General features: G+C 52.0%; 52 protein-coding genes, 1 tRNA gene, 10 pseudogenes and 1 riboswitch (2 of these 64 only partly in view). Of the genes and pseudogenes, 26 read left to right on the top strand and 37 right to left on the bottom strand.

Features of this window, described 5'->3' with window-relative positions; translation table 11 throughout:
- The 3 genes in view from ABD035_RS06710 to ABD035_RS06700 are tightly spaced (each overlapping or abutting the next) and all read left to right on the top strand, a layout consistent with a single transcriptional unit that may run on beyond the window.
- Window positions 1–1,164, top strand: partial view of a TolC family outer membrane protein gene (locus ABD035_RS06710; RefSeq protein ID WP_343868744.1) — the 3' portion only. It extends 273 nt beyond the left edge of the window; 1,164 of the gene's 1,437 nt are visible here — the last part of the coding sequence; its start codon lies off the left edge, out of view; the stop codon is at window positions 1,162–1,164.
- The gene (locus ABD035_RS06705) at window positions 1,161–3,308 is read left to right on the top strand and encodes a type I secretion system permease/ATPase (RefSeq protein WP_343868741.1); all 2,148 of its coding nucleotides are present in this window, start codon (window positions 1,161–1,163) and stop codon (window positions 3,306–3,308) included. Before ABD035_RS06710 ends, ABD035_RS06705 begins: the two co-directional genes overlap by 4 nt.
- On the top strand, window positions 3,295–4,515 hold the full coding sequence (locus ABD035_RS06700) for an HlyD family type I secretion periplasmic adaptor subunit (protein WP_343868739.1): 1,221 nt from the start codon (window positions 3,295–3,297) through the stop codon (window positions 4,513–4,515). Before ABD035_RS06705 ends, ABD035_RS06700 begins: the two co-directional genes overlap by 14 nt.
- A gap of 186 nt (window positions 4,516–4,701) precedes the next feature.
- Here ABD035_RS06700 and ABD035_RS06695 read toward each other — a convergent pair whose 3' ends face one another.
- Window positions 4,702–5,838, bottom strand: coding sequence for an alpha/beta hydrolase (locus ABD035_RS06695; RefSeq protein ID WP_343868737.1), 1,137 nt, complete (start codon window positions 5,836–5,838; stop codon window positions 4,702–4,704).
- Window positions 5,831–6,070: a hypothetical protein gene (locus ABD035_RS06690; protein WP_343868735.1), complete on the bottom strand. Its 240-nt coding sequence runs from the start codon at window positions 6,068–6,070 to the stop codon at window positions 5,831–5,833. The genes ABD035_RS06695 and ABD035_RS06690 overlap by 8 nt, the downstream gene beginning before the upstream one ends.
- 964 nt (window positions 6,071–7,034) lie before the next feature.
- Between ABD035_RS06690 and ABD035_RS06685 the strand changes: the two genes are divergently transcribed.
- Window positions 7,035–8,252, top strand: coding sequence for a lactonase family protein (locus ABD035_RS06685; protein ID WP_212715001.1), 1,218 nt, complete (start codon window positions 7,035–7,037; stop codon window positions 8,250–8,252).
- A gap of 166 nt (window positions 8,253–8,418) precedes the next feature.
- Here the strand turns inward: ABD035_RS06685 and ABD035_RS06680 are convergent, their stop codons facing one another.
- The 3 genes and pseudogenes from ABD035_RS06680 to ABD035_RS06670 form a co-directional block, all read right to left on the bottom strand.
- Window positions 8,419–9,738: a gluconate:H+ symporter gene (locus ABD035_RS06680; protein WP_343868731.1), complete on the bottom strand. Its 1,320-nt coding sequence runs from the start codon at window positions 9,736–9,738 to the stop codon at window positions 8,419–8,421.
- A 104-nt stretch (window positions 9,739–9,842) separates the two neighbouring features.
- A pseudogene (gene idnD, locus ABD035_RS06675) lies at window positions 9,843–10,873 on the bottom strand (L-idonate 5-dehydrogenase).
- A gap of 304 nt (window positions 10,874–11,177) precedes the next feature.
- Window positions 11,178–11,726 carry an NlpC/P60 family protein gene (locus ABD035_RS06670; protein ID WP_343868728.1) on the bottom strand — a complete coding sequence of 183 codons (549 nt, stop codon included), beginning with the start codon at window positions 11,724–11,726 and terminating at the stop codon, window positions 11,178–11,180.
- A 566-nt stretch (window positions 11,727–12,292) separates the two neighbouring features.
- Window positions 12,293–12,405: riboswitch (TPP riboswitch) on the top strand.
- A 170-nt stretch (window positions 12,406–12,575) separates the two neighbouring features.
- Here ABD035_RS06670 and thiD point away from each other — a divergent pair.
- On the top strand, window positions 12,576–13,376 hold the full coding sequence (gene thiD, locus ABD035_RS06665; protein WP_343868726.1) for a bifunctional hydroxymethylpyrimidine kinase/phosphomethylpyrimidine kinase: 801 nt from the start codon (window positions 12,576–12,578) through the stop codon (window positions 13,374–13,376).
- Between the two features lie 169 nt (window positions 13,377–13,545).
- On the opposite strand, the gene ABD035_RS06660 is transcribed toward thiD, so the two are convergent.
- Window positions 13,546–13,743 carry a hypothetical protein gene (locus ABD035_RS06660; RefSeq protein WP_343868722.1) on the bottom strand — a complete coding sequence of 66 codons (198 nt, stop codon included), beginning with the start codon at window positions 13,741–13,743 and terminating at the stop codon, window positions 13,546–13,548.
- Between the two features lie 518 nt (window positions 13,744–14,261).
- On the opposite strand from ABD035_RS06660, the gene ABD035_RS17645 reads away from it, so the two are divergent.
- A complete protein-coding gene (locus tag ABD035_RS17645; protein WP_425579713.1) occupies window positions 14,262–14,351 on the top strand; it encodes a DUF3289 family protein in 90 nt (29 codons plus the stop codon).
- Window positions 14,352–14,367: 16 nt separating this feature from the next.
- Window positions 14,368–14,831 (top strand): annotated as a pseudogene (locus ABD035_RS17640) (DUF943 family protein).
- A gap of 283 nt (window positions 14,832–15,114) precedes the next feature.
- On the opposite strand, the gene ABD035_RS06645 reads toward ABD035_RS17640, so the two are convergent.
- The gene (locus ABD035_RS06645) at window positions 15,115–16,029 is read right to left on the bottom strand and encodes a LysR family transcriptional regulator (RefSeq protein WP_212713800.1); all 915 of its coding nucleotides are present in this window, start codon (window positions 16,027–16,029) and stop codon (window positions 15,115–15,117) included.
- 445 nt (window positions 16,030–16,474) lie between these two features.
- On the opposite strand from ABD035_RS06645, the gene ABD035_RS06640 reads away from it, so the two are divergent.
- Both ABD035_RS06640 and ABD035_RS06635 read left to right on the top strand, forming a co-directional pair.
- On the top strand, window positions 16,475–17,782 hold the full coding sequence (locus tag ABD035_RS06640; protein WP_343868714.1) for an MFS transporter: 1,308 nt from the start codon (window positions 16,475–16,477) through the stop codon (window positions 17,780–17,782).
- Between the two features lie 28 nt (window positions 17,783–17,810).
- Window positions 17,811–19,283 carry an amidase gene (locus ABD035_RS06635; protein ID WP_343868712.1) on the top strand — a complete coding sequence of 491 codons (1,473 nt, stop codon included), beginning with the start codon at window positions 17,811–17,813 and terminating at the stop codon, window positions 19,281–19,283.
- Window positions 19,284–19,500: 217 nt separating this feature from the next.
- Here ABD035_RS06635 and ABD035_RS06630 read toward each other — a convergent pair whose 3' ends face one another.
- The 7 genes from ABD035_RS06630 to ABD035_RS06600 all read right to left on the bottom strand — a co-directional run bounded on the left by ABD035_RS06630 (window position 19,501) and on the right by ABD035_RS06600 (window position 23,740).
- Window positions 19,501–19,959, bottom strand: a complete 459-nt coding sequence (locus ABD035_RS06630; RefSeq protein WP_343868709.1) for a DUF1311 domain-containing protein — start codon at window positions 19,957–19,959, stop codon at window positions 19,501–19,503.
- A 257-nt stretch (window positions 19,960–20,216) separates the two neighbouring features.
- Window positions 20,217–20,573, bottom strand: coding sequence for a DUF1493 family protein (locus tag ABD035_RS06625; RefSeq protein WP_343868707.1), 357 nt, complete (start codon window positions 20,571–20,573; stop codon window positions 20,217–20,219).
- A gap of 109 nt (window positions 20,574–20,682) precedes the next feature.
- Complete coding sequence (locus ABD035_RS06620; RefSeq protein ID WP_343868705.1) at window positions 20,683–21,138, bottom strand: lysozyme inhibitor LprI family protein; 456 nt, start codon at window positions 21,136–21,138, stop codon at window positions 20,683–20,685.
- A gap of 634 nt (window positions 21,139–21,772) precedes the next feature.
- Entirely contained in the window at window positions 21,773–22,306 is a 534-nt protein-coding gene (locus ABD035_RS06615; RefSeq protein WP_343868703.1) for a hypothetical protein, read from the bottom strand.
- 490 nt (window positions 22,307–22,796) lie between these two features.
- A complete protein-coding gene (locus ABD035_RS06610; RefSeq protein ID WP_343868701.1) occupies window positions 22,797–23,204 on the bottom strand; it encodes a putative T6SS immunity periplasmic lipoprotein in 408 nt (135 codons plus the stop codon).
- Entirely contained in the window at window positions 23,201–23,470 is a 270-nt protein-coding gene (locus ABD035_RS06605) for a hypothetical protein (protein ID WP_343868699.1), read from the bottom strand. The genes ABD035_RS06610 and ABD035_RS06605 overlap by 4 nt, the downstream gene beginning before the upstream one ends.
- 6 nt (window positions 23,471–23,476) lie before the next feature.
- A complete protein-coding gene (locus tag ABD035_RS06600) occupies window positions 23,477–23,740 on the bottom strand; it encodes a hypothetical protein (RefSeq protein WP_343868696.1) in 264 nt (87 codons plus the stop codon).
- A 403-nt stretch (window positions 23,741–24,143) separates the two neighbouring features.
- Between ABD035_RS06600 and ABD035_RS06595 the strand changes: the two are divergent.
- Together ABD035_RS06595 and ABD035_RS06590 are read left to right on the top strand one after the other, a co-directional pair.
- Window positions 24,144–24,319 (top strand): annotated as a pseudogene (locus ABD035_RS06595) (ogr/Delta-like zinc finger family protein); the annotation flags it as partial.
- 292 nt (window positions 24,320–24,611) lie between these two features.
- A pseudogene (locus tag ABD035_RS06590) lies at window positions 24,612–24,887 on the top strand (DDE-type integrase/transposase/recombinase); the annotation flags it as partial.
- A gap of 230 nt (window positions 24,888–25,117) precedes the next feature.
- On the opposite strand, the gene ABD035_RS06585 reads toward ABD035_RS06590, so the two are convergent.
- A complete protein-coding gene (locus tag ABD035_RS06585; protein ID WP_343868694.1) occupies window positions 25,118–26,362 on the bottom strand; it encodes an IS110 family RNA-guided transposase in 1,245 nt (414 codons plus the stop codon).
- A gap of 85 nt (window positions 26,363–26,447) precedes the next feature.
- Between ABD035_RS06585 and ABD035_RS06580 the strand changes: the two are divergent.
- Window positions 26,448–26,736, top strand: a pseudogene (locus ABD035_RS06580) (integrase core domain-containing protein); the annotation flags it as partial.
- 368 nt (window positions 26,737–27,104) lie between these two features.
- Here ABD035_RS06580 and ABD035_RS06575 read toward each other — a convergent pair.
- The 4 genes and pseudogenes from ABD035_RS06575 to ABD035_RS06560 form a co-directional block, all read right to left on the bottom strand.
- Complete coding sequence (locus ABD035_RS06575) at window positions 27,105–27,755, bottom strand: hypothetical protein (protein WP_343868692.1); 651 nt, start codon at window positions 27,753–27,755, stop codon at window positions 27,105–27,107.
- Between the two features lie 262 nt (window positions 27,756–28,017).
- A pseudogene (locus tag ABD035_RS06570) lies at window positions 28,018–28,344 on the bottom strand (integrase core domain-containing protein); the annotation flags it as partial.
- An 8-nt stretch (window positions 28,345–28,352) separates the two neighbouring features.
- Window positions 28,353–28,625, bottom strand: a pseudogene (locus ABD035_RS06565) (helix-turn-helix domain-containing protein); the annotation flags it as partial.
- A gap of 66 nt (window positions 28,626–28,691) precedes the next feature.
- Window positions 28,692–28,937 (bottom strand): annotated as a pseudogene (locus tag ABD035_RS06560) (transposase); the annotation flags it as partial.
- Window positions 28,938–28,963: 26 nt separating this feature from the next.
- Here ABD035_RS06560 and ABD035_RS06555 point away from each other — a divergent pair.
- From ABD035_RS06555 to ABD035_RS06535, 5 genes and pseudogenes are all read left to right on the top strand, one after another.
- Complete coding sequence (locus ABD035_RS06555) at window positions 28,964–29,155, top strand: tail fiber assembly protein (protein WP_425579711.1); 192 nt, start codon at window positions 28,964–28,966, stop codon at window positions 29,153–29,155.
- A gap of 41 nt (window positions 29,156–29,196) precedes the next feature.
- Window positions 29,197–29,652, top strand: a complete 456-nt coding sequence (locus ABD035_RS06550) for an STM2901 family protein (RefSeq protein WP_343868690.1) — start codon at window positions 29,197–29,199, stop codon at window positions 29,650–29,652.
- Window positions 29,649–29,972, top strand: a complete 324-nt coding sequence (locus ABD035_RS06545; RefSeq protein WP_212713789.1) for a DUF1493 family protein — start codon at window positions 29,649–29,651, stop codon at window positions 29,970–29,972. The genes ABD035_RS06550 and ABD035_RS06545 overlap by 4 nt, the downstream gene beginning before the upstream one ends.
- A gap of 155 nt (window positions 29,973–30,127) precedes the next feature.
- Window positions 30,128–30,403 (top strand): annotated as a pseudogene (locus ABD035_RS06540) (phage tail protein); the annotation flags it as partial.
- Window positions 30,399–30,737: pseudogene (locus ABD035_RS06535) on the top strand (phage tail protein); the annotation flags it as partial. The pseudogenes ABD035_RS06540 and ABD035_RS06535, both read left to right, overlap by 5 nt.
- 92 nt (window positions 30,738–30,829) lie before the next feature.
- Here ABD035_RS06535 and ABD035_RS06530 read toward each other — a convergent pair.
- Window positions 30,830–30,905, bottom strand: a tRNA-Ile gene (locus ABD035_RS06530).
- Between the two features lie 253 nt (window positions 30,906–31,158).
- Between ABD035_RS06530 and ABD035_RS06525 the strand changes: the two genes are divergently transcribed.
- The 8 genes from ABD035_RS06525 (at window position 31,159) to gsiD (ending at window position 39,911) form a co-directional block, all read left to right on the top strand.
- Complete coding sequence (locus ABD035_RS06525) at window positions 31,159–31,554, top strand: phosphate-starvation-inducible protein PsiE (RefSeq protein WP_212713788.1); 396 nt, start codon at window positions 31,159–31,161, stop codon at window positions 31,552–31,554.
- 171 nt (window positions 31,555–31,725) lie between these two features.
- On the top strand, window positions 31,726–32,490 hold the full coding sequence (gene deoR / locus ABD035_RS06520; protein ID WP_212713816.1) for a DNA-binding transcriptional repressor DeoR: 765 nt from the start codon (window positions 31,726–31,728) through the stop codon (window positions 32,488–32,490).
- A gap of 78 nt (window positions 32,491–32,568) precedes the next feature.
- Entirely contained in the window at window positions 32,569–33,366 is a 798-nt protein-coding gene (locus tag ABD035_RS06515) for a deaminated glutathione amidase (protein WP_343868685.1), read from the top strand.
- 214 nt (window positions 33,367–33,580) lie between these two features.
- Window positions 33,581–34,543 (top strand): isoaspartyl peptidase/L-asparaginase family protein, encoded by a 963-nt coding sequence (locus ABD035_RS06510; RefSeq protein ID WP_343868683.1) that lies wholly within the window; start codon window positions 33,581–33,583, stop codon window positions 34,541–34,543.
- Window positions 34,544–34,555: 12 nt separating this feature from the next.
- Window positions 34,556–36,412 (top strand): dipeptide ABC transporter ATP-binding protein, encoded by a 1,857-nt coding sequence (locus ABD035_RS06505; protein WP_343868681.1) that lies wholly within the window; start codon window positions 34,556–34,558, stop codon window positions 36,410–36,412.
- 65 nt (window positions 36,413–36,477) lie between these two features.
- Window positions 36,478–38,016: a glutathione ABC transporter substrate-binding protein GsiB gene (gene gsiB / locus ABD035_RS06500; RefSeq protein WP_212713784.1), complete on the top strand. Its 1,539-nt coding sequence runs from the start codon at window positions 36,478–36,480 to the stop codon at window positions 38,014–38,016.
- A 47-nt stretch (window positions 38,017–38,063) separates the two neighbouring features.
- Window positions 38,064–38,984: a glutathione ABC transporter permease GsiC gene (gene gsiC, locus ABD035_RS06495; protein ID WP_212713783.1), complete on the top strand. Its 921-nt coding sequence runs from the start codon at window positions 38,064–38,066 to the stop codon at window positions 38,982–38,984.
- A 3-nt stretch (window positions 38,985–38,987) separates the two neighbouring features.
- The gene (gene gsiD, locus ABD035_RS06490; protein WP_212713815.1) at window positions 38,988–39,911 is read left to right on the top strand and encodes a glutathione ABC transporter permease GsiD; all 924 of its coding nucleotides are present in this window, start codon (window positions 38,988–38,990) and stop codon (window positions 39,909–39,911) included.
- 586 nt (window positions 39,912–40,497) lie between these two features.
- Here the strand turns inward: gsiD and ABD035_RS06485 are convergent.
- The 16 genes from ABD035_RS06485 to ABD035_RS06410 all read right to left on the bottom strand — a co-directional run bounded on the left by ABD035_RS06485 (window position 40,498) and on the right by ABD035_RS06410 (window position 55,767).
- Complete coding sequence (locus ABD035_RS06485; protein WP_343868769.1) at window positions 40,498–41,367, bottom strand: ABC transporter substrate-binding protein; 870 nt, start codon at window positions 41,365–41,367, stop codon at window positions 40,498–40,500.
- A 41-nt stretch (window positions 41,368–41,408) separates the two neighbouring features.
- The gene (locus tag ABD035_RS06480; RefSeq protein WP_343868676.1) at window positions 41,409–42,188 is read right to left on the bottom strand and encodes an amino acid ABC transporter ATP-binding protein; all 780 of its coding nucleotides are present in this window, start codon (window positions 42,186–42,188) and stop codon (window positions 41,409–41,411) included.
- Window positions 42,172–43,119, bottom strand: coding sequence for an amino acid ABC transporter permease (locus ABD035_RS06475; protein ID WP_371813090.1), 948 nt, complete (start codon window positions 43,117–43,119; stop codon window positions 42,172–42,174). The genes ABD035_RS06480 and ABD035_RS06475 overlap by 17 nt, the downstream gene beginning before the upstream one ends.
- Window positions 43,112–43,642 carry a GNAT family N-acetyltransferase gene (locus ABD035_RS06470; protein ID WP_343868673.1) on the bottom strand — a complete coding sequence of 177 codons (531 nt, stop codon included), beginning with the start codon at window positions 43,640–43,642 and terminating at the stop codon, window positions 43,112–43,114. The genes ABD035_RS06475 and ABD035_RS06470 overlap by 8 nt, the downstream gene beginning before the upstream one ends.
- A gap of 9 nt (window positions 43,643–43,651) precedes the next feature.
- A complete protein-coding gene (locus ABD035_RS06465) occupies window positions 43,652–44,593 on the bottom strand; it encodes an ABC transporter substrate-binding protein (protein WP_425579710.1) in 942 nt (313 codons plus the stop codon).
- Window positions 44,590–45,927 carry an LLM class flavin-dependent oxidoreductase gene (locus ABD035_RS06460; protein ID WP_343868671.1) on the bottom strand — a complete coding sequence of 446 codons (1,338 nt, stop codon included), beginning with the start codon at window positions 45,925–45,927 and terminating at the stop codon, window positions 44,590–44,592. The genes ABD035_RS06465 and ABD035_RS06460 overlap by 4 nt, the downstream gene beginning before the upstream one ends.
- A gap of 90 nt (window positions 45,928–46,017) precedes the next feature.
- Window positions 46,018–47,058 (bottom strand): MsnO8 family LLM class oxidoreductase, encoded by a 1,041-nt coding sequence (locus ABD035_RS06455; RefSeq protein ID WP_343868668.1) that lies wholly within the window; start codon window positions 47,056–47,058, stop codon window positions 46,018–46,020.
- A gap of 243 nt (window positions 47,059–47,301) precedes the next feature.
- Window positions 47,302–47,856 (bottom strand): YceI family protein, encoded by a 555-nt coding sequence (locus ABD035_RS06450; protein WP_343868666.1) that lies wholly within the window; start codon window positions 47,854–47,856, stop codon window positions 47,302–47,304.
- Between the two features lie 253 nt (window positions 47,857–48,109).
- A complete protein-coding gene (locus tag ABD035_RS06445; RefSeq protein ID WP_343868663.1) occupies window positions 48,110–48,235 on the bottom strand; it encodes a hypothetical protein in 126 nt (41 codons plus the stop codon).
- Between the two features lie 83 nt (window positions 48,236–48,318).
- Window positions 48,319–48,444: a hypothetical protein gene (locus tag ABD035_RS06440; RefSeq protein WP_343868660.1), complete on the bottom strand. Its 126-nt coding sequence runs from the start codon at window positions 48,442–48,444 to the stop codon at window positions 48,319–48,321.
- Window positions 48,445–48,527: 83 nt separating this feature from the next.
- On the bottom strand, window positions 48,528–49,682 hold the full coding sequence (locus ABD035_RS06435; RefSeq protein WP_343868658.1) for an alkylhydroperoxidase domain protein: 1,155 nt from the start codon (window positions 49,680–49,682) through the stop codon (window positions 48,528–48,530).
- Window positions 49,679–50,704: a putative FMN-dependent luciferase-like monooxygenase gene (locus tag ABD035_RS06430; protein WP_343868656.1), complete on the bottom strand. Its 1,026-nt coding sequence runs from the start codon at window positions 50,702–50,704 to the stop codon at window positions 49,679–49,681. The genes ABD035_RS06435 and ABD035_RS06430 overlap by 4 nt, the downstream gene beginning before the upstream one ends.
- Window positions 50,701–52,329 carry a dipeptide ABC transporter ATP-binding protein gene (locus tag ABD035_RS06425; protein WP_425579709.1) on the bottom strand — a complete coding sequence of 543 codons (1,629 nt, stop codon included), beginning with the start codon at window positions 52,327–52,329 and terminating at the stop codon, window positions 50,701–50,703. The genes ABD035_RS06430 and ABD035_RS06425 overlap by 4 nt, the downstream gene beginning before the upstream one ends.
- Entirely contained in the window at window positions 52,326–53,180 is an 855-nt protein-coding gene (locus tag ABD035_RS06420; RefSeq protein WP_343868654.1) for an ABC transporter permease, read from the bottom strand. Before ABD035_RS06420 ends, ABD035_RS06425 begins: the two co-directional genes overlap by 4 nt.
- Window positions 53,180–54,121, bottom strand: a complete 942-nt coding sequence (locus ABD035_RS06415; RefSeq protein ID WP_212713771.1) for an ABC transporter permease — start codon at window positions 54,119–54,121, stop codon at window positions 53,180–53,182. Before ABD035_RS06415 ends, ABD035_RS06420 begins: the two co-directional genes overlap by 1 nt.
- 14 nt (window positions 54,122–54,135) lie before the next feature.
- The gene (locus tag ABD035_RS06410; RefSeq protein ID WP_343868652.1) at window positions 54,136–55,767 is read right to left on the bottom strand and encodes a TIGR04028 family ABC transporter substrate-binding protein; all 1,632 of its coding nucleotides are present in this window, start codon (window positions 55,765–55,767) and stop codon (window positions 54,136–54,138) included.
- A 308-nt stretch (window positions 55,768–56,075) separates the two neighbouring features.
- On the opposite strand from ABD035_RS06410, the gene cbl reads away from it, so the two are divergent.
- Entirely contained in the window at window positions 56,076–57,032 is a 957-nt protein-coding gene (cbl, locus tag ABD035_RS06405; RefSeq protein WP_343868650.1) for an HTH-type transcriptional regulator Cbl, read from the top strand.
- Window positions 57,033–57,043: 11 nt separating this feature from the next.
- Here the strand turns inward: cbl and ABD035_RS06400 are convergent, their stop codons facing one another.
- Window positions 57,044–57,226: the final stretch of a Gfo/Idh/MocA family protein gene (locus ABD035_RS06400; RefSeq protein ID WP_343868648.1), read on the bottom strand. 807 nt of this gene lie beyond the right edge of the window; only the last 183 of its 990 coding nucleotides appear in the window; its start codon lies beyond the right edge, outside the window; it ends in the stop codon at window positions 57,044–57,046.

The following is a 57,226-nucleotide window of genomic DNA, read 5'->3' as shown; positions in this document are numbered from 1 at the left end:
CTTTTTCAGCAAGCTGCGAAAGTTGATGTAGCAAAAGCTAAATATTATCCCCAGATCAGCGCCGGTATGAATAATGGCTACTCAAACAGCTATGTTGACGCCGGATATTCACCCTCATTAGTTCTCTCTGTATCTCAGATGTTGTACGACTTCGGTAAGGTCTCCAGCTCAGTTCGTGCAGCCAATGCCGGACTGGCTGAACAACAGGCAAATGTCATGGTAAGTATTGACCAGGTTGCCCACGATACAGCGTCTGCTTTGGTTCAGGTTCAGGGATACCAAAAGCTAGTCATTATTGCGCAGCAGCAGCTTGATGCACTGAATCATATTGGTTCTCTGATTCAGCAGCGTAATACTGCCGGAGCCAGTTCTCTTTCTGACGTGGTACAGACCAATACCCGTATAGAAGGTGCTAAGGCCACACTCATGCAATATCAGTCAGCTCTCCAACGCTGGAAAGCCACACTGGCGACAGATATGGGGACAGGCCCGATTGGACAAGTGGCAAATACTCTCCCGTCATCCCTGATGAATGCCTGCACGGTTCAGCAAATTAACTATCGCGTTATTCCCGCGGTACTGGCTGCCTATGCGCAGAAAAATCAGGCACAGGCTGAACTCGATAATGCCAATGCTCAGATGAGGCCCACACTCTCTCTTGAGCCCCAGGTGACTCATTACCTGAATAATAACTACTCAGATAGCAGTGAGCTGGATAAAACCCAATACTCCGCCTGGATTAAACTTGAAATGCCTCTTTACCAGGGGGGCGGATTAACGGCCAGCCGTGATGCAGCAGTACAAACTCTCGAATCAGCCCGTGCTGCTATCCGTCTTGCCGAGCTTGAGGCTCGCCAGAAGCTGACGGAATCACAGGAACAAGCACAGAATCTTTATCAGACATTAAATGTCCAGGCGAGACAACAACGTCTCGGTGAGAAAACCCGTGACTTATACGAAGCTCAATATTTGCAGCTGGGAACACGTCCATTACTCGATCTGTTGAATGTCGAACAGGAGATTTATCAAGCCAGATTTACTCAGGAGCAAACACAGGCACAGTTGCATTCACTCCAACTGGACTGCCTCTACAGTACCGGAAAAATGCGGAATACTTTTAAATTGAATAATAGAAAAATACAGGGAGTTGAGATAAGGCCATGAGTCATCACATATTGGTTGATAGTGAAAGTAAAGTGCTGGCCTGGGTGGATACACTGTCCCTGATTGCCAAACAATATCGCTTAAGTTTTTCTCACGGCGCGATGCAGTCTCAGGCTTCGTGGCTGGCCGGAAAATACCTTCCCGAAGTCCTGGGACATCTTGCCCGACAGGCAGGCTTACACTATCGGATCCTGTCTGAACATAATGTGGATCTTTCCTCTCGCCGACTTCCCCTGGTTGCTGTATTTAAAAATGGTGACATCGGTATTATCGAAAGTTTTGACGGCGAGAAAAATGTTGCTTTAAGACTGATTCAGGATCACGGACTAAGCACCTCTGTACCATTAGAGGGACTACTGGATGAAACTGAATGTCTGGTGGCTTTACGTCCGTCAGCACCTGCGCGCGATATACGTACCGAGAACTATCTGGCAGCGTTCCGCCCTGACTGGCTACGTAAGATTGCCCTGAAGGATCTGCGACCTTATGGCTACGTCATGCTGGCTTCCCTGGCTATCAACGTCCTGTCATTATCAGGTATTCTCTTTTCCATGCAGGTTTACGATCGGGTTATCCCGGCTCAGTCATACCCGACATTATATGTATTATTTGGTGGTGTACTGATTGCTTCGGTATTTGGTTTTTTACTAAAAGTTGTTCGCAGTCATGTGATGGACATCTTAGGTAAACGAGCCGACATGCGGGTCTCTGACCGGGTCTTTGGCCACGCATTACGTTTACGCTATTCGGCCATACCTCGTTCTACAGGAAGTTTTATTGCTCAGGTACGTGAGCTTGAGCAGCTAAGAGAAATGGTGACCTCAACGACGGTTTCTGCAATCGTCGACCTGCCTTTCTTTATTTTGTTTTTTTTAGTCCTCACGGTTGTTTCGCCATACCTGTGCTGGATAGCTCCGGTTGCCGCGATATTGATGATTATTCCTGGTCTGCTAATGCAAAAAAAACTGGCCCGGCAGGCACGAAAAAATGTTCATGAAGCGACACTGCGTAATGCCATACTGGTCGAAAGTCTGCAGGGGATACAGGATATTAAACTGATGCAGGCTGAAAGTCATTTCCAGCAACAGTGGAATAGTTATATACAAGTCACAGCGGAGTCCGGTGCACAAACCCGTAAAATCACTCATGGCCTGCTGAGTTGGGGAACGACTCTACAGAACCTGGTTTATGCATTAGTGGTGGTGATTGGTGCACCATTAGTCATCAGTGGTGATATTACGACAGGTGCTATGGTCGCTGCATCCCTGCTCTCTTCCAGAATGATTGCCCCAATGACGGCGTTGTGCGGTGTTCTTGCTCGCTGGCAGCAGGTTAAAGCAGCCAAAGCCGGACTGGACAATCTCATGCAACTACCGGTTGAAAACAATCGGGAGGAAGTCAAAGTTCATACACCAGTGTTACACGGTGAATATACCTTCGCTCAGGCTTCTTTCAGGTATGCAGACCAGCAAGGACCTGCCCCTCTCACTGTCCATAACCTCCATATTAAGGCCGGAGAAAAGATTGCTTTGCTGGGTCGTAATGGTGCCGGGAAATCTACTTTCCTGCAAGCGCTAGTCGGCAATGTTGATTTGGTTTCCGGGGAGTTACGTGCTGACAGTCTTAGTTTACCGCATATCGATATTGCTGATATTCGCCGGAATACTGGTTTGCTGACTCAGGATGCCCGACTGTTCCATGGAACCCTTAGGGAAAACCTGGTGCTCGGCCGCTCTCAGGCTACCGACAGTGATATTTTTGAAATACTTGAAGTCTGTGCAGCCGCAGACTTTATCAAAAAACTGCCTCTCGGACTTGAACATCCGATTATGGAAGGTGGTAGCGGACTTTCTGGTGGCCAGCGTCAGGCAATACTACTGGCCAGAACATTGCTTAGGGATCCAAATATTGTCCTGCTGGATGAACCGACAGCATCGTTGGATGAACATACAGAAAAAGAATTTATTGAGCGCTTCACCCGCTGGATTGGCGGACGAACATTAATTATTGCCACTCACAGGGCTGCTGTTCTGTCTCTGGTGGACAGAGTATTGGTGCTTAAAGACGGGCAACTCACACTGGATACGCCAAAAGCTAAACTTCTGAATAAAGATGCCAGGGAAAAGCAGAATGATATTCAATAAGCAAAAAACATTTAACGAAAAAGAGTCTTTTGATCCGGCAAACCTGCTTGATGATTCAGGCGTAGACAGCAGGTCGCTCAACGGCTCAATCCTTATCATTACAGTACTTTTTGGACTCCTTGCGATATTCACCCTATGGGCCTGGTTTGCCAAGCTTGATGAAGTATCAACTGGCACAGGAAAAGTTATTCCCAGCCTTCATGAGCAAGTACTTCAATCACTGGATGGCGGTATTCTGGCTGAGCTGTACGTGCGTGAAGGAATGCAGGTAAAAGCTAATCAGGTAGTGGCCAGGCTTGATCCGACGATAAGTGAATCAAATGTCGGCGAAAGCTCGGCCAAATATCGGGCGGCTCTGGCAGAGAGTGTGCGTTTACATGCAGAAGTAAACAATACTCCTCTGGTATTTCCGCAGTCATTAAAATTATGGCCCGACCTGATTAATTCTGAAACATCGCTTTACCACAGCCGAAGAGACCAGTTAACAGAGTCAGAAAAAGAGATGAATCAATCCATCGGTTTAGTACGGCGCGAGCTTGGCATTACCGAAGGCCTGGTTAAAAGCGGGGCGGCCAGTATTGTCGATGTTCTGCGTTTACAGCGTCAGTTAGCGGACCTTAATTTGAAACTCACTGATTTACAAACTCAGTACTATGTAGATGCTCGCCAGCAAATGGCTAAGGCCGATGCTGATGTGCAGTCTCTGGCTGAGGTGATCAAAGGTCGCGCAGATACACTCGATCGTCTGACCATCAAATCTCCGGTACGGGGCGTGGTAAAAAGTATCAAAGTCACTACGATCGGTGGTGTCATCCCACCTAATGGTGAGCTCATGCAAATCGTCCCTATGGATGACCGTTTATTGATTGAAGCCAGACTATCCCCCAGAGATATTGCATTTATCCATCCCGGACAACCGGCGATGGTAAAAATAACAGCCTATGACTATTCCATTTATGGTGGTCTGCATGGGAAGGTTGAAAGCATCTCTCCGGATACCATCCAGGATGAAGCCAAACCTGAGGTTTATTATTACCGGGTCTACATCCGTACTGAGCATGATTTCCTTACTAATATGTTAGGAAAGCATTTCTCTATCGTACCAGGAATGATTGCAACTGTTGATATCAGAACCGGTCAAAAAACTGTGATGCAATACTTGATCAAACCGTTCAATAAAATGAAAGAAGCTCTGAGAGAGCGCTAAAATAACGAGCAGGCCATGATTAACTATTGGTGGCCTGCTCATTACTCTCTGGTACATAAAAATAATAAACGACTACCTTTGTTTAATTATCAGGCAGCCAACAACCCTGTCACTTCTGCCCTCTGTCTATAAATTAAAAATCACACCACCAATAATACTCAGTTATAAAATGTCAGATAGCTCACCTTAGTCCGCAGATGCCATCAGTTTGATGACAAAGGGCACAGAATCCCTCAGTGAAACATTCACCGTGTCACCATGGTTCATGCCCGCATACTCTTTTATTTCTACCGGCGTACCCGCGGCTTTAACATCCCGGGCAAACTGCTGTTGCATGGCCGTCGGCACATTGATGTCTTTCAGACCGATACCGATAAACACCGGATGGTTAATTTTCAGGGTGTTATAGCGCAGAGAGGGTAACTGCGTGTCCAGCAGTTTCTGGAATCCCGGCAGGAAACTGTTGCTTCCGTTCAGCCCTTTCTCCATCACATGCTGGGTTAACGGGGTAATGCAAAGGCGGCTTGCCAGCCTGACATCCGCAATCGCCTCCTGACGGAAATAGTCTTCAGCCTTCAGCGACTTATTTTCATCGGCTGCCGACAGGAAAATATAATAGGCATAGGGCATTTTCGGGTCGCCGCCGGTGATCCCCTGGTCCGGTTTGAAGATAGCATTCACAGAGGTCGAGGCGTTGATATAAGGGGTCCCGGTCAGCACGGTGCCCAGTACATGCAGTGACGGCGCATACGCTGGCTGATAACCGGACGCCGCAAATGCCGCATGTGCCCCCTGTGACTGGCCGACAATAATAATTTTATTACTTAGCGGGAAGCTTTTCAGTGCGGCCGTAATGCTGTCCAGCACACTCCAGGCCTCTGCACGTGCGTTCAGATAATGATGCAGTCCGCGGGATCCCAGCCCTGCATAGTCCGGGGCAACCACCGCAAACCCCAGCGATAGCCAGGTATTCAGGTACTGCTGGTCACGTGAGGAACGGGGGTTCAGTGACGGGGCGCATTGGGTAGCCACTCCGACGGTTCCGTGGGCCCAGACCACCACCGGCCAGCCCCCGCGAGGGGCCGGGCCTTTCGGTAAAAATACCGCCCCGGTATCTTCACGCCGGGTTTTTCCGTCGACCCCGCTGACCGACGTGTAATGGATCAGATACTGTTCAGAAGCTTCCTGCAAGCCATGATCGGCAGGCAGAGGACTTTTTTCCAGTAACACGCCATTCGGTGATAAGGATGCCGCCCCGGCATGCTGTGTTATCGCAATCAGGCTCATTGACGATATCAGTAGTGCGCCTGCGAATTTATTCATTTGTCACTCCTGCCCTGGCTGAATAATGACGGAACGTCAGGATACTCACCCGGACGGTAACCGCCGCTGAGTGAGGTGTATTGATTTGCCACAGAAACGGCTGCCCCCCGGCGGCGCCGGGCTTCATATCAGGCTGGTAGCGCCCTCCCTCTGCCGGAACCGTAACGCTGAGAAAGGGCATGAAGGTATCATCGTACTCTGCCGCCTGTGACAACGGATAAAGCAGGCGCATGTACCGCCCGGAGGGGCTATCCCTCGTCTGACGATGATGAAGCACTGCGCGATATGGTCCCGGGCGATACCGGTGACACCCTGCCGCGCCTGACGACGATAGATAAATACCTTTTCAGCATATTCTCCGCCTCCGCCGCTGTAAATCTGCATCCGCAGATCAGCAGATACAAAGTCGGGCCCACGACGTAACAGGGTCAGGCCTGCGAAATAATATTAGCAGTGTTAATGAATTACCTCGCCGTGCCCGTAAAAGATTGTTCAGCCCGCCTTAATTCTTCACGCAAATACCTCCCGGCCATCTGTCCCGGGCAAAGCGCTGACGGCGGCAGACTGCCTTAATTTTTCTGTGAGCTCCCTGTGTTCCGGCGCTGGCTCCCCTGTGGCATACCCGCTAAGCAACGATCAGGCCGCCCTGCAGAGTGCGAGCCGCCCGTAATGCTGTCAGTCAGACATTGCGGGTTGTCTGAAAACCCACCGGCAGAATACGAGGAACGTCAGCCTGCCCCTGACATCTTCCGGGGAAGATACGCCACAAAATACCGTGCTCCTGTCAGGCCGCCAGCCATAAAGAATAAAACACATTAAAAAAACCTTACGCTGCCAAAGGTGTCATATGTGCAGCCATCATCCCCGATAATCGGTGAAAACAGCCTGTTACCCATGAGTTACTGAACCGATCCTGCCCCGGGTTTCGGGAGCCTGACGCCGGGTTGGCAGGGGTTGTGCAACACGCAGATCCCCTGCCGAATATTCCACCGCTCACCACGGCAGCAGAATACCCACACTAAAATTAACATTTATTTTCATTTTGAAATATTTTATAAGAGATCTTCTGCAACCGGCGAACATCGGGGTCATCCCCTATGACGGGCACAGACCCCGGCCCTGCCGGCCATTGCAGATACTCTGCCCTCCCTGTTCGGGATATCTGATTTCATTGGTGATTTAAGAGGTTGTTATTAATGAGAAATGCGGTAAAAAATGTTGTTTCCAAAGCGTTCAGGATGTCGTCGGTCGCCCTGTTTTTAGCAACGAATATCGCTTATGCTCAGGAGAGTCATCCTTTACTTCCGGAGCATAATCGCGTGCAACCACAAACCGTATTGATTGGCAGCTGGACCGGTCAGACCACCAACCCCCTCGCACAGAAAGCCGTGTATCCCAGTGAAGGGATCTACCGTTTACATCTGAACCCCGACGGAACACTGTTACCGCTGGATGTGATTGAACTGGCGAACCCGTCATGGATTGTGTTCAGCCGTGACCACAAGTACGCCTACACCACCAACGAAAGTGAGAATGGCGAAGTGACTGCGCTTAAAGTGACGACTGAAGGGAAGCTGAAAGTCATTAATGCGGTCAGCAGTCAGGGTGAACATCCGACGCATGCGACGCTGACGCCGGACGGCAAATATCTGCTGGCGGCTAACTATTCAGCTACGAAGAAAAATGCCGGATTTATTCTGTTCCCGATAGAAGCACAGGGGAAACTGGGCGAGGCTGTCCAGCATGTTCCGTTTGAAAAAGGCTCAGGAGTGGTTACCGGACGCCAGGACAGCGGCCATGCGCACTCGGTCAATATCACCCCGGACGGTAAACGGTTATTTGTCGCCGACCTCGGTGCCGATACTGTACATGCTTACCGTTATCAGCCTGACAGCAAGACACCGTTTGTGGCGGATACGGCTGCCGATGTCCATTTCCCGGCCGGAGCCGGTCCCCGTCATATGACATTTTCCCCTGACGGAAAATTCGCTTATATCGTGACCGAGATGGGTGCACAGATCCACGTTTACCGGATAGGTGAACAGGGCCTTACCGAAGTCCAGACCGCGAACCTGACCGGCAGCCAGTCAGAAGAAGATAAGAGCGGAGCAGGTATTCTGTTCAGCCCGGACGGCAAGTTCCTGTATGCCGGTAACCGCCGGAACCGTAATGAGATAGTGGCCTTCCCGGTCGATAAAAAGACAGGGAAGCTGGGGGAAGGCAAAGCCTACCTTGCCGGGGGCATTGAACCCCGTGCTTTTGCCTTTGATAAGAGCGGGCAATATATGCTGGTCGCCAATGTCTATTCCAACAATGTGGTGGAACTCTATCGTGATGCGAAGGACGGCTCACTGAAATATACCGGGATCAGCGTACAGATCGGCAGCCCGACAGACGTTAAATTCTTACCCTGAGGATCTCACGTCTCAGAAAATCATCCTGAGGTCCGGATAGCCCGCTATCCCGGGCCTGGATGAACCGCTGACAAACCGGCGGGAGCACGTCCTGTAATGTGCCCCCGCCTTTTTTTGACCCAACCCGCAGTCCTTTCCGGCAGCAGAGCCGCCGGTTTCACACCGGTCAGTAGATAATCGTATCCAGGATCAGCACACCGGCCAGCCCCAGCACAGAGATCAGCGTTTCCATCACCGTCCAGGTTCTCAGCGTTTCGGTCACACTCAGATTAAAATACCCTTTGAATAACCAGAACCCGGGATCATTCACATGAGAGGCAATGACACTGCCTGACCCGACCGCCAGCACCATCAGCGCCGGATCCGCATGTGTTACTGCGATAATCGGCGTGACAATCCCTGCGGTGGTGATCGCCGCCACGGTCGCGGAACCCAGCGCGACACGCAGCATGGCAGCCACCGTCCAGCACATCAGCAGAGGAGACAGGGAGGAGCCTTTCATCATACCGGCAATGTATTCCCCGACACCGCTGTCGACCAGCACCTGCTTAAATGCCCCGCCGCCGGCGATAATAAAAACAATCATGGCGATGGAGGCAATCGACGAACTGCACATCTCCATCACATCTTCCGCTTTACGCCCGTTGCGCAGCCCCAGGGTAAAGACGGCGATCACTACCGAGATAAACAGAGCCACGGCAGGGTTACCGATAAATTCAAAAAACTGCCGTACTGTATTCTCTTTCGGCAGGGTCAGTTCGAACACCGCCGCCACTGCCATCAGGATCACCGGAATAATGGCCGCAAAAATACTGATCCCGAAGCCCGGCATTTCATGCTCAGCGAAGATTTTCGGGTTATATAGCCCTTCCGGCGGTTCTTTTTCGAAGTTTTTCAGGAACCGGGAGAACAACGGCCCGGCGATGATCACTGTCGGAATAGTGATCACTATTCCGTATAGCAGTGTCGTCCCGAGGTTAGCCCCGAAAATAGTGGCGATAGCCGTCGGCCCCGGATGCGGCGGCAGAAAGCAGTGCGTCACAGAAAGCGCGGCTACCATAGGCACACCGACATATAACAGTGGCATTCCGGCCGCTGCTACCACCGTAAAGACCAGCGGTAACAGCAGAACAAAGCCGATTTCATAGAACATGGCCAGGCCGACGATCAGGCCGGTCACCATCAGCGCCCATTGCACCCGCTGTTTACCAAAGGCATTGATCAGCGTGGTTGCCACCCGCTGGGCGGCCCCGGTATCTGACACCAGTTTGCCCAGCATGGCACCGAAGCCCAGTATCATCGCCAGACTGCCCAGCGTACCGCCGATCCCCTTCTGTATGGATGCGATAACCGCCAGCGGCGTCATACCTTCCGCAATCCCCACCACGGCAGAGACGAAAACTAATGCGATAAAGCCATTGGCTTTAAAGACAATCATCAGTACCAGCAGGAGTACGACTCCCAGCGCTATTATAGTAATCGGCATAATGCAGCCCTCTGAAAACACGGTGTAAACCACCCGGTAATATCGCCATCCCGTTGCCTGAGGCGGGGTTTTTGCAGATAAGCCCCGAGCCTCAGATGACGGACTTAGAACGTCAACTGCACTTTTGCTGCCTTTTGCTTATCGCCCGCGAAATTCAGCGCAGCGTCGATCTCATGATAGTCATATTCCCCGCTGAACAGAGGCAGCGGATCGATCACCCCCTTGCCCAGCCATTCCACTGCGGTCGCGAATTCGGTGGTAAAACGGAAAGAACCGGTTAAGACGATCTCTTTGGAAATCAGCTGCATGATCGGAAATTCCGGGATATTGCCGCCCATCCCTACCTGCACAAGAGTTCCTTTCGCCCGGGTCACCTCCAGACAACGGTTCAGGGAGGAAGGATGACCGGAGGCTTCGAAGGAGACATCGAAATACCCTTTCTCCGCCAGATAAGGGGAAAAATCCCCCCTGGCCGCCTCTATCGTCGTGGTTGCCCCCATCGCTTCCGCCATTGCCAGTGATCGTTCACTGACATCCGTACAGACCACCTCTGCGGCCCCTCTGGCCCTGACCGCGGCGGCAATCAGGCAACCTATCGGCCCGACACCGGAAATAAACACTTTTTGCCCTGCAACTCGCCGGCCTGATGGGTGGCATGAATACATACTGCCAGCGGTTCGGCAAACACCATCACCTTCTCGTCGGCCCCGGCCTCAAAGGGGACACACTGACGGGTTTCCACCACTTTATACTGGCTGAAGCCGCCATCCACATGCGGGTAATACATGGCACTGCCAAAAAAGCGCATGCCGGTACACTGGTTATCTTCGCCGGAACGGCAATATTTACACTCCCCGCAGGAGGCCGCCGGATTAATCGCGACTTTCTGCCCTGCCTGTAAGGACGGGTCATCGCTTTTCACCACATAGCCCACCACTTCATGACCGAGCACCATCGGCATTCTGACCTCGAAATTACCGACTTTACCGTGCTGGTAATAGTGCAGATCCGAACCACAGATCCCGCCACGGGTAATGCGTACCAGGGTACCCTGTCCCTGATAGCTGACGTCTTTGCTCACGACCTCAACCTGATGTTTGCCATTGATCATGCAAGAGTCTGTAAGGGTACTCATAATCGTCCTCTTAAAACGCACAGATGCAGGCGCTTATCAGAACGGCATTTGGATGTTAAATCTGTGATGTATATCGATTAAGAGAATGTTTCAGAGGACATTGTTACCCGTAACGTGAGCCGCGTAACACTTTGCGGGCAGGGGCGGGAGACAGGGAATGCAGTGCGCTGCGGATTACCGCAACAGAGTGAAATCCGTGCAGAAAAGATAATGTATGGATAAACGCAATGCCGGGGGCGAATAGTGTCGTCATGCAGAGCCTTTCCGGCGGGGCCTCTTACAACGCACCGCGCTAAGCGAGGGCTCAGCCAACCCCTTTCGAAGTATTAAAGGTAATCTGTGCGTTATATTCACGCGGTAAACGTCTGGCTTCCAGGTAGACCGATTTCCAGTAAGGATTATTCAGCGATGACCGCATAACACCGCGGCTGACGGAGGCATGCAGGAACTGACGATTAGTATCGTAAAAGCCGACATGCAGTTCATTTCTGATGCGGAAGAAGACTAAATCGCCCGGCAGTAAATGGGCCTGATCCACCGGTTCCCCCATATGGATCAATTGTTTGGTGGTGACCCGGTCCATCGGGATGTTGAAACGGTCTTTTAAGGTTCGCCAGACAAAGCCCGAACAATCGACGCCGGTGAGCTGAGTGCCGCCCCACTGATATTTCGTCCCTTCCCAGGAATGCATCTGGTCGTGCAGCGCAGCGAGAACGTTAATCAGATCCGATTGCTGATTTTCCTGAGCGAGAGTTTCCCCCTTGTCTTCGGTATTACGGGAATGGGAAGAACACCCCGCAAGGGTCATCAGTAACAGGCAGGTCAGAATTTTACGGGTGGCAGGGGGAGTCATCGTGTAATTTTCTCAATTCAGCCGAGGGTCTGAAATATATACCTCAAAAAATTGCAGGATATAAACAGATCCCCCCCGAAAAGACGGCTTCTTCGGGATATTTACACAGCTTTACATTAGTTAATCCTGAAATGCAGAGATTTGGGTAAAAATTACCATCCCGTAACACAGTAGTTTCTCTGCACCCCCAGTCACTGACAGATTCAGCATTGAACCGTCTGGCGGGCGGCTGCACGCTTTTCCGCTGCCCGCAGTCGTGGAATGGATGAGCACATATGGCTGACCACACGATCACTGCCACGAAATTACACCATGACTGAACCGTGCCCCATCGCGTGCGTGCAATAACAGACCGCCGGTATTGTGGTAGGTCCGGGTCCGGGTCCGGGTTTGGGTTTGGGTGTGGGTGTGGGTGTGGCGGGTGATAAATTCAGCCTGTACACACAATCTCAGGAACAGACGCCGTTAACGTCACAGGATCCCTCCTCTTCATCACCGTTGCTCCAGCGCTGTTCAACCCGGACCTGCGTAATATTGACATTCACCGCCCTCTCCCCCTTTAATAACGGATATGTCGGGGGAGTCTCGCCAGAGAGACTGAGAGGCTATCAGCAAGGTATAGCGACCCTTAGAACCTGATCCGGTTGATACTGGCGTAGGAAGACGAACGAATGACCTGTCCGCAAAGGTTGCGGTAATGCCTTCTTTTCTCTGTCTTTCCTGCCGGCCGCGGACGTACATGCCCGTGCTATCCCTGTCAGGCTCCCCTCTTAACTACCGATGTCTGCCCTTTCGGGTGCAGCATTTTACTCTGTGTGCAGATAAGACCACAGGACTCAGGGAGGCAGCATGACACATCCACAGGCATTAACCATCGCAGGCTCTGACAGTGGCGGGGGTGCAGGCATTCAGGCAGATATTAAGACAATGCAGGAATTCGGGGTATTCGGTACCACGGCGATTACGGCTGTCACAGCACAGAATACGCTGGGCGTCCGGGCGGTTCAGGTCATGCCGCTGTCTCTGATTGCCGCTCAGATCGATGCCGTCGCTATGGATTTTACCCTGTCAGCGGTGAAAACAGGCATGCTGGCGGACAGCGATATTATTGCTTGTGTCGCAGAAAAGATTAAACAACACCGGCTGCCCGGATTAATCATTGATCCGGTGATGGTGGCGAAAGGCGGAACGCCGCTGTTGCAGGAAAGCGCCCTCGACAGTCTGCGCCGTTTATTGCTGCCACAGGCCTGTGTGATCACGCCGAATATTCCGGAAGCCGAAGCACTGGTGGGTTACCCACTGCAAAGCCGTGAACGGAGGGTGAAGGCTGCACGCGAGCTATGCAGGATGGGTGCCTTCAGTGTCGTGCTGAAAGGAGGGCACAGTGAGGAAGACGATGCCGCAGACTTTTTCTGCAGTCCGCAGGATGAGGGCTGGCTCACCTCCCCCCGAATTCAGACCCCGCATACGCACGGAACCGGCTGCAGTTTCTCTGCCGCCCTGTGTGCATTGCTCGCCAGGGGCCTGCCGCTTCCGGAGTGCGTTGCGCGGGCAAAATATTTTGTTCATCAGGCTATCCTGACCGCGCCGCAACACGGACAGGGTCATGGCCCGATAAACCATTTTATTGGCCGTGATATCGCGGTGTGAATGCGCCACGATCGGAACTCACCCCAAAGCGGTTATCTTCAGTAAAGGGCTTAGCGGTAAAGCCATGCCCGGCTTTCGCCGAATCAGTCAACAGGCTTAAAGTTAATGGTGTTTTGTCCGCGGGACTTTTATAAAAAAACTTCAGGTTTCCGGGGGAAATAATGACCTCTCAGGAAAGTTTCAAATTTAGCCCCGACTGAGCTGACATAGCTGACAGGGCGCCGATTAAGTCAGCGATATCTTCCCATTCAATGGTGTCCTGCAGCACCTCTTCATCTGAGTAATCCACAGTCATCCCTGATGTAGTGACCGCGGGCAGATTATTCACAATCAACGCCCTGTATTCATCAGTCTTTTCGCGATTCACCAGAGATTATCCTCCGGACGTGCAATAGTATTGATTCTGTTCACGATAAAACGCTGAACAGCAGGAACACTCAGGGCAAGACAGCATCAGATATTACCCTAATTTTATAATGCCCCCTCACCTGAATGAGGATCCCCGTGATAAATAAAAATATATTTTATCGTCAGAGACAGGTTTAATACCCGGACAGGAATAGAAACAGCCAATCGTCTTTTTATGGGCATAAGAATATTTCAATCACTTCAATATAAAAGGTCGCACCTCTTATTAAAAACGCCTGGTGAATCATGAAATAATTTTCATATAACACCGGTGTTTTTTATAAATAATGTAAAAAACATCAGCACTGAAAAATGCTGAAAATCCTAAGAATAAAATCCGGATATCTACGCGATGCATTATCCATCTGATTAAAAAATCATTAACACACTTTATTAACTATGAAAACCCTCCGGTTAAAACACCCCGGGTAAGTCTCCTGACCTTCTGGTATGATTTTACTTTGAACACACAGCCAGCTGCTGCTTTTTCAGGTTGGTTTTGTCCTCCAGCGGTATAAAGCGTTCGGTTTTAAACCCTTTATCACACAGATGAATTCTGTTATATAAATTTCCGGGTCCCGTGATGACATTTAAAAATAAGATAATATTACTGGTTCTTACTTTCGTCGTTTTCCTGTTACTGGCCTGCACGCTCCGGGTCGTATTACGTCCGGCAGAGATCGTCGCCATCCATCACAGAAGCAGCGGCTTCAGTGATATCCTGGTCAAAAAATTTCCGTATACCGATCAGGGGAAAATAACCTGGTGGCTGGAAAATAAAAACGACATCGAAAAAAATATCACCTTCCCCACCCGGATAAAGACGGTTCTTTCTATCTGACATTCTGGTTGTTTGGCGACGGTTATAAACAGGAAGGGAAATATGACAGACTGTGCTTTAAAGATAAGGTTCCGCCTGAAAACTGTATAGATAAAAACAGAGTCTTCTCCGTACAAACAGGCCGCAACGGAAATATAATATTTATCGCCCGTGGGAGTGTCTATCATATGACTGAAAACGGAGAAATCACAAAAGAGAAAACCTGAGCTATCCAGCCCCCCGGAAAGAAGACAACATCCTGTGCCTTAAGCAATCTGAGTCCGGCAGGAAAGCACCGGTCATGCCCGCCGGGGATAAGCCATTTTTCATTATCGTCAGTCCGGTCAGCAACGGACCGCGCCTGAATGCTTTCGACTGACCCTGCGGTAATTACTGGCGATGGCATACAATGGCCGTGCACTCTGTGCGAAGGTGACGGCCCTGTGACCTCAGTGATCCTGCTGATACAGAGCCTCTGTGGCGGGAGGGAGCATCGGCGAGTCGGCTTCGTCAGCATGTTAGCGCCGGACTGAGCTGCGCTTCAATATATTGCCCCAGGGTTTCATGGAATAACTTTACTGCACGGCTTAACGTTCGCTGAGCCGGTAACCCCAGATCGATGCGTACAATTCCCATCAGGGGGTCATTAAGCGGAATGGCCACTAAATCTTCCGGCGGTTCTTTTTCTGCCAGCGTCATCTTCGGTAAGATAATCAGTGCCAGCCCCTGTCTGCAAAGTTGCTTCTGAATTTCTATGGAAGACGTGACAAAACGTATATCCAGAAGAATACCCTCGCGTTTAGCGGCGGTTTCCAGCGATTGCCTGACGGCGAATCCGCTGGCCGGAGCGGCTATCGGAAAACCGGCGATCTCTCTCAGTGTCAGACCGGAAGACCCGGATAAAGGATGAGTGGGCGACATCAATACCTGATGCTGCACTGAGCAACTGTGGGTGACATTCAGTCCGGAGAGCGCTGGCATATAAAAGCTGACGGCGACATCGGCCCTGTCGCCAACCAATGCTTCCGCGACCCGGGGGGCACTGCCGATATCAATTTCGAACCTGACATCAGGATGTCTGAGACGAAAACATTCGATGGCGGGGATAATCAGTGATGATATCAGGCTTTCTGCACAGGAAATTCTTACCTTGCCAGAGACCTGACTCTGAGCCGAGGATATTTTATCTTTCACCCCCTCCAGTTCACGCAGACAGGACTGTACGGCGAGGGCCAGGTGCTCTCCTTCCGCCGTAAGACGAATACCGCGCGGACTTCGCTCAATCAGCGAGGCACCATAGTAATGCTCAAGCAGTTCAATCTGCCGGGTGACAGCGGTAGGCGTCACAAACAGTTTTTCAGCCGCATCCCGCAGAGAGGAAGATTGTGCTACCTGATTGAAATACCTTAATGCCCTGAGCTGCATTCACTCTCCGTGATATTTTTCCTGAGCTGACTCGTTGATAATACATTCCCGGCAGAGTTTCAAATTGCATTTACTTATGAATCATCATTGCCTCGTTTTAAAATAAGACTCTGCGCAGTGACGTTAATAAAAACGCTAAGTTGCGCGACAATTCATCGCAGGCAGTGATTGACCCCCTCTTTAAACATTATTTATGTCACGACAGGTCATAAGAAATTAACCTGATAAAGAGTGTCCAGATTTTGTTTGTACTGTGCACAGATATTTATACTGGTTAATCCATAACGGGTTTGTTATATCTTTTTTCTCATTAAATATTTCGGATAATTCGCCTGCCGGGAGTTTTATCACGTTAAATCAGTATCACCTCAACATTTGCTGAAACAGCATTTTGTGCCAGCCAGTCAGAGCCGGCGACCGATCACTACTGCGGGAGTATAAAATAATGTCGATAACTACCAACACTGATCCCCGGGAAAAAAGACCCTCCCGTAATGAAGTTTTCGCGGTGACATTAGGTGCAGCGGTCGAGTTTTTTGACTTCAGTGCCTACGCAACGTTTGCTGTTTTGATCGGCAACGCTTTTTTCCCTTCACATAGCCCTGTTATCAGTCTCTTATTATCCGTCGCCGTCTTCGGTATAGGTTTTATCGTCCGCCCTCTGGGGGCAATATTTATCGGCAGTTATGCCGACAGAGCGGGTCGTAAACCGGCAATGTTTTTAACCATGATACTGATGGCGCTGGGAACCGGAGGTATGGCATTCCTTCCCTCTTATCAAAGTATAGGTCTGGCTGCCCCCGTATTACTGGTCATCGTTCGTATGATACAGGGGCTGGCCTGGGGAGGCGAAGCAGGACCGGCGACGACCTATATTCTGGAATCGGCACCCGCGGGAAAACGGGCATTTTATGCGAGCTGGCAGATTGTTGCGCAGGGTATGGCCGGGATAACGGCCGGATTAATTGGTTATCTTCTGACGCGGACATTAACACCATCACAGTTAGCCGACTGGGGCTGGCGTATCCCGTTTATTTTTGGGCTGACGATCCTTCCGGTCGCGATTTATATCCGTCGTAACCTCCATGATACCTTAGAAAATAAAGCGGAAGCGGTCAAAAAGAATACCCGCTATTTATTAACTGATGTCTTTACTCAGCATCGTGGTTTGATTATCTCCGGAATTTTCATGTTGTCAGGCAGTACCATCACTCAGTACTTCCTGATTTATATGACAACCTATGCCATGAATGACCTTCATTTTTCTTCCGGTATCGCCATGAGTTCTACGATCCTGATTGGTATTTGCGTCGTGCTCTTCTCCCTGGCTGGCGGCTGGATGGCCGATCGTTACGGCCGTAAAATCACTATTATTGCACCGCGTATTATTCTGCTGATTTTATTTATGCCAGGCCTGGAAATTATTACTACCTACCGGAATGAATATGTTTTTTTCGCCGTCATTGTCCTGTTTTCGGCGCTGCAATGTATCAGTGGTTCCGGGGTATTAGTCACCCTGTGCGAGAATTTCCCTAAATCTATTCGCTCGACCGGATTTTCGATTGCCTATGCCTTCGGGATTACATTATTTGGCGGAACGGCACAGTTCGTTTTTTCATGGATAATCAAGGCTACCGGCAACCCGGTGTCTCCCGGATATTACCTGATCGCGGCTAACCTGGTGTGTATTCTTTCCGCGGCATTACTCAAAGTGAAGGCCCCCCGCACAGCCATGCTGACATTAAACACCTGAACCGGCCAAAGGCAGAAGGAAGCTATCAATGAAACAAGTGATGACCTGGGATGAATGGGCGACATGTGATGCCACAGCACTGGCAGACTTAATTAAACACGGTGAAGTCACCGCTGCAGAAATTGCCGGTCAGGCAAAGCTGGCGACAGAAAAAGTGAACCCGTCACTCAACGCCGTGGTTGAGCTTTTTGAGGATGCCATTAACGCACCCTTTGCGGAAGGGACCAACGCACAAGGCCCTTTTGCCGGTGTTCCGTTGCTGATTAAAGACCTCGGCCCGGGAGTAAAAGGACGGTTACAGGAACAGGGGTCTAAGTTTTTTAAAGGTTTTCGCCAGACCAGCGATGCCTTTCTGACCACTAAAATCCGGCAATCAGGGCTGAATATCATCGGGCGCTCTGCCACACCGGAATTTGGTGTCGCAAGTTCGGCCGAAAACCCTGAGATTTATGTGGTACGTAACCCCTGGAATACTGACTATACCTCGTTTGGATCTTCTGCCGGAGCAGTGGCATCGGTCGCGGCAGGCGTACTTCCGCTCGCTCATGCCACCGATGGCGGGGGTTCTATCCGTATTCCTGCGGGTGCGCAGGGATTAGTGGGTCTGAAAAGCAGCCGCGGCGTGCTGTCAATTGCACCGGCATTGTCGGATATCACCGGCTATGTTTCGACCCAGGGCTGTGTCAGCCGTTCGGTACGGGACAGCGCATTATTTATCGATAGTTGTCGTGGCGGAGCGCCAGGTGAATTTATGCCCTACTGGAAGGCTGAAGGATCATACACAGAACTTGTGAAGCGTGATCCTCCCCGGTTAAAAATTGCGGTATCCCATGAATGGGGTAACTACCACGCTGACCCGCATTTTGTGACAGAGCTGGAACGTACGGTCCGTCTGCTGGAAGAACTTGGGCATTATGTCGAATGGCGAACCCCGGACATTGATTTTGAAGCGGCTTTTGCCGCTCAGACCACCTGTTATATCAGTAACTTTGCGCAGTTTATTCAGCGTCAGCTCGAAAAAAGGGGACTGACTGAACCGCCTGAAGATCTGGTTGAGCCGATCAATCGTAAAATATGGTTAAAGGGACGGGATATGTCCTACAGCGAGCGCTGGCTGATGCAGGATGTTTTTAACAGCACATCCCGCCAGTTAGGGGCATTTTATGAACAGTGGGATATGATCCTGACGCCTTCGTTTTCTGCACCGACACCTCTGACCGGGGATAAACGCTATCTGACCCTCAGTGACAACCCGGATGTTATGGACTGGTTCTACAGCTTATGGGAGCTTTTCTCCTATACTCCGCTCGCCAGTCTCACCGGGACTCCCGGTATCTCTGTGCCACTGGCCTGGCAAACCTCAGGGATCCCATTGGGAATGCATTTCCAGACCCGGCAAGCCAACGATGGTCAGCTTCTGCAACTGGCTGCTCAGCTGGAAAGAGCGGCAGGAGGACGGTTTAATGGTCAGCGTATCCCGCAGGTACATGTGACTGTCTGACCCGGCCACGGAGGACCTGTCAGCCCTTTTCATTCAGAGACGCCGTCAATAAGGTGTCAGCCTCTGCGTACAGGGGCCGGAAGATATCACCGGCCCTGCACAGCTTTTTCCCGATGCCGTACCCTGAATCTATAGCGGTTCAAAGCGTTTGACCTGAGAAAACGGGCGAGTATCTTTGGCAGAGATATCTGCTAACGCCCAAAAACGAAGGTGCGATTTACTCAACGACCCGGGGAAGCCCAAGCAGATTAATGTCTTCCTTGTGTCGTCTGTTGAGGTTTATCTCGCACTGATCAATAAATGACTGATAATCATAAGCCTCTTCATCAAGTTCAGTGGCAACGGCAAGGCAAAGTTCCTGCCGGTAGTGCTTCCATAGTGTCTGTGCTTTCATAAATCTTCTGCTGTAGATATCGCCGGAAGTCACACTGGCATTTTCCTTACCGTTAAACCACCCTATATTATTGGCTTTTATCCGTTTAACCGTCTCAGAGATAAGAGCATCCAGATCTGTTTCGCTATCCATTCTGGCCTTCGACAGACATTCATCCTGTTTTGCAGGAATATTATATTTTTTGAAGCATTCTCTCGCCTCAGGGCTTTCAGATAAAGCAGCGATACCTGGCAGTGGCAGGATAAAAAAAACAGCTACTGCAAAACAAAAAAATGTCCTCATTGCAGATACCTCAATCTTTTACGCTGGTCTTCATACCTCATTAAGTTCATATTTTTTGTTATCTATTGAGCGTGCGAGGTGAAATTTCTTTAACTCTTTTTAACTGAGTTTATTCACCTTCCAGCTGGTTTTCCCGGTAGCCGGAAAGCCTCTGTATATTAAAATCGTGTGCCCGTGATTCACTCATACATTCAGACGTTAAATACGCTACGCTTCCGTGATACTGCCTCCCGCAAGACCGGTTAAACCGAATTAATCTAAGACGGGCTGATGTCCGCCATAGAGCTCGGGTCACTCTCCCCCCCCCCCAGCCAGCATCCGGCTTCTGCTGAGGCAATAAGCATACTGACCGTTAACGGTGCAGGCTGATGATAATCAGTCTTCAGATACTCAGGAAGAATTCTGTTTGGCAGAAACCTGATACCTTCATTTGGGAAATATTTACGGAAATTAAATCCGGAGGGATCGATATTCAGCAATGCAAAGTATTCATTAAAAAAATCTGAAGCATCTTCGGGGAGTACAGATTCCGCACCGGTACTCAGTGAAGCCTCTTCCTGCATTTCCCAAAAGTACTTTTTAATCAACTGTTTTACAGCGTCCGCCTGATTCATAATCCGGAGTTTTCCTTGCCGACAATTAACTGATAACGGAGGTATGATTGACCTGAAGTATCTTTGCCAGAGAGATCTGCTAACGACCAAAAACGAAGGTGTGATTTACTCAACGGCCCGGGGGAAGCCCCAACAGGCTAATTTCTTCTGTATGTCGTTTGTTGAGGTTTATTTCACACTGATCAATGTTTGCCTGATAATCATAGGCATCCTCATTGATTTGTGACGCCACTGCAAGGCAAAATTCCTTACGATATTGTTTCCATGCATCTTGTGACTTCAGAAAACGGGTGCTGTACACATCGCCGTAGGTTTCGGTAGCGTCCTCTTTACCATTGAATGCACCAATAAAATTAATTTTTATATTCTTTACCGACTTAGCGATTAATGAATCAAGTTGTTTTTCACTGGTTTCTTTTTTATCAGAAAGGCATTCGTAGCCCAGCGGTAGGACTTTTTCATTTTTAAAGCAAATTTCCCACTCTTCCCCCCAGGAAATATTGGCTTTTCCAGAGAGAGGAAGTATTAAGGAAGCTATCAGCAAGGTAACAGTATAATTTTTCATTTTAGATACCTTACTCTTTTCCTGTTATCTTCATAAATCCTGTATTGGGGTATAGACAGGATAAATGATGCTAATGCGTCCTTACCCTCTATCGTGGCTTGTCCACACTGTCCGTTAATCTTCAAAGTTCTCCCGGTACTCTGCCTGTAACCCGCACCGGAAATGAGTTGCTGGATTTTTTTTACCTCTGCGGGTGCATTGGTGCCACATGTACCGACCGAAGAGGAAAGGCGATCGGAATGCAAAATCCCGGGGGAATGGGAGCGTCCTGTCATATGAGTAAATTCCCTGTCAGTATTTATCCCTGGGTAACCCTGGGTGCAGAATACGCCACCGGGAGTGAAGAGTAACCGTGGGATTGACTGATTTGTCGGCAGCATAACAATTTTCATTTCAAGTCATCATTTTCTACAGCAGGTGACCAGGAGCGAAATAATAGGGAAAGGGAACGGCCGGTAGACCGGATCAGCCCTGGACTGAATACTGGACAGGTTCAGTCCACAAAAGACCGGAGAATATTCGCGGGAGCGCCGTAAGCTAATCGCAGAAACGACTTTTCAGAAAGACAATACGCCGCCGGACGTAAATCAGACGTTCAGTGCCGGCGGCGTTGAATAACGTGCTCTGTGAGGAATTAGTTAATCGTGTAAGAAATATGGATATCAGCCTGGCGGTCGTCAATTGAATAGCTGGTAGTATCACTGAGCGAGTAAACTTTTCCGCTATAGATGATGCTGATATGTTCCTTTCCATCGGAAGTTATCTTACTGATACTGCCGTTCCCTGCCAGAAACGGCATCGTATTTTTTAGAGTATTAATCACAACATCATTATTTCCGGTAATCTCCCCGAATAAATAAAAACGATAAATCATGGGAACGGTCGCATTCCCCTCACGGTTAATGGTGGTGTAAAGCCACAGGGAATCATTAATTTTATATCTGTGTTGCAACTCATCGCCTGTGCGGGGAGTATCCGTGTGATTAACAGAGATAAAAAATATGACCAGCAATAAAAGCATCAGGGTCACAAGACAATGTAACCCTTTAATAACCCTGCTGACGCGCATACTCAATTCCTTCTCTGATAAAGCGCTGTTCGGTTGGATCATCACCATAAGGTGGATTTTGATACCATCGTCCCCACTCGGGTTGAGACGTTCCGGCATGGCTTTGAGCCCACCCGGCTCCCATTAAAAGGATTCATCAGGTTGCTGGCTGTTATATTCTCTCAGCCTGTGCTCTGCGATTTCCTGTTATCAGAAACCGCTATCCCGCCATAGCCAGACTTCCGGTTGTAACAACTGGCTTAGGGAATTGCGGCCTCGCAACAGACATATTTCATGGTGCAACTGGCTTCAACTGACTTCAGGAGGCCTGATAATCTGGTATCCGTTAAAGCGGGCGTTACGCATAACGAACACGGTCAGGGAACAAATTCAGTATGCCGGAAGATCCTGAAGTGAATATTTTTTACAGGGATACTTAGACTGTCCGGTACCATCAGCGATCATAATCAGACCCGCCTGAATGACCGGGTAAATACTGCCTGGCGCTAAATGCGGTGGATACCACGGTGGCACAGGATATTGACCGGACCGGGTATCCGGAATAAATATGATGGTACGCCAAAGGTGTTTTCTCTTTTTAATCAGAAGATCACGGAGCCTCCCTGATTAAGAAATTACCCTGATTATCCTTCTGCAGGTTAAAAGTTTTCTCCAGTCGGTATCTCTCTGAATCATTATCAGAGGAGGCGCTCATTAAGACGGAATAGGTCCCTTCCTGCCATTTAATCTGAGGGTACGAGAGGCACTCCCCTTCAACAATCCCCGGCAGTGTGGCTTGTTGCGGAGAATCCCAAAAAAACACCCAATGTTGTGCTGTTTTTCTGGAAACATAGATCCCCCGGTTTTCTGCTAATCGAAGACTTTTAACTCTCTCAGAGGGAACAAAGAAACAAGGTGCGTTATCCTGAATAGCGACACCCAACGGGCTAATATAAGGTTTTTCAAGGTGGCAACCACTTATCAGTAAAACTCCTGATAGCAGGAATATTTTTATCATGGGAAATTCCCTTTTGCTGAAGGTTTCTTCAGGAAGCCGCGTAAAACCCACTCATAGCTTTTAAGTAGGTTTTGCCCTCTGACACCTTGAAAATTTGAGACTTTATCAAATCCACTAAGACCAAATTTTAATAACCAAAAATAATCAGCAATCAGGCTTGCCTGCGCTTCCATATTGTAATCGGAAATCAATTTATTGCCGGCTAATGAATAATGATAAGCTGCCGCCCAACTTATTATGCCACGCATTCTGACATTAAGGCCCAATTGATATTACCATACGTGGGTCATCTCATGGATAAACCAGTGCTGATAGGATGGGATTGCCTGTGAAAAATCCGTCCGGTAATGCGTCGGCATAAAATAAATATCACCATTAGGCGTCATGGCAGTATTTTCATTTTGCAGATTAAACGGTAAGTAACTGCCTTTGTGGACCTTGATGTCAGAGTAATTCACTGAGTTTTTGAAGACAACTTGTGCAAGGCTTATTTCACCTGGCGTCAGTTTTCGTGAGTCATTTTCCTGTGTGCCCATTATCGCTCTCCTTGCTAACTTAAGTGGTGAAAAATACCCCTATTTCTTTATCAATGATTAACCTTTATCGCGCGGGTTCGTTATGCCAGGCCTGAGCCAGTCCTGATTAATAGGCACTTGCAAGCACTCACCGAAAAATACGCTTCTTACGACCCCGGAGTTAGCCGGATAAATGACTTTCGCCACGGTACGCACGCTACGTATGCCGGACTTTAAGCGTATCATAGTCAGGCAGTCCTGGTGAATCAGTAAGGTAACTCACATTCTGAACAATAGCGGTTTTACAACGGGATAAGAGCCTCAGGTTAAGTACAGCCCGAAACCGAAGGGTAAATAAAATAAATTCATGAGAGTGGGTTTATGATCATACTGGATTCATCAATGGATAATGAAAAGCTGAGGTATTTTTCGTTATCCTAAGAGCCATCATATCGCGCATGCGCGAACAAGCCGCTATCTGACGGGAATATCAACGAGCATTACCATCAATGCCAGAATATCAACTGCTGTTGTACGTTTATGACAATGGAAACGATCGGGTGCATTATCGTTACTCCGGTAGCACTTATCCCTCTCCCCCGCATTTCGCCCGGCAGCCTGCAGTCATTATGTTCTGATAGATCCCCGCTGAATCCCCGCCATAAGCAGGATTTTTTATACGTTAAAAAATGGGATTATCAAAATCCACCACCATTTTGTAAGCATCCCTGCAAAAAGAACCGTTCACTTTTAGAGATCTTCCGACATACTGAATATGTTCCCCGAAGGAGATCGCTATGCGTAAAGCCCGGTTTACTGAACACCAGATTATCGCCGTTCTGAAGTCTGTTTAAGCCGACCGGACGGTGAAGGATGTCTGCCGCGAGGCCGTAATTTCAGACGTAAAGGAAAGCAACGTTTGCCGGTACGTAATCCGGCCCGTCTGGTGACACCAAAGGCAATAAACCAGAGCTGGCCGGTTGATTTTATGCACGATGCTCTGGTCAGTGGCAGACGTTTCCGGACATTCAATATGCTGGATGATTTTAACCGTGAGGCACTGGCCGTAGAGATTGACCTGGATATTCCTGCTCAGCGGGTCATCAGAGTAGTGGATCGAATCGTAACTACGCGTGGTTATCCGCTGAAACGGAGGATGGATAACGGACTACCGTCTGAGTCAACTATTTTACACGAAGGGATACTACCATCTAATACAAAGACGATAGTTCATTTTAATATCCGATACTGCCCACATTTCCTTTCGGCTTATAAATATGCTTACCATGACATACAAGGGTCCGAAATGGCCCGACAGGACTTAACACAGCATTTTTGGGAAACCATGGACGTTGATGCATTATCTAATGGTCGCGATGCGCCTTACGGCCCGTTGAATCACGTCCCATGGCTTATTTCATAATACCCTTTATAATCAATATTCTGCTTTACAATTGCATGCGCCACTCTGGCGACTTTTGTTGCCACAGCCGTCATGGCTTTTCTTTTCTGATCAGGCTTGTCTCCATTTTCCCGAAGATAGCGTTCATATTTGTACCGGAAACTGTTTTCCCTCGTTCTTACTGCTACTGTGGCGGCAAGCCAGAAGGCATATCTTAACCGCGCATTTCTACGTTTTGATAATCTGTAACCACTGTGCTTTTGCCCGCTCTGAATGGCCGAGAGATTAAAACCACAAAAGTTGAGGTACTGCCGATAATGAGCGAAACGTGTCAAATCACCACTTTCAGCAATAACCATAAGGGCAATTACAGGTCCAATCCCCGGGATCGTACGTAAATGCTGGTAGTCACTTCGTTCCTGCAAATATTTTTCTGCTTGTTTCTCAAGTTGTAATCGTTGGGCCGAAAGTTCGATATATCGATGAAGCTGTAATCTGAACGTGGCCACTGCCAGAGAATCATCTGGTAACGGTAATGCAATGGAATTCGCTGCAACATCATAGAGATGTTCTAGAAATTGCTGTTTATACTGTTTCCGCCCAACAACATCCCATGACTGTTTTACAAACACATCCCGGTTAAGTGACGTGATACAAGACGGTGTAGGGAATTGAAGTAAAAACTGGCAGAACCACTCTGCCCGGGACATATGCAGAAACTGCTCAGCTTCGGGAAAATAAAGGGTCAGATAGTGGTTAACCAGGCTGTTCAGACATCGTGTTCGTGCCAGAGTAACCTGATGGTATGTATTTGATATCTCCTGTATATCGATAATGCCATTCGCCAGAGGATCATAAAATGGTGAAGATAATCCTTGTTCGAGCAAATACATAATGACACTGGCATCTTTGCGATCATTTTTATCCCAGGTCCTAAACAGCATCTCACGAGCTCGCGCACATCTGACAGAGGAAACAAGATGGCACTGAACTCCCTGCTTATGTAACCACCATGCGATGTTACGGTGATAATCAGCTGTAGGTTCAAATGCAGCGATAATATCTTCATGGGGTGAAGCGGTGAGCGCAAGCAGTCGGTTGAATCCTTCCAGGGTATTTTCAATACGCAGATAGGATGTTCGTCCATCCGGGTGCCGAATTTTTGCATCGTGATGTTTTTTAGCGATATCCAGGGCAATCAGAGTCCCCGACACACCGATGTTACTAACTAAAGTGTTCATTGATTTTCTCCACTTGTGACAGACACGGACATTACAAGTTGTAGAAAATAGCTGACTTAAATACCAGCCGGATGCACTCAATAGGTATCACGGGCCGGAATTTATCTCACTGACACTGGCTCAGTGGGCTGAAGATCATGGTGTACAGCCAGAGTTCATTCAGCCCGGAAAACCCACCCGGAATGCTTTTATTGAATGATTTAACCGGACATACAGGACTGAAATACTGCATTTTATCTGTTCAGAACACTGAATGAAGTACGGGAGAAACAGACCGCTGGCTGGCGGAATATAACCGTGAACGACCTCATGAATCTCTGAATAACCTTACGCCGGAAGAATACCTGTTGATGGCTGTAAAACCGGAAACCTAAAAAAGTGTCTGGAACTAATACAGGTATACTTACAATGTCGGGATGTAAAATGTGAAAAATCACGAGTTGCGGCACCTGACGGCAGGAATGGTCGGAGTGTTAAACTGAAAAGCGTGACACCTATAATGCCGTCAGGAGTAAGATCAAATGGGGTAAGATAAACCTATTGATTTGGCCGTTCTGGTAAAATTTTGCCAATCACAAAAACAACCAATACGGATAGACCTATAGCGATAAGGCGTTCATGCCATGTATCATAATGAAAGAACCAGTAGCAGCAGAGTACGACGAACAATCCACCAATCACTGCACCTGAAGTCTCAATAAGAGTAAATAAGATACGCTTGCCTATACTGAGTTTTTGAGGGTTATCTTTTCGCATTGATCTCTTTCTCAACCATACTAAGAATTTTTTCAAATGCAGGCTGGCCCTGAGTGTTTTTTACTTTAAGTGCTTCAACGAATGGGTTTAAGGCTGGCTCAACAAGAAAGTAGAGTAAATCATAATTTCGGTAGCGCAGGGCGTGATAAATATCAGGGTTGTATTGTTGAAGACGTTGAGATGTATAAATGCACCTTTCAACCATGCCACCGATCAGTAATGAGTTACCAATGATGCCACCGCGAAGAGTTATAAGAAATGAGCTGCGTTGCGCAATGGCGGTGGCAATCCTGCCAGCAATCATAGAGTTAGTGATGGTGCGGCCAGCAACAGAGGCAATTATCTTACTGTATATAGCGTTTTGCCTGGTTTCGGGAACAAATTTATTGAAGTTGTTGAGAACAGTTTCGATTGTCTTGATGAAATTATGGTGATCTAACAGCCCATGCTTTATAGCTGTTAACATCCTTATCTTTTCAGTTTCGCGTTGATATCGGGTATCAGTATCTATAAAGCCAAACGCCAGATAGCCCATATCTTTAGATACTGACAAAACACCGTCAATAACGCCTATGGCCGAATCTGGCGACAGTATAATTTTGGCTATACGCCTTGCGATTTCCTGATAGCTATCCAATTTAAAATCCTTTTAAAATTGAGATAAATTTGGTGGTTTTCCTTATGGGTACTAACTAATTCAATAGTAACCCTGCCAGCCGTTGTCCATTCAACATTTCTATGAGCTCGTTCTTAAACCATTCATAGTAGCCCGACGCATCACTGAATCATACAAATGCTAAAGTTCTGCTCAGCGTTGATTTTGTACGCCGTGGAAAAATGAGGCAACACTTTTGCGACACGGTAACCCCCCCATTTTTAAACGGAGGTGATAAGTAAAATCAGGCCATACGCTTAATATGCTGCATCGGTGTAAATCCATTCAGTGCCATATTCGGTCGTTGGTGATTATAAAAATATTGCCATTTTGTCGCATATTTCTGCAATTCATTTAATGACGAAAACAGGTGCTGATCCAGCCAGTCATAGCGTAATGTCAGGTGATCACGCTCAATATAAGCATTCTGCTAAGGTTTTCCAGGCTGAATAAAGTTGAGCCGGATATCCTGTTGTTTCGCCCATATCATAAGTGTATTACCTGCATACTCTGGACCATTGTCACACCGAATTTATACGGATTTCCCTTTCCATTCAATGATCTGCTCCAGTGTTGTTAGATCGTGGAAGGACTACGATTTAGTGCCGTAGCTATCGCACGAATGCTAATTTTGGCTGACAAACCGGCTCGTATTTCTTCGCGCTCAGACAGTGTCAGGTGAGCTACAGCTGGCTTGCGTTCATTTGGTTTTATGCCGCCAGTATCTCTTAACATAGTGAAGATTGTTCCTGGTTTTGAACCCAGGATATTAGCTATTTCACTGAAGCCTGTTCCGTTCTTCCACAGTTCAAAAACAGATACTTTTTCCTTTGCTGTAAATGTTCGTCTCATTCAAAAATCCTCCGCAACCCCATGTTTTAACATGACTGTTGCGTTGACCAATTGAATCTGCAACGGCTTTTTTAATATGTCCCGTTCGTCGGTAACCCGCTTCAGCTCTTTCTGGAGACGGCGGATCCCGGCCAGAGCATCTGACTGTTCTTTATGAGTGGATGAGTCCGGACCGTACTTCTTTATCCAGGCGTAAAGGCTGTGGGTGGTGATATCGAGACGTGTAGCAACGCTGGAAACAGAATGACCGCGATCAACAACCTGTTTGACTGCTTCAATTTTAAACCCTTCGCGATAACGCTTACCGCTCATGGGCACCTCTATTTAAGTCATCTTAAATGACTCCGGGGTGTCTGTTAAACCCGTGGCGATTCACAAAGGTGGATAAAACTTCGCTTACGGCATGGATGAAATATATTCAGGCAATTCAGGCAACAGATCTGTCAAACACACCGGATATCAGTTGGCCGGTAAACCTGCCTGAAGGCAGAACCAGAAACATATTAGCCTCCTGCCTGTACAAATGTTAATCTAAAATCTGTCAAATATCTGCAGAAAGGAATCCGTTGATATGGATACAACTGAGGAACTCAAAGGGACATATTATTTTAATGGGCTGCCTAATCTGACGCCGCAGGAATTGCTGTTCTGGGTGCTGGTTGACGAGACGCAGAAACAGCTGGGCGTGCAGGATATTGTAGCCGTTGCGGGGCTCATCCTGGGCAACAATAATATCAACGTACCGGGCAAGCCCAATACGGCAACCCCCGGCACTTCCGTTGCTTCGATCTTTTTCCGCAAGCACCTGTCCTGCCAATTCCGGCGCCGCATTCTGCCAACCCTGACCGCCAAATCCTTCAGCCTTCGCAGGCTGAAAATTTTCTGGGTGAATAATCTGGGCGCGTTTGTGGGCAGGGCCGTGCCCGTTGTCGGATGGGTTATTCTGGCAAAAGATGTCGCACAAATCAGTTTTCGCACCGTCCATCGCTATAACCTGATTGTGCGCCCGGAGGATAAAATCTGGTGAATAATATGACAGCAACCCCTGATGCGGTGCGCGACTTCATTCTGCGTGAGCTGCCGCTGGTGACGACCCTCTTGTTTAAGAAAATTGAAGTCGGCGACGATGACATTCTTCAGGAGCAGTATGAGGCGGATGATATCGCAGAGATGGCGGAGAAGTTTTTCCATGACTTCAACGTAGAGCCAGAAGGCTTCAGTACTGCCGCTTATTTCCCCTGGAAAACTCCTTCGCTGTTATCACGCGCGCCCGTGAAGCAGGAAAAAAAGCCTCTGACCATAAGAATGTTTACAGAGTCAGCCCATGCGGGACGCTGGCTTTTCTGAATGCTCACCACGGGTAATACAATTTGCCCGTGGTGTCAGCTGCCACACGATGCCAACAGCATGATTTCCCTTCCCTGAGACCTGACCATAGCGGAACCCCTTCACAAAAGAACCGCCACATGGCACAGGATTATCACCACGGCGTGCGCATTGAGAAAATCGACGAGCAGACCGGCTGGCATAAATCCCTGCCAAACATCGGCGTGAACGGTGTCACCGGCATTTCAAAAGACGCTTGCCGGAACCTGCAGGATCCGGCAACTGATGTGGGCCTGCTGAACCAGAATGACGTGACCACGCTGATCCGAAAAGACGGCTTCCGCTTCCGGGGTTCCCGCTGACTCAGTGATGATGCGCTCTTTCAGTTTGAGTGTTACACCCGCACCGCGCAGGTGCTCATGTACACGATGGCAAAAGCGCAAATGTGGTCCGGATAACGACTCGCTGACGTTGTCCGGCGTGCTACTGCCGGAAGTCACCGGCGGCAGGTTGTCACTGCTGGCGCTGGAAAAAATGGCAGAACCGGGTAAGGCATGGCCTTTGATTGAGGGCAGCGGCACCATTTATGACATGTTTGTCATCGGGAGCCGGAGCCAGACCAAAACGGAATTTTTTGCCTGCGGGATGCCGCGCCGCACTGAATTTACGCTGACCCTGAAACGAGTTGATGAGTCGCTGTCTGATATGTTCGGCAGCCTGCGCGATCAACTCAGCAATCTGCAGGACTTCGCAACTTCTGCGAGAGGTAATATTAAATTTTGTTGATAGTAGCTGCCATTTTGCTGCCAACGGATATTCAGCCAACAAAAAAGCCACTCCTTAGAGTGGCTTAATGTCCTGAATTCACAGGAAGAATCTGGTGGCCCCTGCTGGACTTGAACCAGCGACCAAGCGATTATGAGTCGCCTGCTCTAACCACTGAGCTAAGGGGCCAGTGAGTGGCGGGGATTATAAGGTATCTCTGGCGGCTAATCCAGCACCCCCGGGTTTAGTTGCTGTTTTTTACAGCAATTGTCACAGAGCGCGGTGAGCCCGTCCCGGAGCCGGTGTTCCGGCCGGTCACCGGGTCTGTCAGCCTGGCGGGGTCTGCAACACCTGGTAGCAGTAAATTATCGCGCCGGCGCGATGATTTTTATAACATTTATCCGGGAGAATAATGACCCCTGTATCAATTCGGAGATAACCCATGAAGTTCCCCGGCAATATCCCTTCAGTGATCGAAAAAAGCGGTTTAATGGTCATCCTGATTTCCACCATTATTGCTTTAGTGAGCCATGTCGTCACCATGATCATGGAACGCCATATCACGGTCAGCGATATCCTGCTGTTGTTTATGTACCTTGAATTTATTTCGATGACAGAAACCTACTGGAAGATGGGTCAGTTACCGGTACGTATGCCACTCTATATCGCGATGGTCGGTATTGCCCGCCATCTGATGACCGAACCCAGCGATATCAAACCGCAGGAAATCGTGCTGTATTCCCTGGGGATCGTACTGCTGGGCGTGGCCGTACTGATTGTCCGCTATGGTCACCACAAATTCCCGTATAAAAAACACGAAGCCGACGAAGACAGTTAACCCCCGCCCCCGGACTGCCGGCCTGTGGCCGGCAGCGTTCTTTGTATTATTACCGCATCAATACCGCTGACCGTCTCTCACTCTGCCCCGATAATTTTTACAGGGCCAGGGAAGCAGCGCATAATCATCCGCGAAATATTCGCTCTCCCCACGGTCAGGGACTCTGAAATGATGGAATCAAAACGCGAACAACGTATACAGCGACTGCTGCAGGAAATTCATGCTGCCGGGCGACTCCATTTGCACCGGGCCGCTGAGTTGCTCGGTGTTTCCGGAATGACCGTCCGTCGGGACCTCAGCCAGTGTCCGCAACAGTTATTATTACTGGGCGGATATATTATCAGTGCCACTCAGCGCACCACCGGCCACTATTTTATTTCGGACCAGGCCACGCGGCAGGTCACCAGAAAAAAGCAGATTGCGCAGCTGGCAGCCACCTTAGTCTCAAAAAATGAGACGGTCTTCTTTGATTGCGGAACGACAACACCGCATATTATCGCCGCCATCAGCCATGATTTGCCGTTTACTGCCCTCACCGCGTCCATGAATACCTTCCTGGCATTACAGGAAAAAACCGCCTGCCGGGTCATCCTTAGCGGTGGCGAGTTTCACCCGGATAATGCCATCTTCACCCCGGCCGGGACGCATTCGTTGCTGGAAGAATTCTGCCCGACGCTGGCTTTTCTCTCTGCCGCCGGGCTGGATGAACATCAGGGCGTAACCTGCTATAACCTTAATGAGCTGGCCATGAAACATCATGCGCTGAAGCGCGCAGCCCGCAAGGTACTGGTGATGGACAGCAGTAAATTCGGTAAGGTCTTTCCGGCACGGATAGCCAGTATTACCGCGTTTGATATGTTGTTAACCGACAAACCGTTGCCTGCCCTGCTGGCCCGGCAACTGGCGGATGCGGGCGTGGAGGTAGTGATCGCCTGAGCGTCCGGGTCGCAAGAGTGGTCACCGTAACGTTCTTTGCCTATGATGGGATCACCGCTCTTAGCACAGGATACCCTGATGAAAGTTGCCCTCGGACAGTTCGCCGTCAGTCGTGAATGGCAGGAAAATGCCGATACCTGTCTGGCCTTAATGGCGCAGGCCGCCAGGGCCGGTGCCGATTTACTGGTCTTACCGGAGGCTATTCTCGCCAGAGATAATACCTCCCCGGCCTATGTGGTGGAGGCCGCCCAGCCGGAAGAGGGTCCGTTCCTGCGCCGGTTACTTACCGCCAGTGAAGGCTCCCGTTTAACCATTATATTTACCCAGCATGTGCCGGCCCCGGGCGAACGGGCCATCAATACCCTGTTTGCCCTGCATCAGGGGCAGATTATTGCACGCTACGAAAAGCTGCATTTGTACGATGCTTTTGCCGTGCAGGAATCTGCCCGGGTAAACGCCGGACAACAGATCCCGCCCCTGATTACGGTTGCCGGAATGAACGTCGGTCTGATGACCTGTTATGACATCCGTTTTCCGGAAATGGCCCGACGGCTGGCCCTGGACGGGGCTGATTTACTGGTACTGCCCGCCGCCTGGTTACGCGGCCCCCTCAAAGAAAAACACTGGCAAATGCTGACCACCACCCGGGCGCTGGAAAACACCTGTTACCTGGTTGCCGTCGGAGAGTGCGGGCCGAAGAATATCGGTAACAGTCTGGTCGCTGACCCGCTGGGCGTGGTGATCGCCAGTGCAGCCGAAGCCCCGGCCCTGATTTTTGCCGATATCGATGCCGGACGACTGCATTACGCCAGAGAGGTTCTGCCGGTGCTGGAAAACCGCCGGTTTGCGACCCCGCAGCTCCGGTCGTCATCCTGATTTAGCGCGGCCGCGGCCCGACTGCCGCCGCCGCACTCCCCTTTTCCGGTTTTTATCAGACCATTTTTTTACTTGTCATAACAAAAGGATATTAACCCGATCACGGGTCGGGCTTTACAAGCCGCGCTGCACTTTTTATAGTCAAAAAACACAAAAAATCATCAATATATATCATCTGATAATCACCGCTGTTTTATGACGGGAAGGAAAACGTTTGAAAACTGTAATTGCGATCCATGGCGGAGCCGGAACGATCACCCGCCGTGCGCTGAGTAAAGAAAAAGAACAACAGTACCGTCAGGCCTTAGAGGACATCATCAGCGCCGGTCAGCAGATATTGCTGGCCGGCGGCAGTGCTCTGGATGCGGTGACAGAAACCGTCCGTCTGCTGGAAGAGTGTCCATTGTTTAATGCCGGTAAAGGGTCGGTGTTTACGCATCAGGCCACCCATGAACTGGATGCCTGTGTGATGGATGGCCGGACACGCCAGGCCGGAGCCGTGGCCTGCGTCAGTCGGGTGCGTAATCCTGTGCTGGCTGCCCGGGCGGTGCTGGAAAACACCCCTCATGTTTTACTGGCCGGTGCCGGTGCCGATGCATTTGCTGCCGAACAGGGGCTGGAAACGGTTTCTCCCGATTTTTTCTCTACCCCTGAACGCTACGCCCAGTTACAACAGGCACTGCAGCAGGACGATATTCTGCTGGATCATCAGGAGGACACCCCCGCCCCGGAAGGTGACCCTATCGATCCGCGAAACAAATTCGGTACCGTCGGGGCTGTTGCGCTGGATAGCGCCGGCCAGCTGGCGGCAGCCACGTCTACCGGCGGAATGACCAACAAACGCCCCGGGCGCGTGGGTGATACCCCGCTGCCCGGGGCCGGCTGCTATGCCGACCGCCGGGTCGCGGTGTCATGCACCGGCACCGGTGAAGTCTTTATTCTGACTCAGGCCGGATACGATATCTCTGCCCGGATGAACTATGCCGACAGTTCTCTGGAGCAGGCCTGCGATCATCTGATGCAGACGCTGGGTGAGATGCAGGGCGAAGGCGGTCTGATTGCTATCGATGCCGATGGCAACCTGGCTCTGCCGTTTAACAGCGAAGGGATGTATCGGGCTTCCGCCAGCGGTAATGAGCCTCCACAGGTGGCCATCTACCGTCATCCGCCAGCCTGATGAGGACATAGCATGACTGATTTGCAGACGACCCTGCTCCACGATCCTGACCGGGTACTGGTGGCTGAAAACCTTAGCGTGACCTTCCGTCAGGATAATCAGGTTTTTCAGGCCGTGGATTCCTTATCTCTGTCCGTCAGCCACGGCGAAACGCTGGCTCTGGTCGGGGAATCCGGCTCCGGTAAATCAGTCACCTCGCTGGCGCTGATGGGGCTTATCCAGCAGGCCGGTGGCCGGGTGACCGGCGATCGCTGGCTGCGCCGGCGCAATGGCGATCTGTTTGATCTGGGGAGTGCGGATCAGCACCAGTTGCGGCAGATCCGCGGATCCGATATCGCGATGATCTTTCAGGAACCGATGACGTCACTGAACCCGGTCTTTTCTGTCGGTGAACAGATTGCCGAATCGCTGCGGCTGCATCAGGGTAAAACCGCACATCAGGCCTGGCGTGAAGCCCGGGAACTGCTGGACCGCGTAAGAATTCCGGCCGCAGCCGATACCATGCAACGCTATCCCCACCAGCTCTCCGGGGGGATGCGCCAGCGTGTCATGATAGCCATGGCACTCAGTTGCCGCCCGGCGCTGCTGATTGCCGATGAACCGACCACCGCGCTGGATGTCACTATCCAGGCCCAGATACTGAACCTGATCCGCGAGCTGCAACAGGAAATGCATATGGGGGTGATTTTTATCACCCACGATATGGGCGTGGTGGCAGAAATGGCCGATCAGGTCACGGTCATGCACCGCGGACGCCAGGTGGAATCTGCACCACTGCGAGAACTGTTCCGCCAGCCCCGGCAGGACTACACCCGTGCGCTGCTGGCTGCGGTACCCAAACTCGGTGCCATGCGCGGTCAGCCACTGCCGGCAAAATTTATTCTGCCGGGAGAAAGCGCCCCGGTCAGCGCACAGCCGGATACGGTACAACGGGATCGTCCGCCGGTACTGGAGGTGCGCGATCTGGTTACCCGTTTCGATATCCGCGGCGGCTGGCTGAATCGCGTTCAGCGACAGGTTCATGCGGTGGAGCATATCAGTTTTGATCTCTACGCCGGAGAAACCCTGGCGCTGGTCGGGGAGTCCGGCTGCGGTAAATCCACTACCGGCCGCTCTCTGCTGCGACTGGTAGAAAGTCAGGGCGGATCGATCACCTTTAACGGCCAGAGGATCGATACCCTGAGCGGATCCGCCCTGGCGCATTTGCGCCGGGATATTCAGTTTATTTTCCAGGATCCCTATGCGTCACTCGATCCCAGGCAGTCGATCGGCTATTCCATTATGGAGCCGTTACTGGTCCATAAGGTGATGGAGCCGGCGACCGCGGCAAAACGTGTGGAAGAGTTACTGGTACGTGTCGGCCTCGAGGCCGGACATGCCGCCCGTTATCCCCATGAGTTTTCCGGCGGACAGCGTCAGAGGATCTGTATTGCCCGGGCCCTCGCCCTGAACCCGAAAGTTGTGATAGCCGATGAGTCCGTGTCTGCGCTGGATGTCTCCGTGCAGGCCCGTATCGTTAATCTGATGATGGATTTACAGCAGGAATTCGGTATCGCCTTTCTGTTTATCTCTCATGATATGGCGGTGGTCGAACGCATCAGCCACCGGGTGGCCGTGATGTATCTCGGACAGATCGTCGAAATCGGCTCGCGTCAGGACGTGTTTGAAAATCCGCAACATCCCTATACCCGTAAACTGATGGCAGCTGTCCCCGTCGCAGACCCGGAGGCGGTGCGCCATCATTTTGCCACGAAGGCAGAAGACGTGCCGGATGCCATCTATGCCCGCGGGGAATCTCCGCCGGTCGTTTCCCTGACCCGCGTTTCCGGTCAGCATTTTGTTGCTAACAGCAGCCCCCCTTTTAGCTAACGTGACGAAGCCCTCTGCGCGGGACCGGCAGGCAGGCAACAGCACCATTACAGGAGAGCAGGACGATGAATCAGAAAACGGTTAAGTGGCTGATCGCCGCGGGAATTATCGGCAGCAGCAGTGTCTCACTGCCCGCATTTGCGGCTAAAGATATCGTGGTTGCCGTATTGTCAGATTTCACCACGATGGACCCTTACGATGCGAACGATACCCTGTCGCAGAGCGTCGCCAAGTCGTTCTATCAGGGGCTGTTTGGTTTCGATAAGAATATGAAGCTGGAAAACGTGCTGGCCGAAAGCTATACGGTAAGCCCGGATGGCCTGACGTATACCTTTAAGTTACGTCCCGGCGTGAAATTCCAGGACGGGACTGATTTTAATGCAGAAGCCGTGAAGGTGAACCTCGATCGTGCCAGTAACCCGGCCAATCACCTGAAGCGCTATAACCTGTTTAAATATATCGCCCATACCGATGTCGTTGACCCGCTGACGGTTAAAGTTACTCTGAAACAGCCTTTCTCCGCCTTTATCCATAACCTGGCACATCCGTCTGCCGTGATGATTTCACCGGCGGCACTGAAAAAATACGGCAAAGATATCGGTTTCCACCCGGTGGGTACCGGCCCTTACCAGTTTGTCAGCTGGAATCCGACCGATGATATGAAGGTGAAAAAATGGGATGGCTACTGGAAAAAAGGCTATCCGAAGCTGGATGAAATCACCTGGCGTCCGGTAGAAGATAACAATACCCGTGCCGCCATGCTGCAGACCGGTGAAGCGACCGTCGCTTTCCCGATCCCTTACGAGCAGGCACCGTTACTGAAAAAAGACAGTAAGCTGGATGTCGTGACCTGGCCGTCCATTATGCAGCGCTATATCAGCCTGAATGTGACGCAGAAACCGTTCAATGACCCGAAAGTACGCGAGGCATTAAATTATGCCATTAACCGCCAGGCGCTGGTGAAAGTCGCGTTCTCCGGCTATGCCACACCGGCCACCGGTATTGTGCCGCCGGCTATCGCCTACGCACAGACCTTCCCGGCCCCGGTATATGACCCGGCCAAAGCCCGTGAACTACTGAAAGAAGCCGGTTACCCGAACGGTTTTGAAACCACCCTCTGGTCATCCCATAACTACACCACGGCACAGAAGGTGCTGCAGTTTGTTCAGCAGCAGCTGGCACAGGTGGGCGTAAAAGCTCAGGTGACGGCGATGGATGCCGGTCAGCGTGCCTCACAGGTGGAAGATAAAGGACAGAAAGAGAGCGGTGTCCGTATGTTCTATACCGGCTGGTCAGCCTCCACCGGGGAAGCGGACTGGGCATTAACCCCGCTCTTTGCCACCACGTCCTGGCCACCAGCCATCTTTAATACCGCGTTCTACAGTAACCCGAACGTCGATAAAGACCTGACCGATGCGCTGAAAACCACCAACGAAGCAGAGAAATCGGCCCTGTATAAAGACGCTCAGGACCGTATCTGGCATGACCAGCCCTGGATCCCGCTGGCGGTGGAAAAACTGGTGTCTGCAAACAACAAAAATCTGACCGGCTTCTACATTATGCCGGATACCTCATTTAACTTTGATGATGCGGATCTGAAGTAACTGATCGGGCAGGCGGTGACGCCTGCCCCCTGCCACCGGGACTGTGCATGCTTAATTATTTTATCAAACGTCTGCTGGGGATGATCCCGACGCTTATCATCGTGACGGTGCTGGTCTTTCTGTTTGTGCATCTGCTGCCGGGGGACCCGGCACGCCTGCAGGCCGGTGCGAATGCCGACGAAGCCGTGGTGGCGATGGTCCGTCACCGTCTGGGGCTGGACCTGCCGTTACCGCAGCAGTTCTGGAATTATCTGGTGCGATTACTGCACGGCGACCTGGGCCAGTCGATGGTGTCACAGCGGCCGGTCAGCCAGGAAATTGCCATGCGTTTTATGCCGACCCTGCTGCTGACACTGACCAGCATGGTCTGGGCCTGTGTCTTCGGATTAATCATCGGGTTAATTTCGGCGGTATGGCGGAATCGCTGGCCGGATAAGCTCGGTATGCTGCTGGCCGTCTCGGGGATTTCATTCCCGGCCTTTGCGCTGGGCATGCTGCTGATGCAGATTTTTTCTGTACAGCTTGGCTGGCTGCCGACCGTCGGTGCCGGCAGCTGGCAGCACTATATTCTGCCATCGCTGACCCTGGGTGCCGGGGTAGCGGCGGTGATGGCCCGCTTCACCCGTTCCTCTTTTATTGAGGTCATGCGGGAAGATTATATGCGCACCGCCCGGGCGAAAGGGGCCTCTGAATTCTCGGTAATTTTTAAACACGGTCTGCGCAATGCGATGATCCCGGTCGTGACCATGATGGGCCTGCAGTTCGGCTTTCTGCTGGGCGGCTCTATTGTGGTGGAAGTGGTGTTTAACTGGCCGGGCCTCGGCAGGTTACTTATCGATTCGGTTTCCATGCGCGACTATCCGGTGATTCAGGGAGAGGTTCTGCTGTTCTCCTTTGAATTTATTCTGATTAATTTGCTGGTTGATCTGTTATATGCGGCGATCAATCCGGCTATCCGTTACCGCTGAAGGATCACAATGAAAAACTGGCGACGTGATGCAGCGCTGAAAGCGATGCCGCTGCTGAGCGAACACCGGCCGCGCACACCGTGGCGGGAGTTCCTGCACCGCTTCCGGCAACAGCCGGTGGCCATCGCTGCGGCGGTCTTTATCCTGCTGTTACTGATTCTGGCGGTGATCGCCCCGTGGATAAGTCCCTACAATGCAGAAATGTATTTTGATTATGACCGGTTAGACCAGGGGCCGACACTGGTGCACTGGTTCGGGGTCGACTCGCTGGGACGGGATATTTTCAGCCGGGTACTGGTCGGTACGCGGATCTCTCTGCTGGCAGGCGTGTTTTCTGTGGCGATCGGCTCAGTGATTGGCACCCTGCTGGGTCTGCTGGCTGGCTATTATGAAGGCTGGTGTGACCGGGTCATTATGCGTATCTGCGATGTGCTGTTCGCCTTCCCGGGGATCCTGCTGGCGATTGCGATTGTGGCTATCATGGGCAGTGGCATGTCCAACGTCATTCTCGCCGTGGCCATTTTCAGTATTCCCGCGTTCGCCCGGCTGGTACGGGGGAATACCCTGGTACTGAAGCGGCAAACCTTTATCGAAGCGGCGCGCAGTATCGGTGCTTCAGACCGCCATATCTTATGGCGGCATATACTGCCCGGCACCCTCTCATCCATCGTGGTTTATTTTACGATGCGGATCGGTATTTCGATTATTTCGGCGGCCAGCCTCTCGTTTATCGGCCTCGGTGCCCAGCCACCGACCCCGGAATGGGGAGCGATGCTGAACGAAGCCCGGGCGGATATGGTGATGGCGCCGCACGTCGCTATTTTCCCCTGCCTCGCTATCTTCCTGACCGTACTGGCCTTTAATCTGCTGGGTGACGGGCTGCGGGATGCTCTGGACCCGAAACTGCGCGGGGATAACGGCAGGTAAACCCGCTCCGGCAAACCCGGCGGGGAGAAGCCCCCCGCTTTCCTTTTTTTCCGTCAATCAGGGAACAAATACCCGGGGTCACCGTACCGAATCCCCCGGGGCCCTTCTTCGTAACGTCCGGAATTCTCCTCTGCCTGCTGCTGTTTCTGCCTCTGCGATGAGCCATTACCTGATATCTCTGCTCTGCTGCACTGACTATTCGATACTCAAAGGGTCGCCGGAAGTCAGATTGCCGTTGGCCGGATGCCGAAGAGCAGATTTTTATGATTCGGTCATACTGCGGGGCTAAGGTTCCGGGAAATTGCAGATTGCCGTTGGTTATTGGTTATTGGTTATTGGTTATTGGTTATTGGTTATTGGTTATTGGTTATTGGTTATTGGTTATTGGTTATTGGTTATTGGTTATTGGCAGGGTTCAGAAGAGCAGATTTTTATGATTCAGTCATGCTTTGGGGCTAAGGTTGCAGGAAGTTGTGGCGCTGTACACGGTGTTTTTTTGGCAGGCGACAGGTCTGCGGTATCAGCACCGCGTCAATCCCGCGAGACTGATACCACAGAGAGACCGGCACGGTGCCGGTCTCTCCGATTAATAAGTAATGCCGGGAGGATTGACCTTCGAGGCAGTCACGGCCTCTTTCTGTTCTCCCCAGCGGGTCATCACCTGCTGATAGGTTCCGTTTTTGATACTGCTGTTCAGCGCCGCCTGTAACGCATACACCAGCCCGTTACCTTTTTTCGTCGTCACCGCGACCTGCGCGAGTTTAGGCCCCAGTCCGACAACCCGTGTTTTCCCCGTTAATGCGGCTTTATAGCTGGCCGCAGACTGAGGGCCAAACAGAACATCTACCCGGCCTGACAGCAACGCCAGGTTAACGGCAGCATCATCGGTCAGATAGACCGGTGTTGCCTCCGGTAAATGCTGACGCTTATTCTGCTGGTTCCATCCCAGTAATATCCGTTCCTGATTAGTCCCCGAGCCAACCACGACTTTTAACCCGGACACATCACGGGCATCCCGGATCTGCCGTATAGGGCTGTTCTGCCTGACACTGAAAGCCAGCGAGTCCGTCCGGTAAGTCGCAAAGTCATACTTCTTCTTACGATCTTCGGTGACCGCAATATTCACCAATGCAGCATCGTATCGCCCGCTGCTAATCCCTAAAGGCCATTCTTCCCAGGAGACAGGAACCAGCCGTAACTTCAGGCCAAGTCCGTCGGCCAGCAGCCTGGCGATATCCGGGTCACTACCGATACGGCTTTTATTATCATTTCCCAGCAGCGAGAGCGGGGGTGAATTCATGGCCGAAATAGCGACCGTCAGTTCCCCCGGATGGGCAAACCGGAAACCTTTAGGGATCAATGCCACGGCTGACGCTGATACCGCGGTATTCACCGGGGTCTGGTTCGCATTTAAATCCGGCTGTGTCTGTGCAAAAAGGGGAGCAGCTACCGTCATCAGTAACAGCAGATAACCCGGCCGCCATATAAAACGCTTCATCAGAGTACACTCGCCAGGAAATTTTGTGTTCTGACATGTCGCGGATGATTCAGTACCTGGTCACTGGTCCCCTGCTCTACAATTTTCCCGTCCACCATAAACACGACCTGGTCAGCAACCTGACGGGCAAATCCTATCTCATGCGTGACGATCACCAGCGTTCTCCCTGACTTCGCCAGCTGTGCTATCACTTCCAGTACTTCACCCACCAGTTCAGGATCCAGTGCTGAGGTGGGTTCATCAAACAGCAGCACCCTGGGCTCCAGCGCCAGTGCACGGGCGATGGCAACCCGTTGCTGTTGTCCTCCGGAAAGATGCCGTGACCAGGCATGAATTTTATTCTGTAATCCGACGGATTTCAGTAACTGTTCAGCCCGTGTGATGGCCTCGGGCCGCGAGAGACGTTTATGTACGACCGGGGCTTCAATAATATTATCGAGGACACTGAGATGAGGAAACAGGTTAAAGTTCTGGAACACATAGCCGACATTCAGTCGTTGTTTCAGAATGTCTTTCTCTTTCAGTTCATAGAGTTTGCCGTTTTTTTGCCGGTAGCCGATGTATTCTTCGTCGATCCGGATAAAACCGGCATCCGGTTTTTCGAGATGGTTAATGGTACGGAGTAATGTCGATTTACCTGAACCGGACGGTCCCAGGATCACCGTCACGGAGCCTGGCGGGATCTCAAGATCGATATCTTTCAGTGCATGAAAGTGGCCATAGGTTTTACTGATCCCGCTGATGGAGATCTTTCCCTGCGGATTAACTGTTGCGGACATAAGAAATCTCCTGAGGCAGATGACTGCTTTTGCTCAACGCCGGGACCGGCGTCACCGCGGCGACCGCGGGCGATACAGACTGGGGAAGAGCTTTGCGTTCGCTTTTCGCCATCAGTTTTTCGACCAGTAACTGAATAACGGCCAATACACTGGTGATCACCAGATACCAGCAGGCACCGACCATCAGTAATGGGATCACTTCCTGATTGCGGTTATAAATCATCTGGATGGTATAAAAGAGTTCTGGCATGGCCAGCACATAAACGACGGAGGTGCCTTTCACCAGACCAATCAGTTCGTTGAAACCGGTCGGCAGAATAGAACGCAAGGCCTGCGGCAGAATAATACGCCATGTACGACGCCAGACCGGTAATCCGAGTGCCGCGGCAGCTTCATATTGTCCGTAATCGACCGACTGGAATCCGCCGCGGATCACTTCTGCCGTATAGGCACTTTGTACCAGAGTCAGCCCGACGACGGCCGTCTGGAACTGTCCCAGCACATTGATGGTCTGAAAATGTCCCCAGCTCAGAGAGGTAAAAGGCAGCCCCAGCGATAACGTGTCATACAGGTAAGAGAAGTTATAAAGAATAATCAGCACCACAATCAGCGGCAGTGAACGGAATAACCAGATATATCCCCAGGCCAGCGCCTTGAGTAACGGCGACTGAGAAAGCCGTGCCATCGCCAGCGCACCGCCAAGGATCACACTCAGTAACGCACTGAAAACGGTGATCAGTAACGTCCGCCCCAGCCCTTCCAGGATCACCGGGTTAAAAAACCACTTAGCAAAAACCGGCCATTCCCAGCGCGGGTTCAGAGCCACAGACTGGATAATACCGGCAAATATCAGTACCGAGAGTATCGTTCCTGCGATGCGCCAGGGGTACCGTGCCGGTACAATTTTCTGTGATAAAGGTAAATCAGACATGGGCATTCGCTCCTTTATTCGCGTAACAGGCAGGTGCCACCAGCGTTTTGGTAAACCTCAGCCGCCCGTCGTAGGGGGCACGGCTGTATTCTTCAAAATCACGATGAATATCAAAACCGGGTTGATAGCCCAGAGAGAGATACAGTGCTACAGCTTCCGGTTGCCGGAATCCTGTGGTCAGATACATTTCCCGGTAACCGGCGTCGATGGCATACCGCTCAAGTTCACTGACCAGACTGCGGGCAATCCCCTGCCCGCGAAGTGTTTTATCTGTCCAGATCCGTTTTATCTCGGCGGTATGTCCACGGTATGGCTTATACGCCCCCGTCGCGATGATTTCTCCGGCGTCTTCCAGCACCAGAAAGAGTCCCTCCGGTGCGGTATAGCGTTCCGGCGGATCCTCTTCCGTATGTCCGGAAAAGTAGTCGCCATAACGCTGCCGATATTCAGCAAACAACCCGGTCAGAACAGGCTGCAGCTCTGCCGCCCCGGGAGAAATCACCCGGAATCTCCTCTGTGCCATAACACGCTCCTAATCGCCCAGCCCGGGAGGATTAATTTCAGCCGACGGGATCCCTTCCAGGCCTTCTCCCCAGCGATCCAGGACTTTCTGATAATCACCGTTCGCGATTGTCCCGTTAATGGCTGTCTGTATCGCCCGGGTCAGACCACTCCCTTTTTTAAGGGTCACGGCGATATGTGCGGCCTTAGGCCATCCGCCATCCACTGCACCGACGAAACGTAAATTTCCTCCGTTGGCGGCTTTCCAGGCTCCCAGTACGTGCGGGCCAAAATAGGCATCTGCCCGTCCTGACTGCAGATCCAGCGTTTCGGTGGCACCGTCCTGGGTATAGACAGGTGTGAAAGGTGCCAGTCCGTGACTGCGGTTTTCTTTATCCCATGCCAGCAGAATCGCTTCCTGATTCGTCCCTGAACCGACAATAATTTTCAGCCCTGCAATGTCCGCTGCTTTGGTAATTGCTTTGATTTTCGAGGATTTTTTGACATAAAACCCTAATAAATCGCGACGATAGGTGACGAAATCAAACTTCTTTTTTCTCTCACGGGTCACCGTAATATTTGAAATAGCCGCATCATATTTTCCGCTGATCACTCCCAGCGGCCAGTCATCCCAGGAGGCCGGCACAATATGCAGTTTTAGCCCAAGGCTATCGGCAATCAGCCGGGCAATATCAGGTTCACTGCCGATCAGCGTTTTATTATCATTCGCCAGTACGCTCAGTGGCGGGGATGTCGTGCCACTGACGGCAACCGTAAACTCTCCCGGATGAATAAAATGGTAACCTTTCGGAATTTGCGCGATGGCCGCAGGGTTTTTCGGGGTATTCACTGGCTGAGCGTTTTTAGTCAGATTAATATCCGTGTTATTGATGGTGACATCCGCGGCATTGGCGGAAACCACCGCCATAGTGCCTGCTAATGCCAGTGCGCGCAGCGCCAGACCTGAAATCATACAACCTCCTGTAAATGTGACGATCGGGCAAACTGGTTTTCCGGAAGCGGCAAATCAAACGATTCACGCAGAGTGGTTCCCGGGTACTCTTTCCGGAAAAGGCCTCTGGCTTGTAATAACGGGATCACCTGGTCAACAAAGCGCGGGAACACTTCAGGAGTGCCAGCCTGAATAATGAACCCGTCGGCCCCCTCATTCTCAAACCAGCGTTGCATCTCATCAGCGATCTGTTCCGGTGTGCCATGAAATACCGGACGAGGTGTCGCGGCTTCCAGAGCGACCTGACGCAGCGTTAAACCCCGTTCGCGGGCCTGCTGTTTAATGTGATCCGTCGTACTGCGGAAACTGTTGCCGCCCAGCTCACCGATATCAGGGAAAGGTTCGTCCAGCGCATACTGGCTGAAATCGTGGTGTTCAAAATAACGGCCAAGATAATTCAGCGCATTTTCAATCGAGACCAGGGCAGCCGTCTGCTGATACTGGCGTTCTACGTCCTGCGCATCCTCCCCGACGATGACAGAGACGCCCTGAAAAATATGTAAGTCATCCGGGTGACGCTGATGTCCGGCCAGTTGTTGTTTAACATCGCGGTAAAAGCGCTGCGCTTCGCTGAGCGTGTATTGGTGGGTAAAAATAGCATCGGCATGTTTCGCGGCCAGTTTTTTACCGTCGCTGGAAGCACCGGCCTGGAAAATTACCGGTCTTCCCTGCGGGGTACGGCCAATATTGAGAGGACCGGCAACCCGGAAAAACGGGCCATTATGGTTCAGCGGATGAAGTTTATTTTTATCAAAAAACTCCCCCGTGGCTTTGTTGCGGATGAAAGCATCTTCTTCCCAGGAATCCCACAATCCTTTAACTACCTCCAGATACTCATCGGCAATACGGTAACGCAGGGCATGTTCAGGGTGATGTTCACGGGAGTAGTTTTTTGCAGACCCTTCCAGCGGCGAGGTCACAACATTCCAGCCGGCTCTGCCGCCACTCAGATGATCCAGACTGGCGAACTGCCTGGCGACGGTAAACGGATCACTGTAAGAGGTTGAGACGGTGCCGACTAATCCCAGATGGCGGGTGGCTCCCGCCAGTGCAGATAAAAGCGTCAGGGGTTCAAACCGGTTAAGAAAATGGGGAATCGATTTTTCATTAATATATAAACCGTCAGCAATAAATAAAAAATCCAGTTTCCCTTCTTCCGCTTTTCTGGCGGTTTCACGGGCAAAGTCAAAATTAATACTGGCGTCTGCGGTGGCTGAAGGATGTCGCCAGGCGGACATATTTCCGGATGCGCCGTGTAAGATCGTACCTAGTCGTAATTGCCTTTTATTGGACATAGCTCCTCCGGGAGATAAATATTTCAGAAAATAAATGGTATTCACCGGCCGGTATAACGACCGGACCGGGCATTCACCGTCGCCCGGACGTCAGGCGACAGAACTTTCTGTCGTGACGGGGGAGACTCTACGGGCCGCAGAGTGCTCTCTTTCCTGAGCCAGCAGACGCAGTGTGTTAATTCTGATCTCCGGCTGACTTAACGGCATATCCAGCATAAATTCACTGACCGAAAATGCCTGATGCAGGTCATCCAGTTGAGCAAGCACCTCACGGGCATTCCCTGCGAGGATCGCGGTTTCTTTGCGGCTTACCGATTTCACTGCGATATCGCTCTGGCGGCTAAAGCTCTCTGCCTGAGCTTCGCTACCGACCGTCACATGCCGGCCATCCTCCAGTTCCACCTGCCATAATTCAGACTGTGCTGCCTGCCGCCGGGCTTCTTCGGCGTCTTCGCTGACAATGATCTGCACCGCAATAATGACCGGTAACCGGGTCGCCGCCTGCCAGTAGTCACTGAATGTTCGCAGCAGAGACCGATCGCCGTTCAGGTGTGCGGCAAAAACAAAGTTCCAGCCCAGGGACGCCGCCAGTGCTGCGCTATCGGTACTGGCCCCTAGTAAGTACTTATCAGCCGCCTGACCAGGGACCGGAGTTGCCCGCAGAGCCGGTTCATCCTGCGAGGGCAGTACCGGTATTTGCAGAAAACTGTCTAAGGTCTGCAACTGGCTGGCGAAAGTCCCCTGTTTATCGGGGTCCTGCGCCGCCTGCAGTGCTTTTGTCGATAACGGTAATCCGCCAGGCGCCTTGCCAATCCCCAGGTCTACTCTGCCGGGCGCGAGTGCTGCCAGCAGATTAAAATTTTCTGCCACTTTATAGGGACTGTAATGCTGTAACATTACGCCCCCTGACCCCACTTTCAGATGCTTTGTCTGTGCCAGAACCCAGGCGATAAGTATCTCCGGGGAAGGGCTGGCGAGGCCTGAGGTATTATGATGCTCCGCCAGCCAGAAACGGCGGTAACCCCATCGCTCGGCAGCCTGAGCAAGCGCGACTACCCGCTGTAATGCATCGGTTGTCGTGTCACCCTCGTTCACCGGGCACTTATCCAGGACACTTAACTGATAAGACATATATTTACCTTACCTGACTAAATAATAAATCCATTATTAGCTCCCCTTCGCCGGCAAATGAAATATAAAATCGTCGCTTAGTTAGATAAAAATAATAATAAATACACGACGTTTCCGTCCTGAGATAAATAATGAATAAAGTAAGCAGGAATAATTATTACACGAATAATGACCGGGGAAATAAAGGGCTTTCCTCCGGTTATATTTGAACGGGTGTTAATGAATGGCCGGCCGGGCTGGCGGTCAGTTTATTTTGTCCGCATATAACACAATATCCACACGGATAGGGTCACTGACAATGGCGGGATACTGTCCCATACCGAAGGCACTGCGGGAAATAAGGGTCTGTGCGGATAAACGGATTCGCTGCAATGACACATCGTTCTGCTGTGCATTCAGGATCAGCGGTTTACGCACCGTTTTAATCTGCAGGCTGCCCAGCACCCGGTAACGCCCCTCACCCACAGCCACCATCCGGCTGCTGCTGAAGAAGGCATCGGGGTAGCTGGCCGTATCAAAGAACGTCCGGCTGCGGAGTGCCCGGGTCAGAACCCAGTGATGGGCATCCAGTTGGCGGACGGGGATAGCCGACTGCAGTGTATTACGATCATCCTCACGCGGATCATAGCTCAGGTCACCACGGATCCCGGTGATCCTGGCATGATATTCGCCGCCTCCGATCATCTTCCAGGTCAGCACCAGAGAGCTCAGTTGCGGATTAATGTGATACATCGCGCCGATCGCAGGCAGTGAGCACCCGGCTATTATCATCGGGATCAGGAAGATCAAACGCCGCATAGTCTCTCCGCAAAGGGGTAAAGGTGACTGCGGATGATAAGCGGTCTGCCCGACGTTTAACAGTTCTGTCGCAGAAAGGTGTCGTTACAGGCCTGGTGATGAGCATCCTCCGGCAAAATCGTTTTCCGGCGGGCTTGCTGAAATCTGTGCTGAGCAATGGTGGCTGATTTGCCGGAGGAATGTGACAGAACCCGTTACCAGCGACTGCAGAAAGTTTTGGCAGAACCCCGGCCTTCCCTTGCCGGGTCCATCGTCAGGCGCTGGTGCGCTTCTCAGTGGCAGGTGTGGCAACCTCTGCCGGGATAAAGGGTTCGCCCAGTGTCAGCATCAGGCGGTTAGCCCGGGCAAAAAAGGCCGTCGCCCGGATCAGACCGGTCATTTCCGGGGGGCTCAGCGGTAACCGTTACCTGCGACTGCGGAAAGTTTTGGCAGAGCCCCGGCCTTCCCTGGCCGGGTCCATCGTCAGGCGCTGGTGCGCTTCTCAGTGGCAGGTGTGGCAACCTCTGCCGGGATAAAGGGTTCACCCGGGATCCGCATCAGGCGGTTAGCCCGGGCAAAAAAGGCCATCGCCCGGATCCGATCGGTCATTTCCGGGGGTCTCAGCGGTAACCGTTACCTGCGACTGCGGAAAGTTTTGGCAGAGCCCCGGCCTTCCCTTGCCGGGTCCATCGTCAGGCGCTGGTGCGCTTCTCAGTGGCGGCTGTGGCAACCTCTGCCGGGATAAAGGGTTCGCCCAGTGTCAGCATCAGGCGGTTAGCCCAGGCAAAAAAGGCCGTCGCCTGAATCAGATCGGTCATTTCCAGCGTACTCAGCGGTAAGCGTTGCAGTGCCTGCAGATGTGCCGTGGTGAGTTGTGGCGGTGTCAGGGATAAGGCGGCAACGGCCTCAATTTCCGCCTGCCAGCGTGCAGACTGCCCGTCAGATAACGGGTCTCCGGGCTGCACCTGCAACAGTAACGCCACTTCATCCTGTAATTTTGAAAGCTGGCTCGCTTTGCGGGCGTGCACCGATGCACAGTAGATGCAGCCATTCACTTTACTGACCACCGTGGCGGCCAGCTCACGTTCAGCGCGGGGGAGCCCTCCGTGAGTGTAAAAGATACCTTTGTCGGTCAGGGTACGCTGTTCCAGGACCGGCTGATCCCGCCCGAGCAGCCTAAAATAATCCGAATCCTGATGACCAAACCTGATCAGACTCTCCTGCCCCTGCGGGCTGAAATCGCTGAACGGTTTTGCCGGCAGCCAGGGTTCCCAACCCAGCTGTTTGCGGGTAAATGCGAGAGGCGCGGGCCGGTGTCCGGCGGTGTGGGACTGAGTGTGCCAGCGCCCGGCCGTGACCGGTGCCGGTAAGGGGTCTGCCGGCACAGGCTCTGTCGGGGTCGTCAGCGACTCCAGCAAAGTGAATCCGTGGATCAGGCGGCTCTGGAAACTGACAAACGAGACCAGTTGCGCCAGAGTAATAATCTCATCGGGCTGCCATCCTGCCTGCTGCAACTCCGCGAGATCCGCCGGGGTGGCGGCTACCGGCTGAAACGTCAGCCTGCGGGCAAAACTCAGCGCACTGCTCAGACGTTGCGGATCTACGTCCCCGTCCGTCCGCCGCAGATAGTGCTGTAACAGCCCGACAGACTGGTGCCAGTCGGCCACCTGTGCGGCAATCGCTGCACGAAGGGGCAACGGGAAAGCATCACTGCCGGTGCTGAACAGGGCCTGATAGCTGCCGCGGGTATGCTCTGTGGCCGCCGCCCGAAATTTCCGGCTTTCTGCCAGCGCAGACCCGGCAGAAATGGCCGACAGTTCATCAATCAAATCGTGAGTTTCGCTCATGCTATCCTCTCTGGCTGTAAGGTGGCCGCAGACTGACGTAATACCGGGGCGATATAACGGGATATCAGTTCCAGCGAACGCAGCACATCCTGATGTTCCGGTTCCACGGAATGGACCTGGAAAGAGATATCGGTGACCCGTGACAGGCTACTGTCAGTTAACAGCGACGACAGCACATCCGGAGGGTCACCGATATGGGCATCAAACTGACCGATAAAATCATCCAGTGTGTCGCCCCGTAACTGATGACCCGCCTTGCGGTAGCTTTCGGCCTGTGCGGTCAGCCCGGGCAGCGCCACTTTTCGGGCATAATGCCGGTCATCCGCCACAAAGGCGGTCCGTGAGGCCAGAATACGGGGAGCAATACCTGCCGGCAGCGCCTCCAGATACGCATCGATCACCGGGTTTTGCAGCGCATCCAGCGGCAATGATGGCTGCCCGGCCGGACGTGGCTGGGTGCGGGATAACATCAGTCCGTGACCGGCTTTTCCGGCGCGGGCAGCACCTTCCGGAGAAAAGGTCGCAATCCAGATCCTGTCATTCAACCCCTGAGCCGCCGGATAAAGATGGTTATCCGTTCCCGCTAAAGCACCTCCCTGCCATGCCCGGGTCAGGGTGGCAAGGTTTGCGGCAAAGGCCGCACTGCGCTGTTCAAACGTCAGCCCGAAAGGCGCAAAGGAGCCGGGGGTACCGCCGGACCCGAGGCCCAGTTCCAGCCGGCCGCCGGTCAGCAGATCCGTGACGGCAGCATCTTCTGCCACCCGCAGCGCATTTTCCATCGGCAGGGTAATGATGCCGGTGCCCAGCCGGATCTTCGAGGTATGAGCACCGGCGTGGGCCAGGAAGACCAGCGGTGAGGGTAAGCCGCCTTCCTGTTCATGGAAATGATGCTGGGCTACCCAGGCACTTTCAAACCCCAGCGCTTCAGCATGGCGGATCTGCTCTGTCGCCAGGCGGTAGCGCTCTGCCGCAGGCGCTTTATCCAGCAGCCGGGTGAAAAAACCAATACGTTTCTGCGTCATACAGTGACCTCCTGACGACGGGTAAAGGATGGGATCGCAGCAATCAGTTGCTGTGTATAGTCCGTCTCCGGTGCAGTAAAAATCTTAGCCGTTGTCCCCTGTTCGACCACTTCGCCACCTTTTAATACTGTCACCTGGTGAGCAATACGTCTGACCACCTGCAGATCGTGGGTAATAAACAGATAGGTCAGTGCCAGTGTTTGCTGCAGCTCTGCCAGCAGTGCAAGGATCTGTGACTGAACCGTGACATCCAGCGCCGAGGTGGCTTCATCCAGCACCAGGATTTCCGGTTGCAGCACCAGTGCCCGGGCTATCGCGACCCGCTGCCGCTGTCCTCCCGACAGCTGCTGTGGCCGCCGTGAGAGTAATTCCGGGTCCAGTGCAACCTGCCTGGCCACGGCGATCACCTGCGCTTTTCGCTGTTCACGGGTCAGGGTATGAAAATTCAGCAGCGGTTCCTCGATCACGGAGAACAGGCTCTGCCGCGGATCCAGTGAAGAAAACGGGTTCTGATACACAAACTGGATCTTGCGGCGCAACTGTCGCCAGCCTTCGGCCGTTAATGCCTGTGTATGAGAATCGCTGATCCGGATCTCCCCGCTGTCCGCCTGCTCAAAACCCAGCAGGATCCGCGCGAGGGTCGTCTTCCCTGATCCCGACTCCCCGACCAGCGCATGGGTTGTCCCGCGCCGGACCGTGAGCGAAATATTATTCAGCACCTGCAGTGGCTGCTGACGGCTCAGTGCGAATTGTTTACTGACCCCCTGCATACGGATGACCGGGGACGGATCCGCGTCGCCGGCCGGCTCCGGGGCAGTCGATGCCGTATTCGCGATTACATCGGCCAGTAACTGTGCCGTATAGGGATGCGCCGGCTGCCGGATAACGTCTGCCACCGGCCCCTGCTCCAGTAATTTACCGCCACGGAACACCACCAGCCGGTCGGCATGCTCCGCCGCCAGCGCCAGATCGTGCGTCACAAACAGAACGGCCGTTCCGTATTCCTGTCGCAGCTCATCGATAAGGGTCATAATGCGTTTCTGAACGGTCACATCCAGCGCACTGGTCGGCTCATCGGCAATGATCAGCGCCGGTTTCAGCGCGATGGCCATCGCAATCAGTACCCGTTGCTTCATGCCCCCGGAAAGCTGATGCGGATACTGAGAGAGACGCTGCTCCGGATGGCTGAGGCCGACACGGGTAAACAAGCCGATCGCCTGTTGCTCACGCTCTTTTCGCGACAAACGCGCTCCGCCCGATTGCAGCACTTCGCTCAGCTGGTCACCGAGGGTTTTCAGCGGATTCAGTGAGTTTCCCGGGTCCTGCGGGATCAGTGATATCTGCGACCCGCGCAGTCCGTCAAGCCGGCGTGAAGACCACTGGCTGATATCTTCTCCCTGAAACAGGATCCGTCCGCCGGTCCGGCGGCCATTATCCGGTAACAGGCCGATCACCGCCTGGGCGGTGGTGGTTTTACCGGAACCGGATTCGCCCACCACCGCCAGCATTTCTCCGGCACCGATCGTCAGACTGACCTGATGAACCGTCTCATTCCAGCCCTGCTCTGTGCGATAAGCCAGCGACAGGTGATCTAATTGCAGTACCGGCAGTGTGGATCCCGTCATAGATTGTCTCCTGATAATGCACGGCTGATACGGTTGGTCGCCAGTACGATGCCGATCACCACCACGCCCGGGAAGACGGTCAGCCACCAGGCCGTCGCCAGATAATTCCGGCCTTCAGCGATCAGCAGTCCCCATTCAGGGATCGGCGGCGGACTGCCAAACCCCAGGAAGCTGAGGGTCGATAAGGCCAGGATGGCCTGACCGAATTGCAGGGCCGAAAAAGCCAGAATATTCGGTAAGGCATTCGGTAATACATGGCGGAAAAAGACCGCCAGGAAACGGCCGCCGCTGCCGAACGCGGCTTCGATATAGTCCTGTTGCCGGATGCGCAGCACCTCGGCCCGGGATAAGCGGGCGAAATGCGCTACGGAAGCACAGCCCACGGCCAGCGCCGCATGTAACGTCCCTGCCCCCAGCAGAATAATGATACTCAGCGACAGCAGTAACGCAGGGATGGATAACAGCACGTCCACCAGCCGCATGGTCAGAGTTTCGGTCGTGCGTCCGCTGAAGGCCGCCAGCATCCCGCCCAGAGACCCCACCACCAGACCGACACCGACCGCGGCACTCGCCGCCGACAGCGACCAGCGGGCACCGTAGATGATCCGGCTGAAGAGATCACGACCCAGCTGATCGGTCCCCAGCCAGTGATGGCGGTCGGGTGGTGTCAGTTGTATGCCGGGCACCCCGCTATCAGGATCGTAATGGGTAAAAAGCTGCGGAAAAATCGCCGCCAGAATGGCAAGCAGGATAAGGGCGCAGGCCAGCCACACGCCCGGCCGGAGACGCCGGAGTCGCAGGCTTTTTCCGGGCCGACGGGAGGGCAGTCGAAGCGTTTCTGTCAGACTCATTATCTACCTCTGTAGGCTGTTTTCAGGCGCGGGTCGAGTAACGGCGTGACCAGGTCGGCCAGCAGATTGATCACGACATACGCCAGAGCAGAAATCATCACCACCGCCTGCAGAACATTCACATCCTGCGCATTCACGGCCTGTTGTGTCACTTCGCCCAGTCCGTTCAGGCCAAACACCGTTTCCGTGACCAGGGCTCCGGCAATCAGCTCTCCCAGTAACAGGCCGGCGACGGTGAGTAACGGCAGGCTGGCATTGCGTAATACGTGGCGGAACAGTACCCGTAACTGGCTGAGCCCCCGCGACCGGGCCGCGGCAATAAACGGTTGAGTCCGTACCTGATCAATACTGCGCAAAAAGATCTGTGCCAGCGGTGCCGCTATCGGGATCGCCAGCGTGATCACCGGCAGGATCATGCCACCGATCGGCGAGGGATCGATAACCGAGACCCAGTGCAACTGAAACGAAAAGATCTGGATCAACACGATCCCTGTCCAGAACACCGGCAGGGAAACCAGCAGCGACGGCACGGAGAGCAATGCATTCCGTAACAGGTGTAATCCCGGCAGTGCGGCGAGAATGGCCAGGCCTGGCCCCAGGATCAGCGCCAGAAGAAATCCCGGGATCACCAGTTTCAGGGTTTGCGGAAAGTTGCTCGCCAGCACCTGCGTTACCGGAACCCCGAGCTGTACCGAGTAGCCGAGATTGCCATGTAATACCGCTGCCAGCGCCGAGAAGTACTGCTGCCAGACAGGCACACCTTCACCGTACACCTTACGCATCTGATCTATCTGCTCTGCACTGAGCCCCAGTGACGGGTCGAGGAACTTAATCATCACCGCATCGCCGGGCAGTAACTGCAGCAGAATAAATGACAGAGTCCAGGCGGCCCAGAGCACCAGAAGCCCCTGTGCCAGCCGTTGCAGTACATAGCGTCCCATCGCCTCGCCTCCGTTTATTTCTTATCTAACCAGGCATCGTAGAACGATGGCCGGCCGACCGCTTCAAAGCGCATCCCTTTCAGCCATGTGGCGCCTGCATATACCTGTGGCTCTTCAAAGATCGGGATCACATACGCCTTTTCCAGCAGATATCGCTGCGCATCACCGGTCAGTTTCAGACGTTGAGCGTTATCCGTTTCTGTCGAAATCCGGTACAGCAGGTCATCCAGCGTATTATCACGGAACGATTTAACCTTATCGCTCTGGCCGCCTTTCTGCAGCAGCGCGTCACGGTTTGCGGGATAGAACATGCTCTTCAGTACATCCGGATCGGCCCTGCCCACCTCAGAAACCGTCAGCGGCGCTTTCAACGGGTCCAGATTTTTCAGCAGTGACGAACCACCGTCCGAAGGCCTGACATTCAGCAGTACACCAATTTTTCGCCACTGGCGGGCGACCAGTTCTAAAACCTGTTTGTTCTGTGGCTGCGGCAGCGAGACCAGCACACTTAATGACAGCGGAACTCCGGCTTTCTGGCGGATACCCTGAGGGCCTGGCGTCCAGCCGGCCTCATCCAGCAGTTTTTCTGCCTGCTGCGGATCGTACTTCAGCAGGCCCTGTAACGGGATATATCCGGAAGCGGTCGCCGCCAGCACCGAGGTCGCTGCAGGGTAATTCGCGGAGAACAGGGTTTCGACGATTTGCTGACGGTTGGTCGCCAGTGAGAGCGCCTGACGCACCCGGAGATCGGCCACCAGCGGGTTATCCGGGCGGAAACTCAGGCTATCATTCACTCCCCGTGTCGCTTCGGCATAGATGGGCAGATGTTGCGCTTCTACCCGTTTTTCATCATAAGCCTGGATCTGACGAATAAAATCGGCCTGACCCGCCAGTAAGGCACCGATGCGTACCCCGTCTTCCGGAGTGACCAGCACTTTAATCCCGTCCAGCCAGGCGCGTCCCTGATGCGGGTCGCTGGCCGGTCCCCAGTGATAATCTTTCCTGGCGACCAGGTCGACTTCATGACCGAGGGTTTCAGATTTCACCACGAACGGACCGGATCCTATAATATTGCGGGCATCACCCAGTTGATCGAAGTTTTTATTCAGCGTCGATAATGACACCAGTCCGGAACCAATCGTCGAGGTTCCCTGTAAAAAGCCGGGCGACGGTTTTTTAAAATAGAAACGGACCGTCAGCGGATTAATGACTTCACTGTGGTCATAATTATTGATGACTTCAGAGACCGGGAAATGTTTTTCTTTATTTCCGAGTCCGTAGGTATCAAAGTTTTTAGCGACTGCGGCGGCATCCAGTGGAGTACCGTCAGAGAAGGTCACCCCCGGCCGTAATGTAAATGTCCATTCGGTTTTTTGCGGGTTACTGCTCCAGCTTTCGGCGATCCAGGGTTCAATCGCCAGGGTTTTCGGGTTTTGCCAGGTCAGTTTATCGGTGATCTGATTCAGTATGCCGCCATTCGGATAGAAGCCCCCGGCAGGGGGATACAGGTTAGTGTGTGCTTGCTGCTCAAGGTAAATCAGCGTGCCCCCCTGCACCGGTTTCTCCGTCGCCCATGCCGCTGACGACGCCAGTACCAGTGTCACCAGTAAATGTTTTCTGAAACGACCTGAACTCAACCCTCTCATGTACTGCCTCTTTATTATTCTGTTCTGAAACCGGAAATTCATAATAAGAGCCACCGTTTTCATAGTTGAAATAACAAAATTGACATAGCTTTTGTGAAAAAGAACTAACCGCGCCGGTACGGACATTTTCACTTTTTCTCAGCCTTCACCGGCGGTGTTACCTTTTATTTCACCGCAGAATAATCTTTTTCACCTGTAGGGTCGTATATATATCTTTCAGGAATATATGCGAAGTTTTAATTATTTACCCCGCCGGACAATTTTTTTTATTTTAGCCAGGTCACCCCTAAGCAAAAAAAGTGAATAACATGAACTTCCAGCAGCTAAGAATTATCAGGGAGGCCTCCCGGTGCCAGTTCAACCTGACCGAAGTGGCCAAAACGTTATACACCTCTCAGTCAGGGATCAGTCGCCATATCCGCGAGCTGGAAGAAGAGCTGGGTGTGGAGCTGTTTATTCGCCATGGCAAACGCATGCTGGGTCTGACCGGGCCGGGTAAAGAGATGCTGACCATTGCGAAACGCATACTGGATGATGCAGGAAAAGCGAAACGATTAGGGGAGCTCTTCACCGGTCAGCAGGACGGGGTACTGACCATCGCCACCACGCATACCCAGGCCCGTTATTCGCTGCCGGGTAAGATAAAACTGTTCCGTGAGTTATATCCGAATATCCGCGTGGTGCTGAATCAGGGCACACCTGAAGAGATCCGCAGTATGGTCAGTGGCGGCAGCGCAGATTTAGGTATCGCCTCTGAAGTCTTATCACACAGCGATACTCTGCGGGCGTTTCCCTGGTTCAGATGGAACCATAAGGTCCTGCTCCCTAAACAACATCCGCTGGCAGACCTGCAGGAGATTACTCTGGAGCACCTGGCTGCCTGGCCGTTAATCACCTACCGCAGCGGAATGACCGGCCGGTCGGTGATCGATCAGGCGTTTGAAAGTGCCGGTCTGAAAGTTGATATTGTGCTCAGTGCGCAGGACTCGGATGTGGTGAAAACCTATGTCAAACTGGGCATGGGTATCGGGATTGTGGCCGAAACTGCCGTGTCTGAGCAGGAAGACGATGTGATTGCGCTGGACGTCCGCCAGTTGTTTACTGCCAGCACCGTCTGGCTGGCAGTCAAGCGGGGTCAGTTGCAACGGGATTATCTGTGGCAATTTATGATGCTGTGTAACCCGAACCTGTCGGTGGATGAACTGAAAGCAAATGCACGGGAAACGGTCACCTGCCAGGACATCCCTTATAACTTCGAGATCTGACCCGATATGCTTCAGGGCATCGCATCATCGGAAGGGAAACGTACCCCGGTCTGCCGGCGAATATCCGTCAGCAACCGGGCCGTGATCAGGCTGACCTCCAGCGCCGGGTGATCGATCTGCTGCTCTGCCACCAGCCGGGCAAACAGTTCAGCTTCACTGCGCATCGCGTTGTCATACTGAGCCACACCGGGTGA

Source organism: Tatumella terrea (genome assembly GCF_039523755.1).
GTDB classification, from domain to species: Bacteria; Pseudomonadota; Gammaproteobacteria; order Enterobacterales; family Enterobacteriaceae; genus Tatumella; species Tatumella terrea.
The sequence above is the reverse complement of the archived record's forward strand: the minus strand, read 5'-3'. Positions and strand labels throughout refer to the sequence as shown.

Excerpts from the sequence above, each read along its gene's own strand:
- ABD035_RS06705 (WP_343868741.1), top strand. The coding sequence starts at position 1,161 with ATGAGTCATCACATATTGGTTGATAGTGAAAGTAAAGTGCTGGCCTGG.
- ABD035_RS06700 (WP_343868739.1), top strand. The coding sequence starts at position 3,295 with ATGATATTCAATAAGCAAAAAACATTTAACGAAAAAGAGTCTTTTGAT.
- ABD035_RS06695 (WP_343868737.1), bottom strand. The coding sequence starts at position 5,838 with ATGAATAAATTCGCAGGCGCACTACTGATATCGTCAATGAGCCTGATT.
- ABD035_RS06690 (WP_343868735.1), bottom strand. The coding sequence starts at position 6,070 with ATGCGCCTGCTTTATCCGTTGTCACAGGCGGCAGAGTACGATGATACC.
- ABD035_RS06685 (WP_212715001.1), top strand. The coding sequence starts at position 7,035 with ATGAGAAATGCGGTAAAAAATGTTGTTTCCAAAGCGTTCAGGATGTCG.
- ABD035_RS06680 (WP_343868731.1), bottom strand. The coding sequence starts at position 9,738 with ATGCCGATTACTATAATAGCGCTGGGAGTCGTACTCCTGCTGGTACTG.
- ABD035_RS06670 (WP_343868728.1), bottom strand. The coding sequence starts at position 11,726 with ATGACTCCCCCTGCCACCCGTAAAATTCTGACCTGCCTGTTACTGATG.
- thiD (WP_343868726.1), top strand. The coding sequence starts at position 12,576 with ATGACACATCCACAGGCATTAACCATCGCAGGCTCTGACAGTGGCGGG.
- ABD035_RS06645 (WP_212713800.1), bottom strand. The coding sequence starts at position 16,029 with ATGCAGCTCAGGGCATTAAGGTATTTCAATCAGGTAGCACAATCTTCC.
- ABD035_RS06640 (WP_343868714.1), top strand. The coding sequence starts at position 16,475 with ATGTCGATAACTACCAACACTGATCCCCGGGAAAAAAGACCCTCCCGT.
- ABD035_RS06635 (WP_343868712.1), top strand. The coding sequence starts at position 17,811 with ATGAAACAAGTGATGACCTGGGATGAATGGGCGACATGTGATGCCACA.
- ABD035_RS06630 (WP_343868709.1), bottom strand. The coding sequence starts at position 19,959 with ATGAGGACATTTTTTTGTTTTGCAGTAGCTGTTTTTTTTATCCTGCCA.
- ABD035_RS06625 (WP_343868707.1), bottom strand. The coding sequence starts at position 20,573 with ATGAATCAGGCGGACGCTGTAAAACAGTTGATTAAAAAGTACTTTTGG.
- ABD035_RS06620 (WP_343868705.1), bottom strand. The coding sequence starts at position 21,138 with ATGAAAAATTATACTGTTACCTTGCTGATAGCTTCCTTAATACTTCCT.
- ABD035_RS06615 (WP_343868703.1), bottom strand. The coding sequence starts at position 22,306 with ATGCCGGAACGTCTCAACCCGAGTGGGGACGATGGTATCAAAATCCAC.
- ABD035_RS06610 (WP_343868701.1), bottom strand. The coding sequence starts at position 23,204 with ATGATAAAAATATTCCTGCTATCAGGAGTTTTACTGATAAGTGGTTGC.
- ABD035_RS06600 (WP_343868696.1), bottom strand. The coding sequence starts at position 23,740 with ATGGGCACACAGGAAAATGACTCACGAAAACTGACGCCAGGTGAAATA.
- ABD035_RS06585 (WP_343868694.1), bottom strand. The coding sequence starts at position 26,362 with ATGAACACTTTAGTTAGTAACATCGGTGTGTCGGGGACTCTGATTGCC.
- ABD035_RS06555 (WP_425579711.1), top strand. The coding sequence starts at position 28,964 with ATGACTCCGGGGTGTCTGTTAAACCCGTGGCGATTCACAAAGGTGGAT.
- ABD035_RS06550 (WP_343868690.1), top strand. The coding sequence starts at position 29,197 with ATGGATACAACTGAGGAACTCAAAGGGACATATTATTTTAATGGGCTG.
- ABD035_RS06525 (WP_212713788.1), top strand. The coding sequence starts at position 31,159 with ATGAAGTTCCCCGGCAATATCCCTTCAGTGATCGAAAAAAGCGGTTTA.
- deoR (WP_212713816.1), top strand. The coding sequence starts at position 31,726 with ATGGAATCAAAACGCGAACAACGTATACAGCGACTGCTGCAGGAAATT.
- ABD035_RS06515 (WP_343868685.1), top strand. The coding sequence starts at position 32,569 with ATGAAAGTTGCCCTCGGACAGTTCGCCGTCAGTCGTGAATGGCAGGAA.
- ABD035_RS06505 (WP_343868681.1), top strand. The coding sequence starts at position 34,556 with ATGACTGATTTGCAGACGACCCTGCTCCACGATCCTGACCGGGTACTG.
- gsiB (WP_212713784.1), top strand. The coding sequence starts at position 36,478 with ATGAATCAGAAAACGGTTAAGTGGCTGATCGCCGCGGGAATTATCGGC.
- gsiC (WP_212713783.1), top strand. The coding sequence starts at position 38,064 with ATGCTTAATTATTTTATCAAACGTCTGCTGGGGATGATCCCGACGCTT.
- ABD035_RS06485 (WP_343868769.1), bottom strand. The coding sequence starts at position 41,367 with ATGACGGTAGCTGCTCCCCTTTTTGCACAGACACAGCCGGATTTAAAT.
- ABD035_RS06480 (WP_343868676.1), bottom strand. The coding sequence starts at position 42,188 with ATGTCCGCAACAGTTAATCCGCAGGGAAAGATCTCCATCAGCGGGATC.
- ABD035_RS06475 (WP_371813090.1), bottom strand. The coding sequence starts at position 43,119 with ATGTCTGATTTACCTTTATCACAGAAAATTGTACCGGCACGGTACCCC.
- ABD035_RS06470 (WP_343868673.1), bottom strand. The coding sequence starts at position 43,642 with ATGGCACAGAGGAGATTCCGGGTGATTTCTCCCGGGGCGGCAGAGCTG.
- ABD035_RS06465 (WP_425579710.1), bottom strand. The coding sequence starts at position 44,593 with ATGATTTCAGGTCTGGCGCTGCGCGCACTGGCATTAGCAGGCACTATG.
- ABD035_RS06460 (WP_343868671.1), bottom strand. The coding sequence starts at position 45,927 with ATGTCCAATAAAAGGCAATTACGACTAGGTACGATCTTACACGGCGCA.
- ABD035_RS06455 (WP_343868668.1), bottom strand. The coding sequence starts at position 47,058 with ATGTCTTATCAGTTAAGTGTCCTGGATAAGTGCCCGGTGAACGAGGGT.
- ABD035_RS06450 (WP_343868666.1), bottom strand. The coding sequence starts at position 47,856 with ATGCGGCGTTTGATCTTCCTGATCCCGATGATAATAGCCGGGTGCTCA.
- ABD035_RS06445 (WP_343868663.1), bottom strand. The coding sequence starts at position 48,235 with ATGACCGGTCTGATCCGGGCGACGGCCTTTTTTGCCCGGGCTAACCGC.
- ABD035_RS06440 (WP_343868660.1), bottom strand. The coding sequence starts at position 48,444 with ATGACCGATCGGATCCGGGCGATGGCCTTTTTTGCCCGGGCTAACCGC.
- ABD035_RS06435 (WP_343868658.1), bottom strand. The coding sequence starts at position 49,682 with ATGAGCGAAACTCACGATTTGATTGATGAACTGTCGGCCATTTCTGCC.
- ABD035_RS06430 (WP_343868656.1), bottom strand. The coding sequence starts at position 50,704 with ATGACGCAGAAACGTATTGGTTTTTTCACCCGGCTGCTGGATAAAGCG.
- ABD035_RS06425 (WP_425579709.1), bottom strand. The coding sequence starts at position 52,329 with ATGACGGGATCCACACTGCCGGTACTGCAATTAGATCACCTGTCGCTG.
- ABD035_RS06420 (WP_343868654.1), bottom strand. The coding sequence starts at position 53,180 with ATGAGTCTGACAGAAACGCTTCGACTGCCCTCCCGTCGGCCCGGAAAA.
- ABD035_RS06415 (WP_212713771.1), bottom strand. The coding sequence starts at position 54,121 with ATGGGACGCTATGTACTGCAACGGCTGGCACAGGGGCTTCTGGTGCTC.
- ABD035_RS06410 (WP_343868652.1), bottom strand. The coding sequence starts at position 55,767 with ATGAGAGGGTTGAGTTCAGGTCGTTTCAGAAAACATTTACTGGTGACA.
- cbl (WP_343868650.1), top strand. The coding sequence starts at position 56,076 with ATGAACTTCCAGCAGCTAAGAATTATCAGGGAGGCCTCCCGGTGCCAG.